Raw genomic sequence first — 57671 nt, 5'->3', positions numbered from 1 at the left:
TCGCAACCGGTAAGGTCAGGCCCTCGGCTTTTGCGGTTTCGAACCATTCGCGCATACGTTCCGGCGCGTAGTTCGACAGGGCTAGGTGCTTGACTTTGCCGGACTCCACGAGACTGTGAGCGTGACGCACTTGGTCCACAATGGCAACATTTTCGTCATCATAATGGGCGTAGTACAAGTCGACGTGATCGGTCTGAAGACGCTTCAGGGATTCCGTCAAGGCAGCTTCGACGTTTTCTACGCTCAGTCCTGGACGCGTTGGGAGTCCGCCGACCTTGGTGGCAATGATGACTTTGTCGCGGTTGCCGCGAGCGGTCAGCCATTGGCCGATAATCGTCTCCGACTCGCCACCTTCATGGCCCTCGGCCCATACGGAGTATAGATCTGCGGTGTCGATGAAGTTCCCGCCGGCCTCCACAAAGGCATCCAAGACGGCAAAGGATGCATCGCGATCCGATGTCCAGCCAAAAGTGTTACCGCCAAGGTTGAGCGGGAAGATATCGAGACCGGTACGGGGAATGCGGGTCATATGAGCTCCTTGGAAACATCTGGTGCAAGCCGGAATGATGACTTGTCATGGAAACTAACCTAGCTGCAGTCAGTTGCCATAGCAAGTCATGTAAGCTGAGGGTATGACTGACGCATCTGAAATTCGCTGGCTCAATGAGGAACAAGACTTTACGTGGCGAGCAGTGTGGTCGCTGATGACGTGGTTGCCCACCAAGCTCGACCAGCAATTGCGTGAGGACTCGGGGCTGAGTCTGTATGAGTATTACGCGCTGTCGCAAATCTCAGAAGCGCCGAATCGGTCGATTCGCCTCAGTGAGTTGGCCGGGATTGCGAACATGACGCTCTCGCATTTGTCGCGCGTCATCTCCCGGATGATGAAGGCAGGCTGGGTCGAGCGCATTGTGGATCCTGAAGACGGTCGGTATACCCTCGGGGTGCTGACCGACGCTGGCTGGGACAAGGTCGAAGAAATCGCCCCGGGTCACGTCGAAGCGGTCCAGCAGGCCATTTTTGACCAGCTCACGGAAGAGCAAGCCCGGGCGCTGGGGGAGACAGCAGCCCGTGTTGCCGAAGCCGTCTCGCCGCACGGCGAAGTCACTGGCCCACCAAAAGGTCGATAAAAGCCTCCGGATTTAGCGGGCGAGCCAGGCTTCTATCAGTAACTGATCAGAGGTCAGCTGCGCCGCTGGATCCCAGATATTACCGGTCACCATGATCTCGTCGGCTTGGGTGTAGGCCACCACCGCTTCGAGCTGTTCCATGACCTCATCTGGTGTGCCATAAATCGTGGACTCTAATGCTCTATCGAGTCGCCGCTGCTGTTGAGCGGACAGGGCTGAAAGATCAATCGTGGCGGGGTCTTCTAAGGGGCCGAACACCCCGGTAGTTCTGGATTGAGTCAGCGCCCAGGCTTCGGATAAGACGAGCTGCTGGGCTGCGGAGGTGGAATCCGCCGTGGCGACATTGACCGACGCGATGACGTGTGGCCGTTGATTGCGCGACGTCGCCGCCACGAATTGTTCACGGTACTGTGCTGCAACGGGGGAGCGCTCTCCAGGGGATGTTAGCCCGCGAGTCACTGATGGGCCGCCAAGGACCAGCCCCATACCCCGGGTTGCGGCAAATTCAGTTGAGCCGCCACTAGTGAGCACATGCAGTTCCGTGCGGGATTCGTCCTGGGGATATGCGGTAATGGCGGCAGTGCCATCGAGGTAGTCAAGGACCTCATCGACATCGTCAAAGAAGTGCTCTTTGGCGTTGGTATTGTGACGCAGGGCCTCGCGAACGGGCTTGGTAAAGCCCACGGACGCCCCCAGACCGGCGTCGATGCGAGTGCCATACAGTGCTTGCAAAGTACCAATCTGTTCAGCGATCACCAGCGGCTGGTGACTGGGGACCATAATGCCGCCGGTACCTAGCCGAATAGTCGACGTCGCTGAGGCAAGGTGAGCTAAGAAGAGCGTTGGTGTTGACCCGACGATGCCGGGGACCGCGTGGTGTTCAGCCACCCAAAATCGCTGGTACCCCAGGGTTTCGGCTGCTTGAGCTCGCGTGGTGACCTCTTGCAGGATAACCGAGGCGTCGACGGGACGGCCATCAACCAGGCGGGTGTTGGCGCGGTCAAGGATCGACAGTGGAACAGCACTCATACACCCAGCTCACCACATGGAACCGATTAGCGCGAATAGGTACGCGACCAGAGGTTAATGTTGCTGCACCGCTAAGACGACCACGCCAGATTCAAATAATCCCTCATGCAACTGATCGAGACTGGTGATCTCATGGACAGGCAGGCCATAGTACCGGGCCATTTCGACCACCGGTGCTTCTTGCTGGAAGACCACCAGTGCGCCGCGTTGCAAGTTCGACACCGCAGTTCGAAAATCAGCCAACGAATCCATCAGTCCGGACTCGTGTGTGACCACCGTGATCATGCGGTCCTCGCGGGCGATGGAAGCACCCATCCCGGCGACCACCGCACCACTTGGGAAAAACACGTACCCTTCGTGGTCGAGGACCCGTAAATAATTGGTTGCGTATCCGGCCTGTGCCGATTGATCCACGACGACCGTCCGCTGCCTAGGCAAGACCTCTTCGAGTCGAGCCAAAAAGGCGCGCGGATCGACGGTATCTTCGCGCAACTGGTGCTCGGGGATTGGCCGAGAGTTCCAGTACTTGGTCTCTAAACGTTTGCGGGTTTGCTCGGTGCGGTAACCGACCTTCGGTTCGCTCAAGAGTTTGCTGACCTCAAGGTCAAGCACGGTTGCCACCGCTTGTGCGTCAGCGATTAATGACTGCGAGACCGGAAGAAAACGGCCCACGGCCCAAGGCGACGTATCGACCTGAATAAGTACCGCGTTGGGGTCGATGAGTTTGCCTTCGCGGGTAGTCCAGTCATCCAGCGCACAGCCAAAGGAGACAATGACGTCGGCGCCTCGAGCTAATTCAGCGGTTGAAGGGGTAGCGATTTTGCCCATGAGCCCGATATTGTAGGGCTGATCTTCGAACAGCCCGTGCGCTCCGGCAGAGGTAGCCAGCAGTGCCCCAGTGGTGTTGGCCAATTCGACCATAGCTGACTTGGCGTGACGGGCACCTCGGCCAGCAATAATCAGCGGCCAGCGCGCCTGCGCTAAGGATTTTGCGGCCCGCACGACCTGCGAGGTTTGCGGGACTGCTCCGGTGCGGGGTGCGGCAAATTCTGGTTCCGCTTCGTCGGTGATCTCGGTGTTTAGGTTTTCGGGGTCCACCAGCAATACCGAAGGTAGCTGTTTATTGAGCCCCTCAATGACATCAACCATGGCTTGGGAAATGTTTTCTGCGTCGCCGGCCGGTACGGCGACTGCACCGACGCCGGTCAACAGTCCCGCCCAGTTAGCGTGCACCCCGTTGAACTTCTCATCGGGCTCCACCACAATCACCACCATCGACAGCTTGTCCCGCGCTGCTTGACCGATGGTCTCTAGAGTGGACAGGAAGTCCTGGGAAGCATCTAGCACGACGGCGGCGGGAGGGCCGCCGGCTTGACGGTATCCGGCAGCTGCCATGACCGCCCCATCAGCGGTCCCCGTGTTGACGACCTTGTAGTGGATCTCGGTCACTCCATCAATCGTGGCGATATTGCCCTCTGCGTCACCAAAAGCATCGGTGAGCTGTGAGTTCCACAGTTGTTTGGGAATGAACACAGTTTCCACGCCGGTAGCCGCACAGAGCTGGGCTAACCGCGTTGAATACACCACTTGGGCCACGATACCTCCTGAAGATTTACCAACTCTAAGGATACGGTTTGAAACAACGAAGGTAAATCACCACGCTAGACGTGACGTGTGTCACATCTCTATAGTGGTGCCATGACTCAACTTTCGAACAGCCCTCAGGCGGCTAATGCTCCCGGACTCGTTGATACTCTCCTCACGGACGCGGGCGCGACCTGGGCCGTTGTGGGCCTCACCGACACTCCGGGTCGTGTCGCGAAATCCATCGCAGCCTTTCTACAATCCGAACTGGGCATGGACGTGATCCCGGTCAACCGACGCCGCGAGCCCGTGAATGGTCAGCGAGCGTACGGCCGCCTCGCAGAAATACCGCACCCGATCGATGTCGTGCATGTTTTTGTGAATGGTGACGCTGCCGTTGGGGTGGTCGACGAAGCGATCCGCAAGGGCGTGAAAAATCTCTGGTTCCAAATCGGCGTTGATAGTCCGGCGGCGGTCGATAAGGCACTGGCTGCCGGCCTCAACGTGGTGACTGATACGTGTCCATCAATTGAGGGTCGCATGCGATCACTCGGTTGGCGCATGTGAGGCCAATAGACAGACGGATCATTGATTGAAACCGTCATCGTCATTGGCGGTGGCATCGTCGGCTATGCCACCGCGCTGCATCTCGAATTGGCCGACCCAGAACTGGATGTGCTGATATTTGAGCGCGACCTGACCTACGCGACTGCCGCCACGGGGAAAGGCACCGGGGGATTCTTCAGCTATTCACCCGACCGGAAAATATTGCGCTGCCGTAGTACACGCTGTAAATTTTGAAAACCTGGGACGAGTGGTGGCTGTAGACGGCCAACCCGCATCAGAGGCACTGGCAGCCCAACGGGTATCTGTTCATCGCCGGCATGAGTGCTATGCGATTGCCGAGCGCAGCCTGAACTATCTGCCGTTCATCAAAGATGTTGCCGGGCTGGCTATCGATGCCCACGCCGGTGGCGTCTCAGCCGGACTGGTCGACTTCAATCATCCCGGTGGCGAGGACGTCATCATCGGTCCGCACTACTATCCCGAAGTCGTTCAGCCTGCGCTAGAACACCGGTTGCCTGCCGCAGGACGCCTTGTCGAACAGCGTACTTGGGGTTGTATGATCAGAACCGCTTCGACGGTCACGCCATCATTGGCAGCGCACCCGGGCAGTTCGAAAACTTTTATTTCGCCGCCGGTTTCTTGGGTTACGGATTCATGCACGCGCTCGGTGTCGGGCGTGGCCTGGCCGAACATATTCTCACCGGCGAGTATCGGTCGATCGACTTGAAGAATCTGGGTTACCAGCGAATCGTCGCCGAGCAACCATATCCAGAAGTGGGGATCCGGTGAGCTGCGTAGCTTGCCGGTGATGAGACTGAGCAGAGAAGCTCTCCCTGCGATGTCGTAGTAGCCTCCTTGCCCCAAGTCACCCACGGTTTTGCGGAGGACCCCTTCGTCGACGCCCAATGCTGATAAAAATTTGTCCAGCAAAGGGTTGACTGTGATGGGTGTCACACGCATAATGGAGTCACGATGGAAACCATCTGGTAGATGCCGAAGGTCGCGAAGACTTGCGGTGCTACCGAAGACGCAGATGTGTTGTTCCTGTGTGGTTATATGAGGCGGGAAATTCTATCCTGCAGTACCGCTGAGGTTCTGTGGTTGCGGTACCAAGGCCCGGGGGATTCTGACCCCGGGCCTTGCTCCTGCCTCAGACTCTTGCTACCGCTCCGACAGCTCAGCTCTTTCTGTGCAGATCAGCCTGAGATAATGTCACTGTTAACGTTCAGTAGTCAATCGGAGAAGGATAGGCCACCATGACGACACGTCTAGCGAAAGCAACAGTGACCACCTCAATGCTTGCCCTGTTGGCGCTGGCAGGGTGCACCGCGCCAGCCGAAGACTCCGTCGATACCGGTGAAGACGCTGAACAAGACACCATGGCCCCATCCGAGGAGATCGATTCGGATGCCGGTGGGACCGTCGAGCCTGGACTGGCACGTTGTGAGTTCAATCCAGAGCCAAGCGATCAGCAGACAGATGGCCCGGCAGACTATTCCGGTGACACGTTGGATACCGCAGAGCTGCGTGAAACCGAAGACGCGTACGAAGTCACGATGACCGGCGACTTCTTTAATCCAGATACGTTGCTCACGGAGCAGGGAGAAGTCAGCTTCATCATTGAGTTACAAGGCGAAGCAGTCGATGACCTGGCCGAGCTTGATACGACCTATGAAGCCGGAGAGATGATTTTTAGTGGGGTTCGCACGAACGAGGACGAAATCGAACAGGACACCAGCCCCGAACTCCAAGATGGAACGTTCAATGCAACGTATCCAAAAGATGCCGAGACACTGGCTGAAGTGGACCCCGCCACGTGGGTAGTCCGTGTGGAATATGACGAAGGTATTCCCGATGAAGCGAACCCTGATGAATCCACCCGCCCGGTAACGTTCAATTGTGGTGACGGCAGCCCACTCACCTGGGAGCCACTGCAAGCCGAATAACCCGGGGTGCACCTAATGGCGTTGCGTTAGGTCTGCGACCTTGTGCCTTCCAGAGTGTCTGCCACCCGAGCGTCGTGAATGCGATACACGACCTCGATGCCCGCGGCACCCAACGCTGCTATCCCAACCGCGGCGACGACAATGGGCGTGGGCGGCAAAATGAACTCGTGATACCACTGCGAAATCGGGGTGACCACCACGAGCACGAACACGATGTGCAACAGCACCAGCAAGCACAGCTTCTGCCAGTTCAATGGGCGCGACACCACGTTGAGCAACCACAACCCAGTCAGAGTCAGGGTAATGAAGGTGGCCGTTTGGAGTTGCTCCATCACCAACGGTGCGCCGGGATCGTCACCAGCCCAAGGCAAGACGCCACTCATGTCGCCGGCCCACACACGGGCATACCAATTGATACCCCACAAAGTTGCGGCCAGCACGATGCCCGACGGGATGGCGAACTTCAGAGCACGGGACAAAAACCCCGGGACGTAACGCCGAGCATTGGGCATGAGCGCCAAGATAAATGACGCCAACCCGATAAAGAGGAAATCAGCGGTCGACATCTGGCGCGGCAGAGCAGGGTATTGCCAGGCCAACAACGAGAAGAACAAGACGAACACGAAAGCGTAGGTCGTCTTGGCCAAGAACAGGTGCGCCAGACGCTCCATATTGGCAATAACCTTGCGCCCCTCGGCCAGTACATGCGGCAGACGAGAGAATTTGGAATCGAGCAACACCATACGCGAGACGGCTTTGGTCGCTGCTGCTGCATCTCCCATCGCGATCCCCAGGTCGGCGGTTTTCACGGCCAGGGCATCATTGACCCCATCTCCGGTCATTGCCACCACACGATCGCGATGCTGTAAGGCCTTGACCATCAGCTCCTTCTGGTCGGGTGAGACTCGACCAAAAACCGAGTACTGTGTCATCACCTCGGCCATCTCCTCGAGGGTGTCCGGCAAGTTTCGTGCGTCATAGCCGGGGCCGGTGTGGTCCCACCCAATTTGGCGAGCCACCGCGGCAACCGTGTGTGGGGAATCGCCAGAGATGACTTTCAGTTCCACACCCTGGGCCTGGAAGAATTCCAGCGTTTCTCGCGCGTCATCCCGGACTTTTTCATCGAAGGTCAACACCGCGGCAGGGGAGAGGTCATCCGGGAGCTCGGTAAAGTCCCCAAACCATGGATGGTCCTCAAAAGCTGTGGAAGACGGCGTGGTTGAATGCGCCAACATCATGGTGCGTTTCCCGGTGGCTGCTAGCTTCCGGGTGCGCTCGTGGAACGCGTGTTTCGTGGAGGCATCAACTTGCAGCGCATCGATGAGCGCGTCGGGGGCGCCAAGGACCCAGGCTCCAGCAGCAGCATCGGTATCGCCGGGGTATCCGAAGGCAAATGCTGACCAACGTCGCTCCGAAGCAAACGCGATAGCATCGGTCTGCGGTAGCTCCGGGGTCTGGGGGAACGGTTCACGCAGGGCGGCAGCGGTGATATTGGCATTGGGGTCAGCCCCGATGTGGCCCAACACGAGTCGCCAGCCACGATCCGTCTCTGCCAGCTGGGTGGCCGACGAAAATTGCATGCTGCCTTCGGTCAGGGTACCGGTCTTATCCAGACACACGGTATCGACGCGGGCCAGGATTTCTACGGCGGGCTGTTCCTGGATCAGCACCTTTTTACTGGTCAAATTCAGGGCAGCCACCGCAAATGAAATGGTCGTCATCAAGGCAAGGCCTTGCGGGATCATCGTGGTGATCCCGGCGATGGTAGCAACCAGCGCCGAATCAAGGCTGCCATCGGCCACCACCTGCTGCCAACCACCTAGGGCCTTGATCTGGCCCCAGGAGACCACAGCGATCAACGGGATCAGCGCGATGGTGATCCAGCCGGCGACCTTATCTAGGGCGGTGCGGAGTTCGGAGTGGGCTTTGGTGAATTGTCGGGCGCGGGTGGTCAGTTGTGCCGCATGAGAGTCTTGGCCGACACCGGTGATCCGAAAATAGGCATTGCCTGCAACGACCGAAGTGCCCGATAAAACGGTCGCCCCCGCGGGTTTATAGACGGCGTCGGCTTCTCCGGTGATCAGCGATTCATCGACATCCAGACTTTCAGACGCCAGCACGAGCCCGTCGGCGGGGACTTGATCTCCGGCCCGCAAAAAGACGACATCATCGAGCACGGCCTCAGCGATGTTGATTTCGACGTTTTCCCCATTGCGTCGGACGACGATGCCGTCCTGATGCAATAGCGCAATGCGATCGAGTTTGAGCTTGGCTGAATACTCTTGCACGACCCCGATGATCACGTTGGTCACCGCGGCGATGGCAAAGAGCAGATCCAACCAGCGGCCGAGGGCTACGATGCCGAGCGCACACAGAAAGATCACCAGATTGAATAAGGTGAAGACGTGCGCTCGCAGGATCGCGATCAGTGAGCGCGAGGTGTCATCGGGTTGGATGTTGTTCAGCTGCAGGTCGGTGCGCTGTTTGACCTCTTGGGTCGAGAGGCCGTAGTCCAATAAACGCTGGTCATCGATGACCCCCGGGTCGGTCACGCCGCGGGCTTGCAACAATCCGTGGCGATTTTCGGCCGTGATGTCCACTTGGGAGCTTCCACGGCCAGACGCTGCCGCACTGTCGTGCAGCGGGGTGGACTCGGACACTGCCTACCTCATCAATACGTTTTCAACTAGGACTATTCTAACGAGATGCAAGTACACCAGAGCCATTCCCGTGCTGGATTATTGCTGTACAGCACAACTGGTGGGATGCCTGCAGCATCCCACCAGTTCAGTGTTGGTTCTTAGTGTCCGAAACGGCGTGGCAGAGCCGTGGCCCAGCCTTCGCGTAGTTCATCAATGCTCGCGGTGAAGAGGTCCTGGATTTCCAGGGCCGCCGAGTTAGCGTCGACAACACCGATGCGCAACGATGGGTAGCCGCGGGATTCGGTGATTCCGCGGAAGCGGACTTCTTCGGATAGCGGGACGGCCACCAGTGCGCGGCCCTGCGATTCCGAAAACAGCGCGGTGAACGCGTCGATGCCGTCGCGTTCGGTGACGTAGTTGAGGTTAATACGCATACCGACCCCGGCGGTGAGTACCATGTCGGCTAGGGCACCGGCCAGGCCACCATCGGAAAGATCGTGGGCTGCATCAAGCATGTGAGTGCGTGAAGCGTTGGACAATAGACCCGCCAGTTGCCGCTCTTTGGCGAGGTCAACCCTTGGCGGCACGCCACCTAAGTGACCGCGCAGGTGGGCAAACTGTGAGCCGTCCAGTTCATCGAAAGTCTCGCCCAGCAGGTAGATCGCTGATCCGTCGAAGGCTGGGTGCAGCCACGAGGGGACCGCGGTGGCGACATCGTCGTAGCGGCCCAGCGTGACGATCATCGGGGTTGGGTGAATCGGGGTATCAACCGTCTGGTTGTACAGCGAGACGTTGCCGCCGGTGACCGGGACGCCCAGCTCCATGCACGCATCGGCAATCCCGCGGGTAGATTCAGCGAACTGCCACATCACGCCGGGGTCTTCGGGGGAGCCGAAGTTCAACCCGTCGGAGATACCCATTGGGGTGGCTCCCGAGGTGGCCACGTTGCGGTAGGACTCGGCCACGGCCAGCTGCGAACCCTGATAGGGGTCCAAGTAGACATAGCGGGAGTTGCAGTCGATGGCTAACCCAAAGCCCATCCCGGTTTCTTCATCGACCCGGACCACGCCTGCGTCGTTTGGCGCGGCCTGGCGGGTGTTGCCACCCACCGAGGTGTCAGTCTGGGAAGTGATCCAGGAGCGATCGGCCATATTGGCTGAGCTCATCAGTTCGATGACGGCAGCCTTGAGGTCTTCGCCGGTCTGGGGTAGGTCAGCTGCAGCAGTTGAGGCGCGGAACGTATCGGCTTGTACGGTGTCTTGCCAGTCTGGGCGCGCATATGGTCGGTCGTACACCGGTCCGCCGTCTGCGACGGTCGTGGGGTCCACATCGACAATGCGTTCGCCGTTCCAGTCAATTGTCAACCGGCCGGAGTCGTTGACCTCACCCAGCCAGGAGTACTCCACCCCGTATTTGGCCATGATCTCTTCAAACGCGGCCGCATTGTCCGGGGTGACCACGGCCATCATGCGTTCCTGAGATTCCGACATCAAAATGTCCCCGGCGGTCAGGCCTTCATCGCGCAACAAGACGTGGGTCAGTTCGATGTGCATGCCCCCGTCACCACCGGCGGCGAGCTCACTGGTAGCACAGGCAATCCCGGCGGCACCCAAGTCCTGGATCCCTTCGACCAATGACTTGGCAAACAGTTCCAGGGTGGCTTCGATGATCACGTTTTCTTGCAGCGGGTCGCCGGCTTGGACGACCGGGGTGTTGGCCGCGCCTTCATCATCGAAGGCCGCGGAGCTCATCGCCGCGCCACCGATGCCATCGCCACCGGTACGAGCACCGAAGAGGACGATCCGGTTGCCGGTGCCCGAGGCCTGCGCCAAGCGCAAGTCTTCGTGGCGCAAGACTCCGACAGCTCCGGCGTTGACCAGCGGGTTGCCCTGGAATACCGAGTCAAAGGAGATCTCCCCGGCAATATTGGGCACCCCTAGGATGTTGCCGTAGTGCCCGACACCGGCCACCGCCCCTTTGACGATGCGAGCGGTGTCTTCGTGGTCTTCGTGGCCGACCCGCAGCGAGTCGAGCACCGCGACCGGGCGAGCGCCCATCGAGATGATGTCGCGCACCACGCCACCGATCCCGGTGGCGGCACCCTGGAAGGGTTCCAAGAAGGAGGGTGAGTTGTGGGATTCGACCTTGAAGGTCACGGCCCAACCGTCACCTAGATCCACCACGCCGGCGTTTTCGCCCAGGCCCACCAGCATGTTGCGCTGCATCTCGTCGGTGGTTTTTTCGCCGAACTGGCGCAGGTGAACTTTAGAGGATTTATAGGACGTGTGCTCCGACCACATGGAGGAATACATCGCCAGTTCCGCTTCGGTTGGGCGGCGTCCCAGAATATCGCGGATGCGCTGATATTCCTCAGCGTTCAACCCCAGCGCTGCCCATGACTGCTCCGCCTCGGGGGTCTGGTCGGCGTGGGCGACCGTATCTAGTTGTTCTTTACTCACCGACAACTCCTTCACCGTTGATCGCACCGGCAGCACGCACAACTGAGACAAATAATCCTTGACCATCCACACCCATACCGGGGCCGTCTGGATGGTCTGTTCCGAAGCCTTCTTCGATCGCATACTCTGGGCTTGCCATCAGTCCCAACACCAGGCCGTCAGCCGAGCTAATTCCCGCAATATCGGAACCGGTTGCAGAGTCTTTGGCGCGGATGAGTACATTGCCTCGTTCTTCGAGCGCTTCCAGCTCTTGGGCTGTCGCGGTGTACTGGGCGTAGGCGCCTTTTTGGACGAGGCGAACTTGTTGGCCGAGTTCATAGGCGTTGGTCATGGCCGAGCTGTTATTGGCGATAATGAAGTCCACTTCGGTGTGGTGGTATCGGGGGGTGGCGTTGGCGACAAACGCACCCGGTAGCAGGCCTGCTTCAGTCAGTACTTGGAAGCCATTGCCCAATCCGATAACGGTGATCTCTTCGGCTTCGACGGCTTCCGCCAGGACCCGCATGATCGGCTGCGTCGCCGCCAGGGCGCCGGCCCGGAGATAGTCACCGTAGGAAAATCCGCCCGGCAGAATGACCACAGAGAGGTCGGCCAGGTCCGGGGCGACCGTTGTCTTGGGGTGCAAGGTGACCGGTGTGCCACCGGCCAGCTCGACGGCTCGAATGACCGAGGCCGCATCGGTTGCCGCGTCGAACATTACGACGCCAATGTTGGGTTCGCTCATTTGGCCACCTCGACGTTGGCAATATATTCGGTCGAGGGGTTAGCGAATAATTCTGCTGCCAAGGTTCTGGCACGATCCAAGACGTCGTCGGTGACTTCGCCTTCGACGGTCAGTTCAAAGCGTTTGCCTTGTCGGACGGCGGAAAACTCGCGAAACCCGAGTTCGGGCAGCCGAGCATCGATGGCTTTACCTTGCGGGTCAAGCACTTCTGGTTTCGGCATGACTTCGACGACGATTGTGGGCATGATTGCTCCTGATCTGGGATCTACCAATTGGCATCCTTGATTTTATCGAACATAGTGGTGCAAAAAATGAATAGGTCGAAGCAAGCACTTCGATATCCGGTCGGCGACCTGTGCGGCACGCAGGTGCCCGCCGCGTGAGACAGACTAGTCGAAACCGGCAAGCCAATCGGCAACCCCGGTTGCGTCCAACGAAGCCACCACAGAGGGTAAAAGCTCAGGCTTAGTGGAGCCATCCGGGGCGGGGATGGACGCTAAAATTTTGACGAGTTCGTGCCAGTCGATGTCATTATCTAAAAACCATGGTTTGGCGAAACCAAGATTCGGTGACATGGTGATCCACCCGGGCCCGGCGATGCCCTCTGATTCGTTGATAATAAAGCGGAAGGGCCCGGGGTCTTCTTCGGTGGCCGGCTGGACCAGGATGGGCGCCGGACGACGTAGATGCAGGCTGTACCACAGTTGTGATTCCGGGCGTTTCGCTGCTGCGCGAGTGTCACCGTTGGCTGACTGTAGGTACCGCAGCAACGCTGGATCTTTGTCTTCTAAGATGTTTTCATCGTCGTGGGCGGTGAGGATGACTTTTCGGTCTTCACCGACCGGGTACCCCCACTGGTCGGCTTCAATGATCTCGGTGGTGACATCTTCAGGCGGGGGCAGCATCGGATGCATGTGGAAGGGCTGAATCCCGAACGCCCAGGCACGGTTTTCGGACTCGATAAAGAAGTCACCGCCGGGTACCTCCCACCCGCGTCGGATGAAGAAAAAGTCCTCCAGCGTCGGCGGTTTGGTGAGCGTTGGATCACTGTTGTGCCAGTATTCGGTCCAATCCGTGCTTGAGTTGAGTTCCTCATAGGTGACGGTGGTGTTGGTGTCGGCACCAAAAATTTCCCCGCCAGTGAGCTCGACCGTGTCGGTTGGTTTGGCGGGCTCGTTGGTGAAGACCACGAGTGACCAGTCAAGGATTTCTTCGCGGTAGCCGCTGAAGCCCAGGGCGCCGCTTTCAAAATTGTGAATGCGCTGCATTCGGACCTTTGTAGCCAGATAGGTGCGCGTTGCCTGACCTGCGCTGTGATGCAAGAATTTCGTCGGCAATAGCCAGGCGGAGACCGCACCGTCAGCTAGGAACTGGTGGGTGGCCAACACGAAGTGGTTATACAGGTCCGTGAGGCCGGTCGGGCGGATACCGGTTGCGGCTTCTGCTGCATCGGCGGCGCGTATTTTGAGGTCTGACGACAGCCGGTGATGTTGTGTCACCGGGGGACGAGACAACACCATCGTGGCTTTGGGCGCATCGGATGCACCCAAGCTCAAAAAGTCCAGCTCGTGCACCGTTAACCCGGCAGGCGCCCAGAGGTCATGCGCTAACACGGCAAATTGTTCTTCGCGTTCGACACCGTGGGCTGCAACGATTTCCAGCTCGTCGCCGCGGTTATCTGCTTCGTGGAGCAGGGTGGAAAAGAAGATACCGGTGCCAAGACATGGTTCTAAGAATCGTACTTGGGAGCCGGGATGATATCGCAATGCCAGACCGGTGATATCACTGGCGATCGGAAACGGGGTCGCCCCGTGCGGGCCAGGATGCTGATCCTCGGCGCGAAGTTTTTCGAGGAAGGTTTGGCCTGTTTGGCGAACGGTTTCGGTACCGGTTACATCGAAATCTGAACCCAACATCCTGCCTCCTTCCCGCCACCGACGGCATCAGTGCCGTTAGGAGTCCACACTAATCTGTCAACTCGGCGGGCAAGCAGATGTTTGCGTTTGTGTAGCACAAAACAACGCCACCGCAGAAATCCGAGCGATCTCTGCGGTGGCATGTGGCCGTGGGCCTGACGAAGGGCAGCGGGTTAGCGTCCCGTGCCGCCGTGAACGGTGGCTTCTTCTTCGGCGTCGAGCCCGAAAGCGCTGTGAATCTCTTTGACCGCAGCCTGCAGTTTGTCTTCGGCAGTGACCACCGAGATCCGAATCTCGGACGTGGAGATCAGATCGATGTTGGCTCCGGCGCGGTGCAGGGCATCGAAGAAGGTGGCTGAGACCCCGGGGTTGGAACGCATGCCGGCACCAATGAGGGAGATTTTGCCAATGTTGCGCTGGTGGGCCACGTCTTCAAAGCCGATGCGCTCTTGAGCGGCACGCAGTGCTGCGATGGCTTCTTTCCCCTGGTCCAACGGCACGGTGAAGGAGATGTCGGTGGCACCGGCACCTGCGCGCGATGGATTTTGGACGATCATGTCAATGTTGGTGTGAGCATCGGCGATGACCTTGAAGATCTCGGCGGCTTTGCCTGGAATGTCCGGGACCCCGATGATGGTGACTTTGGCTTCTGAGGTGTCGTGGGCGACACCGGCGACGATGGGCTGTTCCATAGGTTGGCCTTCTGGTAGTTGGATGGTGTCTTGCTCGTCTGGGATCACCCAGGTGCCTTCTTCGTCCGTGAATGAGGACCGGACGTGGAGTTTGACGCCAAATCGACGGGCGTACTCGACCGCACGCAGGTGGAGGATCTTGGAGCCCGAAGCGGCCAGTTCCAGCATCTCTTCGGAAGAAATTTCGTGGATTCGCGATGCGGAGGAGACCAGGCGTGGGTCGGCGGTGTAGATGCCGTCAACGTCGGTGTAAATTTCGCACGCGTCAGCGTTGAGCGCTGCGGCGAGTGCGACGGCGGTGGTATCGGAGCCGCCGCGACCCATTGTGGTGATGTCTTTGGATTCGGGGGACATGCCCTGGAAACCGGCCACGATGGCGATATTGCCGTCGTCGATGGCTTCTTTGATGCGGGTGGGGGAGACCCGGGTGATGCGGGCTTGGCCGTGATAGGTATCGGTCATCATGCCAGCTTGCGAGCCGGTGAAAGACCGGGCTTGGGAACCATTGGCGTTGACGGCCATGGCCAACAGAGCCATCGAGATGCGCTCACCGGAGGAAAGCAGAATGTCCATTTCCCGTTTGGGGGCATCGTCGGTGACTTGCGCGGCCAGATCCAGCAGGTCATCTGTGGTGTCACCCATGGCGGAGACCACGACAACAACTTGGTGGCCGGCCCGTTGGGTGGCGACCACACGGCGGGCGACGCGTTGGATGCCTTCGGCGTCGGCTACTGACGAGCCGCCGTATTTTTGGATGATCAGGCTCATAACTACCTTTGTGGTTAGAAAATGGGACTGCGCTTAAGTGTAACGGCTCTCCTATGGCGTTTCGCCGAGTTTGCGTCGACCTTCGAACGCTCTGCCCAGGGTCACTTCGTCGGCGTATTCCAGATCGCCGCCGACCGGCAGTCCGGAGGCCAGGCGCGACAGCGTCATCCCGACCGGCGCCAACATGCGGGTTAGGTATGTTGCGGTGGCTTCGCCCTCCAGGTTGGGGTTAGTGGCGATGATGACTTCTTTGACCGTGTCATCTTGGAGTCTGGTGAGTAACTCGCGAACCCGAAGTTGTTCGGGCCCGATGCCACCGATGGGATTGATGGCCCCGCCCAGCACATGATAGCGCCCGTTGAAGGTGCGGGTGCGTTCGATGGCCAGAACATCTTGGGATTCTTCGACCACACACAATAGGCCGGTGTCGCGGTTGTCGTCGCGACAGATGGCACACCGGTCGTGTTCGGAGACGTTGAAGCAGATTTCGCACAACCGAATCTTGGACTTCACATCGGTGATTGCCGTGGCCAGCGCGACCATGTCTTCTTCGGAGGCTTCAAGAATATGGAAGGCGATGCGCTGGGCAGACTTGGGGCCGATGCCCGGGAGCCTGCCCAATTCATCAATCAGAGACTGTACTGCACCGTCGTACACGTGTTGGTGCCTTCTTTCGTTGGATTCAGGGGGTCTTAAAGTTTGGGTGTGCCGTCAGGGTTGCGTTCTTCAACCAGGCGGGCGTTGAGCACTTCTTCGACGACGGCGCGACCGGCCAGACCGGATTCTTCGATGATGACGTCATCATCCGAGGCGTAGTCGTCGTCATCGTCGTCTGCTGGTTCGTCCTTGTGCGCGGCCGGTGGGGTGTCTTGCTGGTTTGCCTGCTGGCCGCCGTATTGGGCGACCATATCGGCAAAGCGCGACCCTGCGGGTTTGGTGCCTTGCTGTTGAGGCTTGCTGGTCCCAGGGCTGGCTGGAATGACGTCGCTAAAACGTCGTTGAAACTCCTCGCGCAGTTCGGCTTCAGACTTGGCAAATGCCGGGGCAAACGGTTCATCAGCTGGGTCCTCACGCGGGATGAAGCCGGCGTAACCGTCGGCAGCGATCGGATCTGGCTGACTGGGTAGCTCTGGTTCTGCCGGTGGCGCTTCCGGTTCGGCCGCGGGTGGTTGTTGCTGCCCGGTGGTCGGAGGCGTTAGTTGTTCAGGTGCGGTCGGCCCACTGGCTGCGGGTGGTTCAGCAGGTGGCTGGGCTTCGGGAGGCAGCGGTTGTCCACCCTGTGGTTCGCGGTACCACGGGTCCTCTGGTGGCATCCACTCATCTTCTGGTGGCCCCCAGTTCGGATCGGGCTGCCCCCAGTCGGGTTCCGGTTGGCCCCACGCTTGGTTGGGTTCGCCAGTGCCCCACCCGGCGACACCTGCTGGCGGTGACTGCGGCGGCTGTTGAGGCGCGGCCGGCTGCTGTGGGGCAGGCTGTTGCTGTGTCGGTGGTGATGCGGGGTGCTGTGGTTGCGGGCGGCTCTGCTGTGGAGGTGCAGTCGGTTGCTGCGAGTGCGAAACTGGTGGCTCGGCCTGCGGTGAGCTGGGCGAACTGGGCGAGGTCGGTGAGGGTGGCGATGCTGGCGACGCAGGGGAGACCGGAGACGCCGGCGCAGCCTGCTGTGGCGGTTGAGGGCCGCCACCGGATTGATGGGGCGGCGGACCGCCCACCGGTGGCGCCTGTTCGGGACGTTGCGCGGGTTGCTGCGGTGATCGCTGTGCTGGAGGTTGCAGCTGTGGCCGAGCCTGGCGGCTAGGGCCTTTTGGGGAACCACCATCTGACGTGCCCGAAATGAGATCCAACTCCGGCTGGATCCCCAGAACGTGGTTGAAACCGGCGGCGAGCAGTTTCTCACCGCCGCGCATTTGTACGGTGTTGCGGGCCCCGTCGTTATCGAACCCAATGGTGAGTAATTTGCCGTCGTAGCCCACCACTTGGGCGTTGCCGTTGACGGTCATCCAGATCAGCCGAGATTCGTTTTTCAGAAACTCGAGCACTTCGGGCCACGCGCGGCGAACCATCTCGACTTGGGAAGGTTGTTGTTTTTGTTCTGACGCGGCCGCTTGGTGCTGTGGTGGCGCAGCGGGCTGTTGTGGCGCTGGCTCGGCTGGGCGCTCAGCTTGTGGGGCGCGTTCCGCCGGCTGCTGGGGGACCGGTGGCTCTTGCTGACGCGGTGGCGCAGCGGGTTGCTGCTGTTGAGCTGGCTGCGGTGCGGCCGGTAGCGCAATTGGTTCAGCCTGCGGTTGCGCTTGCGGTTGTTCCGGCTCGGCAGCAGGCTGCTGTTGCTGTGGTGCAGGGGCCCGTTGTGTCTCGGCCGGGGCCGCCTGTTGCGGTTGTTGGACGGGCTCGTCTTGGGGTTGTTCTTGGGCCTCTTCGGCTGCGATGCGATCACGAGCCAACGCTGCGCGCGCGGCGGCAGCACCAGAAAGGCCTGCCTCCTCAGACTGTGCAGGCGCAGTCGCTGCAGGCTGGTTCGGCTCGGGCTGGGCAGGGGCAGCAGTTGTTTCGGGGACCCCGCCGTACTCGAGGCGGCGCTCCAACCGATCCATGCGTGCGGCAAGACCGCGTTCGGTTTCATCGGTGGCCGGTAACATCAGCCGGGCCATGAGTAATTCAAGGTGTAGGCGCGGAGAGGTCGCACCCGACATTTGGGTCAGCGCTGCGGCAGTGATATCTGCGGCCCGGGATACTTCGGCAGCTCCCAGCTGGTTGGCCTGGGCTTCTAACCGACGCAGTTGGTCAGCCGGCATGCCGTGCAAAATCCCCGCAGCGTCTTGCGGGGCCGCCTTGACGATCACGACATCACGGAAGCGTTCCAACAGGTCCTGTACGAAGCGTTCCGGATCTTGCCCGGATTGCACGACCTGATCGACCACCCGGAATACCGTGGCGGAGTCCTCTGCGGCCAGGGCATTGACCACATCGTCTAAGAGGTTCTCGGGCGTGAACCCCAGCAGGTTGACGGCCAGCTCGTAGCTGACCCCTTCTTCGGTGGCCCCGGCGATGAGTTGGTCCAGCACCGACAGCGTGTCACGGACCGATCCGCCACCGGCGCGGATCACCAGCGACAACACGCCCGGGGCGATCGTGACGTGCTCCGCCGACGCCAGCGTTTCCAGATACGCCATCAACGGCTCTGGTGGCACTAACCGGAATGGGTAGTGGTGGGTGCGCGAGCGGATGGTCCCGATGACCTTATCGGGTTCGGTCGTAGCAAAAATAAACTTGATGTGTTCTGGCGGTTCTTCGACGATCTTCAACAGCGCGTTGAAACCGGCCGAGGTGACCATATGCGCTTCGTCAATAATGAAAATCTTGTACCGGTCACGCGTCGGGGCAAATGTCGCGCGCTCGCGCAGATCGCGCGCATCATCCACACCACCGTGCGAGGCCGCGTCAATTTCAATAACATCGAGCGATCCCGGACCCCCGGTAGCCAAATCGGTGCACGACTCACAGGTCCCACAGGGGGTTGCCGTGGGTCCCTGGGCGCAGTTTAGGCAGCGCGCAAGGATGCGGGCCGAGGTGGTTTTACCGCAACCACGAGGACCGGAAAACAGGTAGGCGTGGTTAATCCGGTGCTTGTCGATAGCGTTGGCCAACGGCACGGTAACGTGCTCTTGACCGATGACTTCTTCAAACGTATCGGGACGGTAGCGGCGATATAAAGCGGTGGTCACTCTCAATACCCTAGCGTGCTGACGGGCGAATCGTTACCAGCATTATCTGCTGGCCGAACTGTCACAATAGACTGTATTCTTCGAAGCTGAGGAAAGGAAAACGCATGGTGTTCCACGGTCCCGCTGCCGAGGCTGGGGTGCCTCGGGAAGTCCTGGATGCGCTGTTTGTCCAAGCGCATACCATCAAGACTTTTGCTGCTGAGCCCGTGGATCCGGCCGTGATCGCCGCAGTCTACGAGGACATCCGGTGGGCCCCCACGCAGATGAATTCCCAACCGATGCGTCTCAGCCTCATCGCCAGCCCCGAGGCAAAACAGCGACTGAGCCCGCATATGCGCCGCGGGAACCGTGATAAAACCATGGCCGCGCCGATGACGATTATTGCCGCGTGGGACCCAAATTGGCACCATCACTTAGAGGTGTTAGCACCGCACCGTGAAGGGGCTCGTGCAAAGCTGGAACCCGATCCAGCGGCACGCCGGGAGATTGGGCAACGGTCTGCACACTTACAGATCGGGTATCTCATCCTGGGGCTACGTGCTCACGGTCTGCAGGTGGGCCCGATGACCGGCTTTAATGCCACAGGCGTCGACGAAGAGTTCCACACCGACACCGGGTGGAAAACCGAGGTCATCATCAACGTTGGTTGGAAGCCAAATGTTGATGATGCCGATGCGGTTCGTCCACGGGCCGGCAGGCTCTCTTTCGTCGACGCCTGTCAGATCGTGTAGTGCTTAGTTTGTGAGGCTGTCAACCCATTCTTGGTTTTCTTCCATCCACTCACGCACGACCTCTGGGTAGTCGTCTTGTGAGACTTCTTCAACGAACATGTCTTCTTCAAGATCCTGCAGCAGGTCTGTTTCGAACTCAAAGTTCGACAACCATTCATAGACTTCAGGATGATCGTCAGAGAAGCCATTGCGAGCGTAGATGGTCATGTTTTCTTCCTGACCAAGAGCTTCTTCAGGGTCTTCGAGTGCTTTGATGTCATAAGCGCTAAAAGCCCAGTGCGGACGCCACAGGGTGAACGCGATGTTTTCGCCAGCACTGGTGGCAGTGTCGACTTCCTGCAGCATTGCTGGAGTTGAGGAGGTTGTGAACTCCCAGTCTTCCAGGCCGTAGTCCGGGATAACGTACTGTTCGGTGCGTTCTGTCAGACCAGCACCCGGTTCAATGCCGACCAGTTCGCTATCGAATAGATCGGCGTTGTCAGCCAATTCATCCAGCGAGTCGATGGGAGCATCAGCGTTGACCGCAATAACTTGGTTCGCGTCGCTATTCCAGACCCCAACTTCTTCAAGGTCTTCGCCGTATTCGTTGAGGTATTCCTCATGTGTCACCGGCTGCCAGATGTTCATGTTGAAGTCCATGTCACCGGTGGACAGTGCGGAGAAGCTCGGAGCGAGGTCCATGTAGTTTTTGCTGACTTCGTAGCCTTCATCTTCCAGGATGAGTGCCCAGAGCTCAGCGACGGCGATGCCTTCTTCCCAACCGTGGTTGATGGCAATGTCGATGGTGTTGTCTTCGCCACCTTCGTCGCCGGTGTCTGCAGTCTCCCCGTTTCCGCAGGCGGTCAGCGCAAGACCGACAGCAGCGGCAAGAGCGGTGACACGGCCCATGCTGTGAAATTTTTTCTTTGCTGTATGGCTCATGTATTCCTAAGGTGTAAGTGGTTACGGTGGTACCACCGTAACACCGGTCACACCTGGTCCAAAGGGTTTATCGATGGGTGTGTACAACTCGGCGATGGGATTTCAGGCGTCTAGCGCACTGCAGTAGCGCAACACCACGAAGGGGTGGGTGGAGGGTATCTCGAATACCAGCGTGTCGGAATCGTAGCGATCAGCATGTTCGGCCGGACTTGTTGTCAGTGGTCATCAAGGATCAGACTGATGATCGATGCCTCGACCCTGCGAAAGGGGTCCCTGAAAGTATTAAATCAAGGAGCCCCTCACGCACCTGCCAGAGCATACCTACCCTTGCTGCATTCCTGCCCTGGGGGAGTTGAGTAAGATGACACCGCGTGAGGGGCCGGAGTCCATCATACCAATTCGAAGCCAAAGTGCGAATTCGTAGCACAGCGTTCTCTGACGGTGATCGACCGGTGCGCCACGCTTTCGGGGAAACACAATTGCTCGGCGGCAGTGCGCGTGTCAAAGTAGCAGGCATGAGAATTGATATCTGGTCTGACATTGCCTGCCCATGGTGCTACATCGGGCTCACGCGGTTTGAAGAAGCGCTCGCAACATTCCCGCATCGAGAATCGGTAGACGTGCACTATCGCACCTTCCAGCTGGATCCGTCATTGCCTGAGCGCGACGATCGCAGCGAGGTGCAGTACCTGGCAGAGACCAAAGGCATGCCGTCAAACCAGGTGCATCAGATGTTTGAGACCATCAAAGCTGACGGGAAAGAAGCCGGTATAGAGTTCAACATGGACGATGTGGTGGTGGCGAACTCCTGGACCGCCCACCGGTTGTTGCACTTGGCGAAGCTGCATGACGCGGAAGCCGCAGACGAGAGCGCACACATCACGCCGGCATTGAAACGTGAACTGCTAGCCGGACATTTTGAAACGGGTCTGGACCTCTCCGATCACGAACAGCTCGTGCAAGTTGCGATTTCTGTGGGGCTGGATGAACCCCGTGTTCGCGAAGTACTAGCTTCCGACGAGTTTGATGCGGCCGCCCGCGCTGATGTGGCGCAAGCCCGCGCTTATGGGGTCTCAGCCGTCCCGACCTATGTGCTGGCCCAAAAGTACGCACTTCCTGGAGCACAATCGGTTGAAACCTTCACTCAAGCTCTCAATCAAGTCTGGGAGGAACTCAACCCTGCGCCCTTGCAAACTATTGGCAGTGACGGTCAAGTTTGCGGCGTCGACGGTTGCGATTAACGCCCCGTCTTCGGTTTTGCTAATTTCAGAATGGATGGGCTATGCTAAAGTCTGGTCTTTGCGAAGTGAACACTTTGTAAAGTCCCTCTGGAGGATTCGCATAGCGGCCTAGTGCGCACGCCTGGAACGCGTGTTGGGTGAAAGCCCTCAGGGGTTCAAATCCCCTATCCTCCGCGAAATAAAACCCCGTCAGATCGCTGATCTGGCGGGGTTTTCGCATCACTGCTCGAGCAGTATTCATGCTGGTAGGTTGTCAGACATGACTGATCCCCAGGTGTATGGCCATACGGTCGATGACCAAACACGGTGCGCGCACTATGCGACCCTGTTGGATGTGGTAGCGCTGAAATTTGGGTGCTGTGAACAGTACTATCCGTGCTTCAAATGTCATGATGAGGTAGCTGACCACGAGCGTCGACCGTGGCCAGATAACCGTAGCGATGAGCCAGCAGTGCTGTGCGGAGTCTGCAAAACGGAACTTCTCGTCGCTCAATACATGCGCACGGAACGATGCCCTGCCTGTAGTGCGGCCTTCAATCCGGGCTGTAGTGCACATTATGGAATCTACTTTGAAACTCCGGGCGACTAAACCGCGGGGTCTCGCAGCAGACTAAACGCGTACCGGGGTGGTCGCTCGTCGCGGGCTAGTAATGCGCTTCGATGGGATATCTCGATGCAACCGCAGGGCACGCAACGCAATGACAATTGCAACAATATCGACCACTTCCTGCAATAAGGCGCCGAACGTGGCCGGTAAATACCCAAATGCGGCGATGGCCATGAGCCCAATCGAAACCGCCATGCCAAACCAGATGGATTGCAGTGCGATCGACACCGTACGTTTTGAAATATGCACCACATCTGCCAGCCGAGCAATATTTTCTGAGGTAATGACCGCATCGGCGGATTCTGACGCAGCGGTCGCGCCGCGGGCACCCATGGCGATCCCCACATCGGCGGTTGCCAGGATGGGTGCATCGTTGATGCCATCGCCGACCATGAGTGTGGGAGCCGGCATCCGTTGGACGACCTCGACTTTGTCTGTCGGGCTCATCGATGAGAAAACTTGCGCGCGACCGAATCCCACTTCTTGGGCGATGGCCTGGGCGGTATCTTCCATGTCGCCGGTGACCATGACCATTTGGTCTACCCCGTGGTCGGTCAGCCATTGCAGCGTGGCGGTCGAGGCGTGTCTCAGCGGATCAGCCAGGACGATGATGCCAACAAGCTCGGTGTTCTTGGAGACGTAGACGGCTGATTCCCCGGCGTTGAGCGGGAATTCTTCATGTGCGGGCGCAACCTCTGCGATGAATGATGATTTCCCGACTCGCACGTGATCACCAGCTGACGTTCGTGCCTCGACCCCGTTGGTTGCGATCTCTTCTGCAGTGTCGATTGCTAGGAGTTCGAGATTTTCGTGGCGAGCATGCGCCACAATTGGTTCAGCAAAGACATGTACCGAATACTGCTCGGCCGAAGCTGCCAGTCGCAGGGTCTCTTCAACAGAGCCGGTCACGGGCTCGATCCGTGAAACCGTTGGTCTGCCTTGAGTGAGCGTGCCCGTTTTATCGAAAGCCGCCGACTTCACCTTTGCAAGCCGCTCCAGAGTGCCACCGTCTTTAACGATGACATTGGCTCGGGCGGCTGAAGACATACCACCCATAAATGACACAGGGGCACCGATGAGTAGGGGGCATGGCGTCGCCACCACGAGCACTTCGGCAAAGCGCACCGGATCTCCGGAATACCACCAGGCCACGCCCGCGACGATCAGCGAGATGACTGTAAAGGGGACAGCGTAGCGATCTGCAAGTCGCACCATCGGCGCACGAGATTCCACGGCTTCTTCGACCAAGCGTACAATCTTGGCATAATGCGAGTCTTGGGCAGTAGTAGTGGCCTGCAGCTGTAGGGTCTCGGTGCTGTTGACCGTACCGGAGATGACTTCGTCCCCGGTGTATTTTGTCACCGGCAGGGCTTCGCCGGTGACCGATGATTCGTCGAGTGAGGCCCGCTGTGACATTAACAAGCCATCGACCGGGACTACCTCATTGCCGCGGACGACGAGCATATCGCCGACTTCGACATCGGAAATATTCTTTCGATGCACGGTGATTCCGTCGGTATCTAAGACGTTCGCAAACGTGGGGCGCCGATTAATAAGTGAATCGAGTTCGCGTGAGGCCCGCCCTGCGGCCATGTCTTCGAGCGCTTCACCGCCGGTCAGCATCAGCGCGATAATGAGTCCCGCTAAGTATTCTTCAACCGCAAGTGTGGCAAGCATAGCCACCACGGCAAGGATATCTAGCCCCCACTGACCGGCTCTGAGTGCTTTGACCATATCAATTGACGTCAGAAGGATAACGACGCCGACGACCACGTAGGCCACAGCAGCCAGCTGGGCAGGCATGTCAGCGAAGAAGAATACGACACCCAGCACGAGGCCGCCCACCACGAACAAAACCACCGGGTGGAGGAGTGGGTGCCGGACAACAAAATTTCGCTGGCTCATAGTACAACATGATGTCTGGCAAGGTGACGTGTATCTAGCAAGGTGAGCCGAACCTAAATGCGAAAGGCAGGCATAAAATCAGAATATGTGATATATGTCAAGGGTGGCTTTGAGGCCAATCACCTTGAATATCCGGGTTGGGTGGGCATATTTGAGCCTTCAACTGAACAATACGTTTCGCTGATAGCGTAGAGGGCCGGGCTGTGCCTGCTCGCCGAGGCGAATAAAGCGAGCCCGAGAGTGGCAATTATGATCAGTCGAGCAGCTCGCCTCCGGCCGCTCGGGGCGTGAGCTGGATCGCCCCATGGGGCCGATGCTGGCTAGGTCGTCGGGGCATTTTGTGAGATGCGCCACTTTGGACACGGGTCCATGCGCGCGTATTCGTCAACTTTTCCAGCTTGTCAACCTCCAGGGTCACTTCCTGATAACAGACTGAGTGGCACCTGTAATTGCAGTGTCAATCTTGTTAGCGTTGATGCGAGAGGTTGTGTCTACTCGCAAGTAACACCGCGATCCGGTGCCATTCGGTAGGCCGACCTATATTTATTTTGTTAGCAAGTTGAACAAGGACGTGAGGAGGAGCTCACCCGTCACGGTGTGGCGGTGGGTCAAGCACCATGAGCGAACCAAACACAGCCCAGCCCGTGATACGGGCCAGGAATGTCTATAAGGTATTCGGCCGGCGTCCCGAAGCGGTCGTTGACCGACTGAAATCGGGCGAAACACGTCAAGACGTCGAAAAAGCTGGGACAGCCGCGGTCATAGATGCCTCCTTTGATGTCTATCAAGGTGAGATATTCGTCGTCATGGGCTTGTCAGGCTCGGGTAAGTCAACCGTTATTAGGACACTGAATGCGCTCCAGCCAGCGACCTCCGGCACGGTTGAGGTGCTCGGCCAAGATCTAGCGAAGCTGACGCCTAAAGAGCTCCGTGCACTGCGTTCTGAACATATTTCCATGGTGTTTCAGCACTTCGCACTGTTCCCGCACTGGACGGTGATCGAAAACGCTGCCTACAGTCTTGAAACCCAAGGCGTGGAGAAAGAAAAACGTTACGCGAAGGCCCGCGAAGTTCTAGCTGCCGTGGGACTCAAGGGCTGGGAGGATTCCTACCCCTCCGAACTATCCGGCGGTATGCAGCAACGTGTCGGACTGGCACGTGCACTAGCTGCAGAGACTGACATCATGCTCATGGACGAAGCGTTTTCGGCCCTGGACCCACTGATCCGGCGTGAAATGCAGGATGAACTCAAACAAATCCAGGCTCAACTGGGTCGCACCATTGTCTTCATCACCCACGATCTCAACGAAGCGATGTTCCTGGGAGATCGAATTGCTGTGATGAAAGATGGACAAATCGTCCAGATCGGGACTCCACAAGAGATTCTCTCCGAACCGGCAGACGACTACGTGGCATCCTTCACGGCCGACGTCGACCGCGGACGAGTCTTGACGGCAGAAGCTGTGATGGTGCCCAATGAGGAACTCAGCGAAGCAGATCGTGCTGCTTTCGCCAAAAACGCTCTGACAGTGAAACCCAGCGCGACGCTGCAAGAGATCGTGCCCGTGGTGCTGGAAGCGAATGCGCCCGTCGCGGTCGAAGCGGAGCATTCCAGTGACCATATTGGCTACATCCGTCTTGCGTCACTGTTACAAGCACTCACACCACAACAATCTCAGGTCGTTCCGGGATCAGGGGAGGCACAATAAATGGAAATACCCGTACCGCGCATCCCACTAGGGGACTGGGTCGAAGTTGCGCTTGATTGGATCTTGGCCGTCCTTGGTGGCATCTTCACCTTCATCCGGACAATCTTGGTCCAAGCCTATGAGCTCTTGCTGTGGGCGCTGACCACTCCGGAGTGGTGGATGGTCACCATTGTGTTGGCTGGGCTCGGCTGGTGGTTGCGCAGTTGGCAGCTGGCACTGGGTACCGTCATTGGCTTCATCCTGATCGTCGGCGTTAACCAGTGGGCCAATGCGATGTCAACCCTCGCGCTGGTCGCGATCGCTACCCTGATCGCCATTATTATCGCCATCCCGTTGGGAATCTTGGCCGCCAAATCTCAGGCGGCCTCTAAGATCCTGCGCCCGCTCATGGACTTCATCCAAACGATGCCACCCATGGTGTATCTCATTCCGGCGCTGGTCATTTTCCGGGTCGGCGTGGTGCCAGGGATGGTAGCCACCGTGATCTTCGCGATGGCACCCGGGGTGCGTTTCACCGAGCTCGGTATTCGCGGAGTTGACTCCGAAGTAGTCGAAGCGGGTAAAGCCTTCGGCTCGCCCCCAGGAAAGATTCTGCGTCAGATCCAGCTGCCGCTTGCATTGCCCACCATTATGGCGGGCGTCAACCAGGTCATCATGCTCTCGCTGTCCATGGTCGTTATCGCCGGTATGGTCGGCGCTGGCGGCCTCGGTGGGGAAGTCGTTGCATCGCTGAACCGCATTAACGCCGGTCTCGGTTTCGAAGCCGGCCTCGCAGTGGTCATCTTGGCGATGTACCTTGACCGCCTCACCTCAATGCAGTCGAAGTCCAAGCTTCGTTAACTTGCACAAAAAATTCATCATAGACAAACTCAATGAAAGGAATGTCATGACTTTTAAATCACGTTTCTTCAAGTCAGCGGCTGCTTTGTCGGTAGCTGCTCTCGCCTTGACCGCGTGCGGCAATGGCGGCGAAGACACCGGTAACGGTAATGGTAACGGTGACTCAGCTGCTGAAGGCAATGGCGGCGAAGTCACGATCGGCGTCTTCAACGGCTGGGAGGAAGGTATTGCAGTATCCGAACTGTGGGCCTACGTCCTAGAAGAAGAAGGCTACGACGTCAGCCTCGAATACGCGGACCCAGCCCCGGTCTACTCCGGGCTGTCGACCAACGATTACAACGTCACGCTTGACGCTTGGCTGCCAATTACTCACGCAGACTATGTCGAAGAGTATGAAGCAGACATTCAAGACCTGGGCGCTTGGAACGAAGAAGCATCACTTCACATTGCAGTGAATGAAGATGCTCCGATCGATTCGTTGGATGAGTTGGCAGAAAATGCCGACGAATTCAACAACGAAATCGTAGGGATCGACCCAGGGGCCGGGCTGGTACAGACGACTGAAAACGAGGTCATCCCAACCTATGGTCTTGAAGACATGGAGTTCACCACATCGAGTACTCCAGCAATGCTGCAGGAGTTGGACAGCGCCCTTGAAGCGGGCGAAAACATCGCTGTGACTCTCTGGCGTCCGCACTGGGCCTACGACGCCTTCCCGATCAAAGACCTTGAAGATCCTGAAGGAGCGCTAGGTGGCGCAGAATCCATGCACACCTTCGCTAACGCCGAGTGGGCTCAGGACGAAGCCAACTCCGAATTAGTTGGTTGGTTCGAGGGCTTTGAAATGGACTCGGACACCCTCTACTCGCTTGAGAACGTCATGTTCAACGAGAATGAGGATGTTGACGACTACCGTCCGATCATCGAAGAATGGGCCGCTGAGAACCAAGAATACGTTGATGGTCTGACCAACTAGTCATACCGCAACTTGCTAACAGGCCGCTGGCTTCCACCACCCATATGGAAGCCAGCGGCTTTTTCTACGCTGCCAGGCTCAACATTGCGGTATTTGCGAACAAACGGCCCTCCAGCCAGGACTTGAAACCAGCAATGCCCGCGGCATTGGAGATAATAAGCGTAGGTTCACAGGGAAAGGAATGTCTTGGCAGCACAGCTCACCACGCGACAACGACTCTTAGCGGCAGGGTTAACCGCAAATGCGGGATTCGCCGATGGGCTGTTTTTCCTTCACCTAGGTGGGTACTTTGTATCCTTCATGTCCGGGAACTCGACCAGGGCAGCCGCAGCGCTAGCACAAGGCAACTACGGGGAATGGCTCGCCGCCTCGATGCTGATCTTCGCATTTATCATCGGCGTGATGCTGTCCTCGTTTGCGGTTCGATTCGGACCCAAACGATTCCACCCGCCCGCGGAATCCCTGCTCACTGATCAGATCGCACCTCACGGTTCAGCGGTCTGGACTGCCTTTTTGCTGATGCTGTTGGGCGGGATCGCGTCCGTGGTGGAGCCACTTGAGACACTGGCCCCATTCATCATCGCCTCAGCAACCGGAGCGATCAATGGGACCTTCACCCGCCGTGGGGAAGTGACCGTGGGCCTAACATATATGACTGGCACACTGGTGAAGATGGGCCAATCTTTAGCCTCGGCGATTGCGGTGCGTTCAATTGTGTATCTGGCACGTTTCTTGCGCTACCTGCTGTTATGGGCGGCGATCGCTTTTGGTGCCCTGGTTGGAGCTTGGGCCTATGTCTTGTATGGGGTGCAGTCTGTCTGGTTATCGGTTGCCGCCATGACGGTGTTAGCTATCATGCTGACCTGGCGGGTCAAAAAGCGGACAGATCGCCCGGAGCATTAGTCAACATAAAAATGTGGGGCCTTGTCACGGGTAGTGACAAGGCCCCACGGTTTGTGAGCACACGAGGAAGTGTTAGGCGCTGACCTTTGCTTGTGCAGAGAGGTAGCGGTCGTAGGCTGGCAGCGTCAGGAAGTCTTCGAAATCTTCCGATAGTGCAGACTCAGCGAACAGTTCTTTTGCTTCATCGAGACGGTCGCGTTCGTACCGGGGAAGAGTTGCAAAAACATCATCAATTTTTTGCGTAACCCATTCCGTCGTGATGGTCTTGGCCGAACCGTCTTCGCGGAGGGCTTGTGACTCGGCGTGAATCCACTGCCAGATTTGGGATCGTGAAATCTCGGCGGTCGCCGCATCTTCCATGAGCCCGTTGATAGCAGCAGCTCCCATCCCGTTGAGCCAGGCATCCATGTACCGAATACCCACTTCGATGTTGGTCTCGAGGCCGGTTTCGGTGATGGCACCGGTGGTGGCCTGGACGTTGATCAAAGCTTCAGCTGACGGCTCGACGTCTTCACGTTTGTTGGTGCGAATCTGATGCGGGGCATCCAACAGCAGTTCGTCAAAGACTCCCATGCAGGTTGGCACCAGCCCAGGATGAGCCACCCACGAACCATCAAACCCGTCATGGGCTTCGCGAGTTTTGTCTTCGCGAACCTTGCGCAGCGCTTCTTTGGTGCGCTCCGGGTTGGATGAGTCCGGGATGAAGGCACTCATCCCGCCAATGGCGGAAGCGCCGCGCTTATGGCAGGTGTGGACCAGCAGGTCCGTGTAAGCACGCATCATCGGTTGGGTCATCGAAACTTCTGCCCGATCCGGCAGCACGTACTCGGCACCAGAATCACGGTAGGTCTTGATGATGGAGAAAATGTAATCCCACCGCCCGGCGTTCAGACCCGCTGCATGGTCACGCAGCTGATACAGAATCTCTTCCATCTGGAAGGCCGCCGTGATGGTTTCAATGAGCACGGTGGCTCGGATGGTGCCTTGCGGGATGCCCATGTAGTCCTGGGCCTTATTGAAGACACAGTTCCACCAGCGAGCTTCCAAATGGTGCTCGAGTTTAGGCAGGTAGTAGTACGGTCCGCGGCCCAATTCGACGAGTTTGTCACCGTTATGGAAGAAGTACAGTCCAAAGTCCATCAGCGATCCGGACAGTGGCTCGCCGTCGATCAGGATGTGGGATTCTTCCAGGTGCAACCCACGAGGCCGCACGATGATGGTCGGCATCTGCGCTAAGGCAGGTTTTTTCAGCCGGTAGTGTTTGCCCTGTTCGGACGTGAAGTCAATATTGTGCCGAATCGCGTCGTACAGGTTGACCTGACCATTGACCATATTCGACCAGAACGGTGATGAGGCATCTTCGAAGTCGGCTAACCAGCACTTCGCCCCGGAGTTCAACGCGTTGATGGTCATCTTCCGGTCCACCGGTCCGGTGATTTCCACCCGGCGGTCTTTCAACCCGGGAGCTAGGGGAGCGACCCGCCATGAGTCATCTTCACGGATGCTGCGAGTAGACTTTTCAAAATCTAGTTGTTCTCCTGCTGCCACCTTGGCCCGAGCGTCTTTGCGGGCTGCAAGCAGCTCACGACGGCGTGGGTCCTGTTTGGTGTGCAGATAGGCCAGGAAATTCAGGGCCTCTTCGGTGAGAACGTCACGCTGCCGTGCATCCAGTTCACCGAACACGGTCACGTTGATGCCTTCGGGCGTTGTGTGTTGGATAGTTGGTGATGCCATGGCGGGTGCTCCTTTTCTTGTCTAGCGGTTCAAACTAGAACTGTTGTGCTTCGGTCGAGTCGGCTAGTGCGGTGGTCGAGGATTCTGGGTTGACGGTGGTCGAGATGAGATCGAAGTAACCGGTGCCAACCTCGCGCTGGTGACGGGTTGCGGTGAAACCATCTTTTTCTGCGGCGAATTCTGCTTCTTGCAGCTCGACGAAGGCTGACATCTGGCGATCGGCGTAGCCCTTGGCCAGGTTGAACATCGAGTAGTTCAAGGAGTGGAAGCCAGCCAGCGTGATGAACTGGAAGGTGTAACCCATCGCAGCGAGCTCGCGCTGGAACTTGGCGATGGTGTCATCGTCCAGGTTGGCTTTCCAGTTGAATGATGGCGAGCAGTTGTAGGCCAGCATCTGGTCTGGGAAGTCAGCCTTCACTGCTTCGGCGAATTCACGGGCGACGTCGAGGTCCGGGGTGGAAGTTTCCATCCACAGCAGATCCGAGTACGGTGCATACGCTTTAGCGCGGGCAATGGATGGTTCCAGACCATTCTTGATGTAGTAGAAGCCTTCGGAGGAACGTTCACCGGTCAGGAACTGGTGGTCACGTTCATCAATGTCGGACTGCAGGAGTGTGGCAGCTTCAGCGTCGGTGCGGGCGACGATCAGTGATGGAACACCGGCAACGTCGGCTGCAAGACGGGCTGCATTGAGGGTCCGGACGTGATGCGAAGTTGGGATGAGGACCTTACCGCCGAGGTGGCCACATTTCTTTTCGGAGGCTACCTGGTCTTCCCAGTGCACACCGGCTGCGCCCGCGGTAATCATGGCCTTCATCAACTCGTAGGCGTTCAGTGGGCCACCGAAACCGGCCTCAGCGTCTGCGACAATCGGAACGAGGTAATCTTCAACGGTTTGCTTACCTTCAGCCCAATCGATTTGGTCGGCGCGCATCAGGGCGTTGTTGATCCGACGTACAACCTTTGGAACTGAGTCGGCAGGGTAGAGCGACTGGTCTGGGTAGGTGTGACCGGAGAGGTTCGCGTCTGCTGCGACCTGCCAACCGGAAAGGTAGATAGCCCGCAGGCCGGCCTTGACCTGCTGAACGGCCTGACCGCCGGTCATCGCGCCGAGCGCGTTGGTGAATTCACCTTTGGGGTGTTCGCTGGTGAGCTGATCCCACAGTTTTTCTGCACCGCGTTTTGCCAAGGTGTGCTCTTCTTGCACACGGCCGCGGAGACGAACAACTTCTTCGGCGGTGAAGTCACGAGTGATGTTGCTCCAGCGAGGGTTGGAGTTCCAGTCCTCTTGGATCTGGTCTGCTGCTGCCTGAATGACGGGTTCCATGTTTCTCCTACGCGTTGTGCGGGTGTATCCGGTTCGACCGAATGCACTGTGTCTCTGTGGTGGATTGCAAGCTGTTGTGCTGTGGTGCAATCGGTGTAGTCACTACTATTCCCTGTGTCGCAACCCCACAACAGACCAACTTGAAGAAAAGAAGTCGCAAATTTCACCGATGTAGATTTTCAAGCTCTTTTGCCTCGATTTCCCGGCGAAGTGCTCACGACTCCTGAGGTAAGGAGAATATGGCCGTATTTTGCCACCCCAAAGTCAACCGTTTTAGCTGATTTAGTGACTTTTCTGCCTTTGCTGCGGGAAATAGGGCTGAAGTTTGTTCGAAAAAACTTTCGGTCGCTGCTGAAATGTTGCTTATATCTGGAGTATTGCCGGCACTTCGATGGCACTCCGGTCCCGTCTCTTGTGAAGATTGAGGTTTTTTCACTATGATGTGCCCATGTCCTACATCACAAACACTCAAGACGACGATCTGGTTGTTCTGGCTGATCAAACCACCGGCGCCCATATTGATCCGGTGATTCTGGGTCACCGGCTGCGTCACTTCCGTACGGAGGCGTCCCTGACGCTCGATGACCTTGCCAAGAAACTTGGAGCCACAGCTTCGCATCTGTCGATGATCGAAAACGGCAAACGCGAACCGAAGGTGAATCTTTTGTCGGAGGCTGCAGAGTTACTTGGCGTCACCGTCGCTGATCTTCTGAAACCCGAAGCTCCGTCACCACGCGCAGCGCTGGAGATCTCCGTCGAAAAAGCGCAGCGGACCAAGCACTGGCAGACTATGGGATTGCCCAACATCAAGGTCTCCTCACGCATACCAACACAAGTGCTAGAGATCATCGATGGCCTGAACCGTGAGCTGCGGCGTCAGCACGCGGAGCAGGCCGCCACACCCGAGGAAGCTCGCCGAGCTAACGTCGCGATGCGCAAAGAACAGCGCGAGCGAAATAATTACTACGCGGAGCTCGAGCAGCAGGCACAGCAACTGCTCACTGCGGTCGGACACGATGAGGGGCCTTTGTCCTATCACTCGATTGCCGATATTGCTGACTATCTGAACTTCGAGCTGCGCTTCATTTCTTCCCTGCCACACTCCACCCGCTCCGTGACCGACTTGAAGAACCGCATCGTATTCTTGGCGGACTCGCGAAACCCTGACCACGATCCTCGTTCAGTGGCACTGCAAGCCCTGGTGTCGTATGTGCTGGGCCACGGGGAACCGGAAGACTATAAGGATTTCTTGCGTCAGCGCGTCTCGACGAACTATGTGACCGCGGCCTTGCTCATGCCAGAAAAAGCTGTGGTCAAATATTTGCGTCGCCGGAAACAGGAACGCGACATCGCCATCGAAGACATCCGTGACGCATACTCGGTTTCCTATGAGTCAGCCGCGCACCGGTTCACCAACCTTGCCACACATCATTTGGATATCACCTGCCACTTCCAGAAAGTCCACGAATCGGGTGTCCTGCATAAAGCCTATGAAAATGACGGCGTGAACTTCCCTGTGGATTCCATTGGGGCGATCGAGGGGCAAGCTGCGTGCCGCTATTGGACCTCTCGAGAAGTGTTCAAGACCAGTGACCGCTTCCGGCCTTTCAATCAGTACACCGACACTGTGGTCGGTACCTTCTGGTGCACTGCGGTGGTAGAGCCCTCGCAGTCGTCACTGTTCTCGTTATCCGTGGGTATTCCCTTCGATGAAGCGCGCTGGTTTCGCGGGGCCGAAACTGCCGAACGGTCCCAATCGAACTGTCCGGACCCTACGTGCTGTCGCACCCCGTCTGCTGAATTAGAGGCGCAGTGGGGCGGGTACGCGTGGCCGGCGGCTCGAACGAACGCGCACATGCTTGCCGCCATGCCGCCGGGTGCTTTTCCCGGGGTTGATGACGTCGCGGTCTACGAATTTTTAGCTGCGCAAGAACATTTGCAACAGTGAGCGGATTTCGCTCAACATCGCTTTGCCCCAAGGGCCGTACCGCTGTTACTGTAACTCTTATTAGACTGTTTGCGACAGCTGTGTCCTTTTTCGGTTTCACGCCGCGCAGCTCGTCACCATCCCGAACGAAAGGTGCCCACCGCACATGCGTCTGACCCTTGGTAAATTCGTAGTTCACCCTCAGCACGGTCCTGCAGAGGTCGTTGAGCGTAAAACCAGGAAGGTCAAAGGTGAAGACGTCGAGTACGTAGTGCTGGAAGTTGAAGATCAGCGCCTACAAATCGCCGTTCCTGAAGACAGCCTGTCCGAAATTGGTGTTCGTGATCTGGCAAGCCACACCCGGTTACGCAAGCTGATGTCCTTGCTCGCCAAGACCGGCGACAAACTGGAAAAGCAGTGGTCTCGTCGTCTGAAAGCCTTGCGCGAGAAGCTCGCCACCGGTGACTTAGATAATGTCGCTGAAGTTGCCCGTGACCTCTACCGTCGTCAGCAAGAAAAAGATCTGTCCATGGCCGAACGGAACTTGTACCAAGAAGCCAAAGACATGCTGGTCGCCGAAGTGGCGCTGGTGCTAGACGTCGATCATGAAGAAGCAGAGAAAACTATCGACGGTGCTATCGATGGTGTACCCCTGACCCGGCTGGGCTTGGACCGCGGTAAAGACAAAAAATAATTCCCTTAGCCTACGACGCCGTCTCGAAAAATTTCGAGACGGCGTTTTGCTTTGTGGCGCTAACCGAGCGAGGTCGCAACCGGCGGTGTGAGCAGGACCAATTTGCCGGGATATCGCTTGGTCATAAAATCCTGTTGAGCTATCCAGATCTCGTGAAATTCGTATGTTTTCGAGCCCAGGGGCTATCACGTATCTACCGCCAAGCTTCCACGTCGTGAAGTAAGTCGGTCACCAAGCGTGATGGTGATATCGGTTCGGTACTCCAACTTTTCCAGGCCGCCGTGGCCGGTCACGACCACGGCGGCCATCGTCGTCGGCAACGAGGTCATGAGCGCACTGAGCTACCCGAGCGTTCCGTTCCTTGGTCATCCTCTTCCAGCACGGACATTGACCGACGCAGCACCTTGCCGTCTTTGACGGATTCGACGTGCTTGTCCGCTTTCTTTTCGACGGTCGCTACCGAGCGTGGGCGAACCTGCACGTGCTCTTCGGCAGCGATACCGCCCACGAGTTGGCGAGCGCGCAGGAGTTCAACATCGATTTCAGCGCCCAAGATAATCACAATGTTGAAGATCCACATTACGAACAGCACAGCCATGACCGTACCGATGGCCCCGTATGAAGAGTACGAGGCGAAGTAGGTCAGATAGATACCCATCGCGATACCGGCGAGAATAATCCCGATGACCGCGACGATGGCCCCGATGGTGAACAGTTTGAAGCGGCGTTCAACGTTGGGGCTGAAGTGGTAGAGCACCCCGAGCATGATGATGATCAGCGCCAGCACGACCGGGTATTTTAGCCACTGCCAGATGGGCAAGAAGGTCTCAGTCAGCGTGGTCAGTATTCCTTGCGCGCCCACGACCTGCGCGATCGGCGCGAAGACCGTTTCAACGATGGTGGCATTCAGTGCCAACGAAACCAGTGCCAGCACGACCGTGATGACCATGATCAAGGTGATGCCCAACATCGACAGGTAGAACTTGATCATCGACCGGCCCTCAACCACACCGTAAATACTGTTGAGGTTCCGGGAGAAGGCCTGCACGTATTTGGAGGCTGACCAGAGTGCGACAACAGTACCGATGATCAACGCGATGATCCCGCCCGTTGCTGATTCCGTCATGGTGTTGACTAGATCTAGTGCGAGATCTTGGTACTCAGTGGGGACGGTTTGAGCCACCAGATCTTCGGTAAAGTTTTCTACCGTGTCGGCTGCTTGGGACAGCACCAGCGTCAGGATGGAAAACACTGCCAACAGCAGTGGTGCTAGGGACAGGACGGCAAAGTATGTCAGGATGGCGGCCTTGTCTGTACCTTTGTCAGCGCTGAACTGCTTGATGGCCCGTTTCAGCGCATATTTCCGGGCTTCACCAGGCAGCCGTTTGGCGGGCTTGCGATTCTGGGAATCGTGAAGTGCCTGCTGTTCTGCAGTAATGGTACGTTCCAATTGGTGGTGCATACTCACGGCGTCCTGCTTTCTCCTAACGACACGTTAATGACTCCAGTGTAGAAACTTGAAGTAGGCCTGTCAGCTCTCACGGCGCGATCAATCCCAGCTGTGAAGTTATCCACTACGCTGACGACAGTAGGAGGAGCCTATGACCATTGCATTTTTTGGCACCGGAGGCACGATAGCCAACCGCGGTACCGGACCCGAGAACTACCTGGATTATCTCGATCACGGGACCGTAATGGAGGCCGATGAGCTGATCGCGGCCCACCCGGAGCTGCGTGAGATTGCCGAGATTCGGGTCGAACCGTTCGGCGCGTTGCGTTCCAAATACATCACGGCAGCACACTGGGCTGAGCTTGCCCATCGACTCACCCACGTCCTGGCCCAGCCGGAGATCGCCGGTGCGGTCGTGGCGCACGGGACGGGAACGTTGGAAGAAACCGCCTGGTTTTTGCACTTGGTTGTCAAGAGCGCCAAACCGATCGTGATGGTCGGAGCGCAGCGTCCCGGATCCACGACGGGCTCCGATGTTCAACGCAATTTGGCCGATGCCTTCCGGATCGCAGCCCATCGGGACTCACATGCCCGGGGCGTCACGGTGGTGATGAACCGTGAAATCCACAGCGCCCGGGACGTGACCAAGGTTGCCAATCACCGCTTGGATGCGTTGCAATCCCCGGTGCGCGGACCCCTCGGAGTCCTCGGGGCAGACCATCGGGTGCAGTACTGGCGCTCGCCGACCACGCCGCACACCCAACAATCACGTTTCGCCGAGCTGACCACCCCGCTACCCAGAGTCGACATAGTGCACGCGTACACGGGTGCCGACGCGACGGCTGTGGAAGCGTTTATCAATGCAGGGGCGCGCGGACTGGTCGCCGTAGGGTACCCGCCTGGAACGCTGACTCGACCCATGGATGACGCCGTCGATGCGGCCGTGGCCCAAGGCATTCAAGTGGTCCAGGCCTCCCGTGGTGTATTCGAACCAGCCGTGACGCCGCGGTCTGGGCTCATCTCGCGCGGATTGATCCCAAACACGGACATCACCGCGGCCAAGGCCAAAGTCTTGCTGCAGCTGTGTCTAGCTCAGGGACTCACGCCCGAGCAAAGCACCGAGGTGGTTGCCACCTACTGAGTGGCCCAGAAGGCTCCAAGCCCACCGATCACGGTCACGACCACGGTGGACAGTACAGACAAAATCACCGGTTTGCCACCCACCTGCAGCAGTGATTTCAGGTGCACGCCCATACCCAAGGCAAACATCGCCGCGGTTAACATGATGGTCTGCAGGATGGCCGCAGCATCCAGTAACGCCTCCGGTACCACCTCAAAAGTCCGCAGGAGCATGGCCGCAGCGAAACCGACCACGAACAGCGGCACTAAAGGTGGGCGCTTCGCACCGGTCGATTCGGCTGTGGTGTGGCTGGTGCGCATATACATTGCTAGCACCGCCAGTACCAGCGCCAGCAACAGCACTCGCCCCAGTTTGACGGTCACCGCGACCTGTAACCCCTCGTCGCCAAGATTCTGGCCGACCGCCACCACTTGGGCCACCTCGTGCACAGCCGCACCGGTCCACACCCCGGCCGTCACCGGATCTGGCGAAAACAGGGCAAAGAGGACCGGCATCACCGCGATCATCAGCGTCCCATTGAGCACGACCAGTCCCAAAGCGGTCGCCGAATGTTCTTTCTTGGGGCGCAACACACTGTCGGCCCCGGCAACTGCCGCGGCACCGCAAATAGAAAACCCGGATGCGATCAGCAGCGTTAATTTCGTGGGGATATGCAGTAACCGTCCCAGTGCCACTGTGAGACTAAAGGTCACGACCACCGCCGCACAGATGACGACGATGACCGGCCACCCCAACGCAAAGATTTGCGTCAGCGACAGTTGGAAACCTAACAGGACGATGCCAAGCCGCAAGATGGGTTTGGCCGCAACCGCTAAGCCGGGGTTGAACGACCAGGGGACCGGTGCCACATTGCGCCATACGACTCCCAGGATAATGGCCACCAGGAGCGCCGAAACTCCGGGAAAGATTGGTCCCAACAACCAGGCGATCACCCATGACAGTCCGGCCGCAGCGAAAGCGACGGCCAACCCCGGGAAGAATCTCTGCATGCTGGTGAGCTTAGCCGACGAAGATTGCCCTGAAATAGGACGAAGTTGACGACCGCGGTAGAATCTGTGAGAGTCAGCAATCGGCTGGTACAGAATTTCCTACAAAAGTAGCAAGATAAGTTTATGTCTAAAACCTCCACACGGCGCACAAGTCGCCTGACAACACCGGTGATGATCACCTTTGTCGTTGTTGCAGCCCTCCTGCTCGGGCTGACTGTCACATCGGTAGTCAAGGCGATGACCCGCGGAGACGACCCCGTGACCGTCAACGAAGTGCTGACCGGTCAATCCATGGAGGTCAACCGGACCACCGGACTGGATGTGATCCGCTTCCAGTCGGTGCGCTCGCCGCTACCCCCGGATGAAGACGTTGAAGACACCTTAGACACCTGCATGTCCGCCCAAGCGCGTGAGCACCTCGACAGTCTCGCCGGTGAAGGCACCTCGCTTGATGTTGAAATCGAAGCGTATGCTAACGCTCCTAACGGTGAGCTGTGGGCCGAGATATATTCTGGCGGCGACGATTTGGCGTTACAAATGGTCGAGGCCGGATTCGCCGTCGTGGACCCAGAGTCCGTCGATGATCCGCAACAGCTCGATGGATTACTCGCGGCTCAAGAAAAAGCCCGTCACGATGGGGTCGGCATTTTCTCCCAGGACGCTGACTGCACCCTGCCGTCCCAGGTCCAACCGGTCTTAGATATGCTCGAAGACCTGCCATCCTCGCCAACAGCCAACGACGTCACCGAGCTGACCGCGTATCTTGGCGAAATGAACCGCATTCGTTCCGACGCCCAGCAGGCCATTGCGATGCTGTCGGCGATCCCAGACACCGAAAATGATGACTCGGTCGCAGCCCTGGCCTGGGGCGATGCTAAGCAAGACTACATTGACACCATCGAGACCCACCTGGAAGACATCCGCGGGCTCATCGAAGACGCCCAGGACAAACGCGCCGACCTCCAGGGCAGCGACGCGCCAGAACGTGAACCAGAACCCGAACCGGAGTCGGACGCGGAAGAAAATCCCAGCCCGGAATCTGAGCCCGAACCGACCGAAGCACCGGCCGAAGAACAGACGGCGACCGAACCAGAACAGCCAACGCCCGACCAGACCCCTGTCGAGCAAGCCGCGGTTGAACCTGCGGTTGATGAACCCGAAGCTCTATCCGTGTCGCAGCCGACACCTGAGGACCCAGCTCAGCCGGAAGGCCAAGTTCGGTCTACAGACCAGGAGCTCGGCACCGCTCAGTAATTTCAGAACACCTGCCGTCCGGTCGATTGTGACCAGACGGCAGGTGTCTTTTTAACTGTTGAACACCCTCCTGCGTGTTTCCACAGGGCTTCATCTCGCTGAAATGCCGTGAGGATTCCTCCCAGCAAATTCGCAGATCTGGAGGGGTTATCTCACCAGGCCGTTGTGTTAGATTTGCGCGCAATAGGCCCGTGCGATGCGCCATCGCCCAGCGAAGTAGGAGACGTGTTCATGCCGTACAACATTTTCGTGCTCGGGCTGGACGAGCTCGGCATCGCCGAATTGGCAACACTGCCCGATGCGCACGATTACGTGTTCCATGGACTGTTCACGATCGAAGAGCTCCAAAGCGGAACCATCGACCTGGAAGCGCGGTTGGCTGAGGCCCAACGGCAACTCGACGCCTTCGAGGGCTCCATCGACGGCATCATCGGGTTCTGGGACTTTCCCGTCAGTATGATGGTGCCCATTTTATGCCAACGCTACGGTTTGCCTAGTAAAGATCTGCTGGGCACCGTCAAATGTGAGCACAAGTATTGGAGCCGGCTGGAACAACAGCGTCTCATCGACGAGTATCCAAAGTTTGCTCTCGTGGACTTCAATGACCCCCAAGCAACGCTGCCGGAGCATATGTCGTATCCGGTGTGGGCCAAACCCATCAAATCATTTTCCTCTGAGGGCGCCTACCGGGTGCCGTCCGATGCGGAACTCCAAGCCGTACTGGCCAAACGCCGCGAATCCCCAGAACGTGCCGGCCCAGCATTTGAACACGTCTTAGAGATGCTCGATCTTCCCGAGTCGATCGCCCAGATCCCGGGCGGAGCCTACATGGTCGAAGAAGCGGCCGTGGGTAGCCAGTGCACGATCGAAGGGTACACCTACGATGACACAGTGCACCTGACCGGTATCGTTGACTCGATTCACTACGACAATTCCTCGAGTTTTTTGCGCTATAAATATCCCTCGACCCTGCCGCTGGAGGTCCAGGAACGCATCCGAAGCGTCTCCCAGACCGTTATTGCAGGCCTGGGCTTATGGCATAGTACGTTCAACATCGAATATTTCTGGGATGAGGCCACCGATCAGCTCACGTTATTGGAGATCAACACCCGGCACTCCCAGTCGCACGCGCCACTATTCCGCTACGTTGATGGGCTGACCAATCACGTCCACATGGTCGATTTGGCCCTGGGACGGAAACCACGCCAACCGGTGGATCAAGGATATTTTTCTACGGCATCGAAGTGGATGCACCGGCACTTTGCCGACGGCATCGTTCGTCGGATCCCCACGGCCGAAGAGGTAGCGGACCTCGAACAACGCTTCCCGGGGACCATCGTTGAAGTGGAAGTGACCGAAGGTCAACGCTTATCCGATAGCTTCAGCCAAGACAGCTACAGCTATGTGCTGGCCAATATTTACACCACCGGACAGACCGACGAAGAGGCCGTCGACATTTATCACGCATGCCTCGAAGCCTTGAAATTCGAGATCGACGACATTTAGGACGAAGATGCGAACACTCACGACCCTTCCCCTGCCGGTAGAAGAGACCGAGCATCTGTGGATCCCACTGTCCGATGGCACACGGCTAGCCGCCCGACTGTGGAAGCCCGCAGACGCCGAGGCTAACCCCGTCCCGGGTATCGTGGAAATGATCCCGTATCGAAAGCGCGATCTGACCGCCGTGCGAGATTCGATCCATCACCCCTATATGGCCGGCCACGGGTATGCGTGCCTGCGCGTGGACTTACGCGGCAGTGGCGACTCCGAAGGAGTCCTGACCGATGAGTATCTTGAACAGGAGCTCCAAGACGTCGAAGAGGTCTTGGCTTGGCTCGCGTGCCAACCGTGGTGCAGTGGCCGAACCGGCATCATGGGCATTTCCTGGGGCGGGTTCAACGGTTTGCAAGTCGCGGCGCGGCAGCCCGAAAGTCTCGGGGCCATCGTGACGGTGTGTTCGACCGATGACCGCTACACCGATGACGTGCACTACATGGGCGGGTGTCTGCTGACCGACAACCTGTCTTGGGCCTCGACCATGTTTGCCTACAACTCGGCACCACCCGACCCGGAAATTGTTGGCGACCGCTGGCGAGATATGTGGCATGACCGGCTGGAACACTCCGGACTGTGGCTGGATACCTGGTTGCGTCACCAGCGCAAAGACGACTACTGGCGCCACGGGTCCGTCAACGAAAACTACGCGGCTATCCAGGTACCGGTCTTTGCGGTCAGTGGTTGGGCCGATGGCTACTCCAATGCGGTGTTTCGGCTCCTGCGGGGGCTCGACGCCCCGACCCGCGGGCTGATTGGCCCCTGGAGTCACAAGTACCCTCACCTAGGTCAACCCGGTCCGGCGATTGGCTTCCTACAAGAGGTCGTGGCCTGGTGGGATCACTGGCTCAAAGACCGCACCGACAACGGGGCGATGGACGGGCCGCAACTGTCCATTTGGATGCAAGACACCGTGACCCCGTCGACCACCTACGAGAACCGTCCCGGCCGTTGGGTCGGGGAGCGCACGTGGCCCAGCCCCCGAATCGTCGAAACCCGCTACCCGCTATTCCGGCGTCGCATTCTGACCGCGGATACCGACGCCGAGGCGAACCTGTCCAGCCCAGCACTGACGCTACAATCCCCGCTGTCTGTCGGTCATTTCGGTGGGAAATGGTGTTCCTATAATGCCCCACCCGATATGCCCTATGATCAACGCGAGGAAGACGGTGGCGCACTGGTCTTTGACAGCGACCCGCTCGAAGAACGGCTCGAGCTGCTGGGCCAACCGATCGTGGAGCTGACCATCGCATCAGACCAACCCGTGGCCATGGTCGCGGTGCGATTATCCGATGTGAATCCCAGTGATGCGGCCACCCGGGTCAGTTATGGCCTGCTGAATCTCAATCACTACAACGGCTCGGATGATCCGCAACCGTTAACCCCGGGGGAGTCACGCACCTATCAGGTCAAGCTCAATGGTTTGGCGCAGTCATTTCCGCCCGGGCACCGGCTGCGAGTCGCCGTCTCGACCTCCTATTGGCCGGTGGTCTGGCCCTCGCCGCGCGTCGCGCGGCTCACCATCGATCCCAACACGTCGGCTCTGATCCTGCCGGTACGTCCCCAGGATGATGAAGAAGATCCTGAAATGCTACCGGTATTTGGTCCGCCCGAAGGGGCAAAACCACTGCCAACCCAGCAGTTAGTGCCAGGCGAACAGGACTGGACGGTCAGTCGCAACCTGGTAGATCTAACAGGCAAGCTGGAAGTGACCAAAGATCTGGGTGTCGTGCGGTTCACCGATATTGATGTCGATGTGACTCGGCGGGCAGTGGAGCGCTACACCTTCAAAGGCACCGATGTGAACTCGGTGCGCGGTGAAACGGACTGGGTCATGGGATTCCAACGCGACGACTTGTCGGTCTACACCTACACCAAGACCGTGTTGACCTCCACACCAGAGGCCTTCCATGTTTATGCTGAGTTGGACGCCTACGAGGGTGAAACTCGGGTAGCGTCGAAAACCTGGAAGACCACGATCGACCGTGATTTTATTTGATGGGATGTGTCAGTGGAGATTTTAAGCGGTCGCACCCTGTTGCGCCCACGTGATCCCGCAGCCAGCCATGCATTCTACGGCCAGACGCTTGGCCTAGCCGTACACCGCGAATTCGGACCACCAGACAGCCCTAGCAGAGTGTATTTCTGTGGCAACGGGCTACTGGAAGTCGCCGGGCACGCGACGCCTCGCGACGACTCCGGTGCGCCCCCGATATCGCTCTGGTTTCAAGTTCGTGACGTCGTGGCCGAATATAACCGGTTGCGAAATCTAGGTGTGACGCTGCTGCGCGAACCCAAAACCGAACCGTGGGGTCTACAAGAAGCATGGATTGCTGATCCCGACGGGGTGGAAATCGTGCTCGTCCAGATTCCGATCGACCACCCATTGCGTCAGGACCAGCGTCCCATCGAGTCGCTGCAGTGGGACTAGGCCTGCTTGCGCAAGCCGCCCTGCCACATGACGTCATAGGGTGTTTCGGCTGACATGCGCTGGCTGATGCCTGCGGTCACGAAATCTTTGGCCCGCTCGGCGGCCTCGAGTTCGGTCTGCCCTTTGGCCAACTCAGCAGCCACTGCAGCGGCTAGGGAACAGCCCGCACCAGACACCGCGTGGTTGCCAATCTTGGCCACACCCAAGACTTCGAGATGGGAACCGTCATAAAAGACGTCAACGGCTTCCGGGCCCTCGAGGCGTACGCCACCCTTCGCCAGCACCGAAACACCGGAATCGTCGTGAATTTTCCGGGCGGCATCTTTGAGATCCGAGAGGTTCGAGATGGTCATCCCGGAAAGTTGTTCTGCCTCAAAATGATTCGGAGTGGTCACGGTAGCCAACGGCAACAGTTTCGACTTCAACGCTTCGTCGGTGTCTTGGGCCTCACCGGGTTCTTGGCCCTTACAGATCAGCACCGGATCTAGCACCACGTTCTTCCAGTCCTGGGAACGAAGCGCTTCGGCAACGACCTCGATGGTTTCAACCGAGCCCATCATGCCCAGTTTGACGGTGTCCAGCTGGCCGGCGAAGTTCGCTTGAATGGCTTCCAACTGATTGGCCAGCACCTCAGGGTCAATGCGGGTGAGCCGGTGGTTCCAGTTATCGGCTGGGTTATAGGAGACAATGCAGGTCAGCGCGGCAGTGCCATAGGTGCCAAGTTCTTGGAACGTGCGCAAGTCGGCTTGCGCACCGGCACCACCGGTTGCTTCAGAACCGGCAATCGTCAGGGTTACGGCAGGGGTATGAATGCTATACATGCCGACCATCTTATATGGCCTAGGCCAATGTGTGGTGTTTTATGCGCTCAGATAACGGCGCGGTATTTAGGCCTGTGGTGCGGTGGTCTGCTCGGGTTCGACCACGTGCGTGAAGGCACTGGCTGACCAGCGGCCCAGCGCCATCAAGATCGCGGCAGGGAAACCCACTAATGGAATCAGCAGGGGTAACAGGCCCTCGCCGCCAGCGGTCAGGACCGTCAAGCCGTAGAGCATGCCGATCAAAGCGTAAGCCAAAATATGCACGGACTGGTTGAGCTGATACCGCAGCAACCAGTTGGCAAACAGTGCTAACGGCAGGCCAAGGACCAGTCCGGCCAAGCCCACCAGCGTCAGCAGCGGGGTGAGATCCCCGACGGTATCTGACAGCGGCAGAAGGTTCAGAATCACCACGAGGCCGGCCATCACGATATTGGGCACCAGCCACGCCAACAAGAACCCATAGATCGACATCGACAAGCGAGCTCTCGGTTCGGAACTTTTCCGGCGTTTAGGCGCCGAATCATATTTCTCTGGAACGGGTGTGGTCACGATGTGCCTTTATCGAAGGGGAAGCAACGGTACTCAATCTGCCATTGTAGTGGTTATTCTGACGCCCCGAGTAGGCTGTGTGGTTATGGCAACAACTGGATCGGGGACACGGGCGTGGACCGTGGTGGTCATCACGGGCATTCTTGCGGCCATGCATATCTGGAAGCTACCGGCTGCGCTGGACTATATCCGGGCTGATCTGGGCATCAACCTCGTGGCCGCCGGCGCACTGGTCGGGGTCGTCCAAATAGCCGGTGGGCTCGGTGGATTAGCCGCTTCGGTGGTAGCTGAACGGCTCGGCACCAAAAACACCCTATTGGTGGGGATGGGCTGTGCCGGTCTTGCCTCCTTGATCGGTGCGTTTGCCCCGAATACCGGGTGGTTGATGACCACCCGTGCCATCGAAGGCATCGGTTTTATTCTCATTACGGTCGTCGCCCCGGGCATGGTGCGCGCACTTGCGCCGCCCGAAAAAGTCAACGGCGCGATGGGGTGGTGGGGTGCGTTTCAAGGTGTGGCGCTCTTTTTGGGTGTTGGCATATCGGCCGTGCTGCTCAACGCGACCCCGGTCTCGTGGAACATGTGGTGGCTGATGATGGGTGTCGGAACCTTAGCGTTCATGCCGGTGGTCGCCGCACGGGTACCGGCCGACCCACCGGGAGTGGTGCATCTGAAAGCTATCGCCCGGCTGATCGGCGCTTCGATCAAGACTCCGTTGCCCTGGGCGTTGGGACTGATATTTTCCTCCTACACTTTGCAGTGGGGTGCGGTGCTGAGTTTCTTGCCCACCATCTTCTCGGCCGCAGACATCGAAACGGGTCTGGATGTTGCCATCGTGGTGGGGCTGGCAACCGCTGTGGTCGGTGGCCTCAACGGCCTAGCGAACATTTTGACCGGCGTCCTGTTGCAGCGTGGCCACCCGCCACGTCGATTACTTCTCATCGGGCTGGGCACGATGGCGATCATGTCCACGCTGGTCTTTGCCCCCGACTGGTCGCAGGTTCCCGGGACCGTGTCCTGGGCGCTGCTGGCCGCCGGCATCTTCTCGTTTGCCGGAGCCTTGGTCCCCACGACCGTCACTCGGCAGGCCGTCGATATCGCCCCTCCTGGCGGCTCGGCCTCAGCCGTCATCGGGTTGATTACTCAGATGTTCAATCTGGCAAACTTCATCGGGCCCATTATTCTGTCAGCCATCGCCGCGGCGGCTGGCACCTGGCAGATGTCGTGGGCGATGACCGTGACCGCCTCGGCCATCGGGATCCTGACCACGCTGGTGTTTGTGCCGCGCGGGGTGGACCCATTCAAAAGCTACGGCAAGGTTTGATTACAATATCTTCTGGACTTCAATGAACGCCAGCTGGGGCAGCAGCTGTGAACGGGGTCGTAGAGGCCGTGACACCGTCGCGATACAACGTTTTGCAAAGGACGCTTCGTGACCGAAAACCCGCATGTAACCAGTGAGACGAGCCGGGGGAACTTTGCCCCGGTGGGTTCCCATATCTATCCGGTGCTGTTTGCCATCATGGCCGTGGTCTTCATCCTGTCGAATATCGGCGGCGCCAAAGGGGTGCAATTCGGGCCAATCCTCACCGATGGCGGGTTCTTCCTGTTCCCGGTGGCCTACATCGTCGGTGACATTATCTCCGAAGTCTACGGTTTCAAAGCCTCCCGACGGGTCATCTTCACGACCTTCTTGATCTCGGCATTCGCCTCGTTGACCTACTGGATCATCATCATCTTGCCGCCGGCAGAGTTCTACGACGGCCAAGAGGCACTGGCCAGAACCTTGGGCCCCGTACCGCTGATTGTGTTGGCGTCCCTGGTGGGCTTTGCAGCCGGACAGCTGACCAACGCTTGGATCATGGTCGCGATGAAGCGCCGCAGTGGAGAACGATACCTGTTTGGACGCATCGCGGTCTCAACCCTGGTCGGAGAACTGCTGGACACCATCGCGTTCTCAGCGATCGCCGCCACCGTCATCGGCATTGAAACCCTCGGCCAGTACGTGATGTTTGTGCTGGTCGGATGGATATGGAAAACCGCCGTCGAACTGATACTCGCCCCAGTCACCATGTGGACCATCGGCAAGATCAAGACGGCCGAACCGCACTATGGCAGCGTCGCCGAAGCCTAAATGACGCAGTGTTGCACGACACCTTGGCGGGTTATCGAAAACCTGGTTAGATAGTGCAACAGAATCACGAGTGCTGACCATAAACGCCCTGGCAGGTCAGTCAGCAACCCTCTCGCCGTAGCGGGGTGCTCCAGGTGATGATTCGGCTAAGTTCAATCGTTCTTAGCAAGTATGGCGCCGTGCGCGAGTGATCTGCCGACGCCACGAAATCTTTTGAGGAGTCTGGCATGACGCAGACCTTTGTACCCGTTCCTGACACTGCCGATAACACCATCGTTGCCCAGCTGTGGGAGCAACTACAGCCGGTATTCGACGACATCGCAGCCACCGCACCGGCCCGGGATGCCGCCGGTGGCATCGACAAGACCCCGATCGAGCAACTCCGCGACGCTGGCTTTACCCGGCTGCGTGTCCCCACCGAGTATGGTGGCTACGGGCTGTCGTTACCGCAGGCCTATGAGTTTTTCGTCGCGCTCGCCGCGGCTGATTCGAATCTTGCCCAGGCGTTGCGAGCGCACTGGGGATTTGTCGAAGATGTGTTATCCCGCACCGCAGATCAAGCTGACTTCCAAGATCGTTGGCTGACCCGGTTTGGCCATGGTGCGATTGCCGGGAATGCCATTACCGAACGCGGCAATACGCACGGACAAAACGGCACGCGGCTTAGTCGTATCAACAGCAAGTGGAAGCTCAATGGGACCAAGTTCTACTCCACTGGCACGGGGTATGCCGACTGGATTATGGTCGCTGCAACCGGCGACGATGAAGAACCCGTTTCCGTCACCGTCCCCGCCAACGCGCCCGGGGTTGAAATTATTGATGACTGGGACGGGTTCGGTCAGCGACTCACAGCATCCGGCACCACGATCTTCACCAATGTGGTCGTCGACGAAGCAGAGATCTTCCCGCCCGGGCACGGTCTCGATTCCGGTGAGCGCACCGCCTTTGGTCAAGCGACCTGGCAGACGGTGCATTTGGCAACGCTGGTGGGCATCGCCAAAGGCGTCCTGCGTGATGGGGTGGCATACGTCCAGTCGCGAACTCGGACCTTTAGCCACGGTGCCGCCGACACGGTCCAGGCCGACCCGCAAGTTCTGCAACTCATAGGAGAACTCAGCTCGCAGGTTGCCGGAGTCGAAACCATTTTCCGGGCCATCCCACCGGTGTTAGCTAAACATTTTGCAGCCGATGCCCGCGGGGAACAACTGCCCGAACCTGAGGTCGATGCGCTGTATACGCAGGTGTATCAGGCCCAGCAGGTCATCGCGCCGATTGTGCTCGAGATCGCGACCAAGATTTTTGAAGTAGGTGGAGCGTCTGCGGTGTCACAGTCGCGGGCCTTCGACCGGCATTGGCGCAACGCTCGGGTGCTGGCTAGCCACAACCCGTTGATCTACCGGGCCCGGATCCTTGGCGACTACCTGGTCAACGGGGTCGCTCCGGAGCGGAAATATACGGTGGGAAGTTAACTCGTGGCCTGAGGCGCTTGAAGCGGCAGTTGCCACCCCCATACCCACGAATGGATTTCGTGCCCAGGAACCCGGGGTTCTGATGTCCCATTGATGTGTCTCATTGAGACCAACGTCATCAGCGAGTCGCGCCAGACGTCAGCTCATCGAAACCTTCATCTCACGCAGTGGGTCCGCGCGGTGCCCATCGCAGATCAGGTCGTCGCTTTCGCGTAATACCGTCCCAGCATCTGATCTTTGAACTCGTGGAAGTCCCCGTCGATGATCGATTGGCGGATGGTATCGACCAGTCGGACGGTGAAGCGCAGGTTGTGAATCGACATCAGCGTCCCGGCGAGGATTTCGTCACCCTTGATGAGGTGCCGGATGTAGGCCTTCGAATAGTTCGCACACGTGTAGCAATCGCAGCCGTCTTGCAGCGGTGACAGATCGGAAGCGAATTCGGCGCGCGGCAGGTTAATGCGTCCGTAGTCGGTATAGAACGCACCGGTGCGACCGACACGGGTGGGGGAGACTGCATCGAACGTATCGGCGCCGGCTTCGATCGCGGCAAAGAGGTCATCCGGTTCCGAGATGCCCAGCAGGTGACGCGGTTTGTCTTCGGGGAGTTCCTCGGCACACCAGCCCACGATGGTGCCGAGGTTTTCTTTCTCGAACGCCCCACCGAGTCCATACCCGTCAAAGCCTGCTTCGACACCGTCAAAGTCAGTGCGCATCTCGCGTAGGTCGCGGCAGGCTTTACGTCGTAAGTCTTCATATTGGGCGCCCTGAATGACGCCGTAGAGTGCTTGATACGGGCGGTCGGAGCGCTCTTCGGTGAGCCGCGCGTGCGCGTCGAGACTGCGCTGGGCCCACTTGCGGGTGCGTTCCAATGACTCGACCTGGTAGCCACGGGAGTTATGCAGCGTGGTCAGCTCGTCGAATGCCATCATCACATCGGCGCCGATCTGGTGCTGGATCCGCATCGAAATTTCCGGGGTGAACCGGTGACGGTCACCGTTGATGTGGGAAGTGAACCAGACGCCGTCGTCGTCGACGTTGGCTAATCGTTCCTTGCCGGGTGCGACAGCGTCATCGGACCCGACTTTGTCCTGGGCTTCGGGTCCGGTCATATCGATGACTTTTTTGAACCCCGAGCCCAGCGACATGACCTGGAAACCGCCCGAGTCGGTGAAGGTGGGGCCGTCCCAGTTCATGAATTTGCCCAGCCCGCCGTGTAGATCCAGCAGCTCGGGCCCCGGCTGCAGGTACAGATGGTATGCGTTGGACAGGACCGCTTGGGCGCCGAGATCTTTGACCACCTCGGGGAGGACCGCTTTGACGGTGGCTTTAGTGCCGACCGGAATATATGCCGGAGTTTGGATGTCACCGTGCGGAGTGTGAATGGTGCCGGTGCGGCCGTGGGCGCCGTCAAGACGCGTGCCAAGGGTGAAAGAAAAATCGCTGGGTTCTGCCATGGACGCTAGTCTAGTCGGCCCGCCGTGCTGGTTAGCGCGTGAGGCGCCGAATGGGGATATCGGTATCGGCTAATTGAGCCGGGTCCACACTGATACCCCGGGTGATCATACGGGTCGCGGCACGAATGACCATGTGATCGTCGATCGCAGCAGCCCCGATGACCTGATCCCCGTCCACCACAAAAATGGCATGCTCCCCGCGGTGCACTAAGTGTTCGTGGGCATGCGGCACGACGCGACCGACCGCTTGCACGTCGTGGCCGAACTGATCCGACCAGACCCACTGCGGGGTTGGCGCCTCCGGTTTAGTACCCATGATGGTGTGGACGACGCGGGCTGCTGAGGCGCGTCCGTGATCCCAATGGTCCTGTCGGGGTTGGCCCTGGATCCGGCATACATCCCCGATCGCATAAATGCCCTCAACCTCGGTGCGGTAGTGCTCGTCAACCACGATCCCATCGTCGATGGTCACCCCGGAGCCAAGTGCTACGTCAACGGCCGGGTCAATGCCGACGGCGGCGACGACGAAATCGAAACGGGTGAGGTCTTCGTCGATGGTCAAACGCCGGGGGACGACCACGACCTCTTCGGTCATGGTCTGGTACAGGGTCTCGGCTAGCTCCCCGAAGACTTCAACGGCCGGGACCTGCGGGGTAAACACCGTGACGTCAGCGCCCAAGGCTTTGGCGGACGTGGCCAGTTCTGGAGCTAAGAGCCCACCCCCGGCAATCGCGATCTTGGTCCCGGGACGCAGAGCCGCGCGCAAATGCTTGGCGTCGGCGAGATTGCGCAACGTGTAGACCGGTTTATCGAGCTCAAGTGTTTTCGGTACGGCCCCGGTGGCAATCACAATGTGGTCCGCCTCGAAGCGCTGCGTGCGGGTTTGCACGAAACCCTGGCCGAGCTCCACGGCCGTATCTTGTACCCAGGTCACCGCATGTTCGGCGAACCATTCGGGCGGTGCTAGTGCCAGATCGACATCGTCGTCAATGAGGTACTCGGTGGACAGCGGCGGCCGGTCCAGTGCGGTGTGGTGCGGGTCGATGATAGTGATCTTACCGGTGTAGCCGGCCTCGCGCAGGCCAGCGGCGACCGAGAACCCGGCAACCGAACCGCCAATAATCAGGGTGTTAGGCATCGAATTGTGGCGTGAGCAGTACGCGTCCGTCCACGATTTCTACCGTGTGGGTCGGTGCGTCCTCGGTGGCCGGCAGATTCAGCACTTTTCCGTTGGCCAAACAGAACGCCGAGGCGTGTTTCGGGCACTCGACGGCGCCGTCTTCAACCCAGCCTTCTGATAGCGAGTAGTTGCCGTGCGTGCAGCGATCATTGAGTGCGTAGATGCCGTCATCGGTGCGAAACACCGCGATCGGTTCGCCACCGGTCACATCGTGGCCAATATAGACGCCCTCTTCGAGAGGGAAATCTTCTGTAGCGCCAATATCAATACGTGTCATTGTTACCTCCTGTGCCAGCTTAGAGACCCCAGTTGGCCCAAGCCATCGCTTGGGTCACAAGTTTGCCGCGGCCGCCTTCAAACTCTGACTGGATCTTGGCAGACAGGGCTTCGTCTGGGGTAACCCAGGCTACCTGGAGCGCATCCTGACGGGGTTGGGTGTCGCCACGGACCGGGACCACGTAGCACAGTGCCACGGCGTGTTGCCGGTCGTCGGTCAGCCCGGAACTTGAAGCATACGGGAAGTATTCTGCCACCGTAAAGGGTGTCAGACTGATCGGCAGTTGCGGCATCGCCAACGGCCCCAGGTCCTTTTCCAGGTGGGTCATCAGTGTGTCCCGGATGGACCGCATATAGCGGACGCGCCCGGACACAAAAGAATACCGGAAGTGGCCCGATTCATCCGCCCGATAGAGCAGTCCCACTTCCACAACACGGCCGTAATCATCAAGCCGGACGGGGAGTGCTTCAACGTAGACCATCGGCAACCGCTCGCGCGCCGTTGCCAGTTCAGTTTCAGAGAGCCACCCGGGATCCGGGTCAGGAGTTCGAACTGTCATGGCCACCACTCTACAGTGACCTGGGGTCGGATCCGGTTGGGCTACGTCACAGTTGCGGCGTGCACGGTGGGATCGGTCAAGTCTGGCTGGGCCTGTGTTTCGTCACGCAGGTTCTGACGCTTACTACAATGAAACCTATGCCTTCCTACCGCGCGATACTTCCCATCGGAGATGTGCACCCCGGCAACGGTCCCGAGTCCGTCATGGATTCCGCCGTGGCCGCTGTGTCATCCATCGCCACCGTCGAACACACTGACATTCAAATTCTTGCCGGTGTGCCTCAGATTGTCGTGCGGTTCCACCTCGACGACGACGGTGATGCCCGCTTCGTCGCCGATGCGATGAAGCATGCCGTGTCACGTGTAGCCACGACCGGCGCGCAGCGGTTGTTGCTGCGTCGCGGCGGCCGATGGATGACGCTCTCCTAGGACATCAACGCTGGACAAGTTCGTCCTTTGCCTCGCCTTGTGTTACTCGGGGCGGGTTTTTCTCACGGCCCAGTCGGGTCAGGCGTTCGGGTCGTAATCCGCGAGATGCATGCTGATATGCCATTCACAGCGGGTGCGCAACCGTGTCGTGGGCGTGTGTGGAAAAGTTCTGGACCTTCTCAAGTTATCCACAAAACCGACAAAACATCCTTATCGTGTCCTACCCGTATGGTATATACCGCTATACAAGACAATAGATACGCATAAAAGTAGTTAAAACTATTGCGTACGTCACAGTCTGACGGTAGAATAGAGACATACCTCAACCCCCTTTCTCCGACGCTGACTCCAGATTTTCATCCCCCTTTCGTATGCTCATGCCGCTCTTCTGAAAGGACGCGCTGATGGATACCACTCAAATTTTGCCTAATATCGGGTCTCCGGTGTCGTCGCCGGCGTTTGATCCTTCTGCTGCTGATGAGATGAGTGTGGGAGAAGCGGCGTATGCTGCAGCGTTTTTTGCCAACGTGGCCGTCAAACGGATGGCCGACCCTGCGGCAGCTGGTGAGTTCGCCCGGTTTGTGACGGCCTCTGGGGAGGACTGGACCGGGTTTAAGCCCAGTGCGGCCCCACCTGCGGTGACGGAGGATGACGCTGGACAAGCCGCCGGCGCAGCGGAGCCGCACGACGCGCCGAGTGGAGCTGCGGAACAGGCTCGTTCCATCCCAGTCCCACCGGAAAATTATTATGATTCGCTGCCAGGCATAGCCCACATGTTGCGTCACCAGCAGCGGGCCACCGATGCACTCCTGACGCATTTCGCCGCTCATTTGGAACCGGCGATGAGTGATCAAGCAGTGATGCTGGGTACCCCTGAGGGGGTCAAAGGTTACCGGAACACTTCAATCTACTTCCGCGAAGTGCTAAAGCTTTCCACTGCTCAGACCAAAAAGATTCATGACCGGGTCCCGTATGTCACCTGGGCTCCAGGTATGGACCCGTCCTTGGCGGCTTATCACCCCAACCTGGTGAAGGTCGCGAAATCTTATGCTGCCGGGCGGATCTCCGGCGAAAATCTCGACCGGATTATTAGCATGGACAAAGATCTCACGAAATACGTGCATAAAACCAAGGCCCTCCCAGAGGTCAAACGCGAAATCTTGCTGGCCTTTGAAGAGGCGTTGGTCGATGCCGCCGAAGCTCTCACCCCAGATGAACTCTCTGAAGCCAAGTCTCGGTGGGCCAACAAAATCGCCCACGCGATCGACCCCGACGGGCCGCTGGTGGCCGATGCGATTCGCAAACAACCCGACAACGCCATCCGCACCCAGAACTTAGCCGATGGGTCCGGCAAAATTAGTATGCATGCCACCCCAGCGGTGTATGCGACGTTCAAAAATTGGATCCTCCATCAACTGAACTACAATGGCACCCCGGTGGAGATCCCCCAAGAAGTGTTCGACCTGCTGGCCACCGACGATCAGGAAGAACCTGAACCGGCGGATGCCTACAACGACCTTGATGACCTGAAATCTGCCCCGGACCCGGATGCTACTGCTGAAGACCCCGACGGCAACACAAGGTCAGCTCAAGCAACTGCGGAAATCGACCCGTTGACCACCGGCCAACGTGCCGCAGCCATCCTGATCGGCATGTTTCAAAACCTGCTGACGATGGATCCCAAAGACCTCGGCGCCAAAAAAGCCCACGGCGCGTCAGCGCAGTTGATGATCGTCCAAGACATCCAGACCGCCTACGAAACCCTCGGGGTCGGGGCTCTGCCGGAGGCGGTGCGACGACCACCCGAAGCTGCCGGGGTGCTACCCCCGAGCATCACAGTTCCGAATCCCGACGATCAACCGGTGTGTCTGAATCCCGATCACACCCGAGGCCACAGCCCACCATCCTGGACCCAGTTCATGTCCGAGGCCGTGAACATCGGTTCCATCCGCCCACATGATGCCGCACCCTTAGCTTGTGACAGCAAACTCGTGGGTCAAATCTGGAATGGCGACCACGACGTCTTAGCCCAATACCGGGCCCACCGACTCTTCACCCCGACTCAACGCCGTGCGATCCTGGCCCGGGATCGTGGCTGCCAAGCCCCCGGATGCACCGTCCCGGCCGTGTATTGCCAAATCCACCACATCACCGAATGGCTCAACAACGGCACCACCAACGTCGACAACGCCATCACCCTGTGCGCTCACCATCACGGGGCCGTGCATAACGGGAAATGGAAGATTCGTAAACACCACGGGGCCACGTTCTTCCAACCAGCACCCTGGCTCGACCCCACCCAACCCTTACTGCGAAACCTCTACTGGGCGCTCTAGATAAGCGGAAAAGCTAAGACGGATCTTCTATGTCATCGAGGTAGACAAGATGATCCATGACGCTCTTTTCAGCAGAAGCGATTTGATAGCGTCGGTTCTCTGTGGCGGCGAAGACAATAAATAGTCCCAGTACCGTGACCACCGTTAAGAAAATCGATTCGTTCTCCCCGAACAGCCTGGAGCCGATAATTGCTGCCGCACCAAACGCGAAACCAGCCGCGATGGAGATTCGGCCCCGTCCAGTCAATGTCAGCTGCGACAAGATCACCAGTAACACCAGCATGGCCGCTACGGCCCAAACAATTTCTGGAATGAACAGCAGATCAGACACATTCCAGGACGCCATGGTGGTGAAGATCGTTGTCATAGTGAAAATGAGCATCCAACCGGTAAATACACCGATGGGAAGATCCACCAAGTAACGCTCCCGAACAGTGCGTTCCGTATACTCATTCAGATTTCGGATCGCGCGTGCAAGCAGCACAAAAGCACCGGCTGATGTGAGGACTTCAAGTCCCCAATCTTGAAAGTGCACCAACAGTAACGTTCCGGAGGCCAACAACATTGCATTGAGGACATACCAAGCCGTTGTCCTATTTCGCACAGCTGAGTACTGCGACGGTGACCATTGATACAGCATATACACCAGCATCAAAAGCCAGAGCAATGGCCAGGCCACAACATGCCAAGCCGCCATCGACATTAAAGACGTCGCTCCGGTGTACAACCCATCTTGAGCATCAAGGACTGACGGCCACGGACCCATCCACCCCAGAGCGAAGAGCCCCACGAGGACGAAAAGTACCCAACTGGCGCTCAACACAATCCTTCGGAAACCATCCAGTTGCTTGGGATCAGGATCATCCGTCACCGGTTTGCGGAACGGCAGAATGACCTCATCCTCAGCACCCTCAGTGACCGCTTCTTCACCCGGTGGTGGGGGTGGTGTCTGCGCCTCGATAAAGCGGGCTTTATTGACGAGCCGCTCGAGCCGCTGCCACTCCGGAAGCTTCACTCGTGCCAGCTCTAGCAGCTCTTCATCGCTGAGATATTCACCCTCACGCTGCATCATTGGACGATTTTCTGGGGCCGGGACGTCATCGGACTCGACTTCACGAGCGGCCTGGAGCAAAGCTTCGGTTTCACGTTCTTGCTGTCGACGACGAGCTTCAGCAGCTTGCTGACGTTCCAGCTCCGCCATTTTCTCGGTTTCGCGTTCCCACTGAGATTCCAGCGCACGTTTGGCTTCTTCTACCTCGAGCGCCAGCTGGCGTGCACGTTCTTCTGCCTCGCGAGCCTCGCGGCGCTCGTCCTGCAATTTCTGCCACCGTGCGCGAAGCCGATCAGGGGTATTGGCGATCGCGCGCTCAATGTCGTCCTGCGTGGGCCCGCGGAACGAGTCTAACCAGGCGTTAAACCGATCACGAATTGTCAGCTTCTCCTCGTCGGACGCTACGGCTGTGCGGGGTTCCGAGGAACCGTTAGCAGCGGAGACGTCAGCAGTATCTGAGGCGGAGTCGGTCTCGGCAGACGTTTCGGTATCGTGAGCATTCGCGGGGACGGAATTATTCGTCGGGGGATTTGCGGATTTAGCAGCATCAGCCGTTGAGGGAGTCTTCTTCAGTCGGTCTAACGCCTCCGAAGACTCTGATGGCTCTAAGCTCACGTGCACTCCTCCCGCACATAGATTTCCTGAGTCCGGCTATTTTACTGCCGCAGCCGGGTAATTCACGAGCGGACACGCTACGAGATTAAAGTCAAGATATATGACTTTATCCGGGCGCGTGTTGCAGGGTTTTTTGGGACATAAACTCACGAGTTCGTCCCGTGAGGGGATCACGAAATGCCACACCGCTGGCCAAGAGCTGTAACGGTTTCGCATAGTCATCCGGTGCATGATCTAACAAGACGGGGTAGAAGCGGTCGTGCAAAATCCCGTGCCCTAACGCCGCCAAATGAATACGCAGCTGATGGGTCCGTCCGGTCCGGGGATATAAAGCCACATGCGCAAGGGCACCGTCATCGGTGACCTGATGACCCAGCAGTTCAATATCGGTGATGGCATTGGGGCCGGTCGTGGGTGCGTGACTCCGACGGCGTTTGCCCGTGCGGGGTGCCTCGATTCGGCCCGAGTGAGCCACCGGGTAGGCATCGACCTCGGCCGTGATGACCCCTTTGGTTTTGATGATGCGGTTTCGGAAAGTCAGTGGGAAGCGGTCCAAATAGCGTTCAGCCGGGGACGGTAGCTGCACCACGGCCTGGTAATGGCGGGTGACTTTGCGGTGCTCGAACAGCTGCTGATAGGCGCCACGCGTGGCGGGATTCGGCGAAAATAACAATACGCCGGCGGTGGCCCGGTCCAGCCGGTGCAGCGGCACCAGGTCGGGGATGTTGAGTTGGTTGCGCAATCGGACCAGGGCGGTTTCTTGAACAAATTGGCCACCGGGTGTGGTGGGCAAAAAGTGCGGTTTATCGGCCACGACGAGGTCATCGTCAATGTGCAGCACATCAATGTCGAACGGGATGGGGGTTTCGTCGGGCACGGTGCGGTAGTACCAAATGAATTCGTGGGCGGCCGCCGGGGTGGAATGCGTGATGGCACTGCCGTCCTGGGCAACGATTTCGCCCGCCTGGATGCGCTCGGCGATCGAGTCGGCGGCCAGATGCGGGAATCGAGTGTGCAGAAATTCCACGACGGTGGTGTGGGTGCCGGGCGGGATGCGCAACCGGGTGGGTCCGACGCCGTTGCGCACGGGAAGTGGGGGAGTGGCCATGATGCTAGTTTAGGCGCGGTACCGGATCGCATTGGGTGCTGAGTAGAACCCGGCTTCGACCAGGTGGGACGCCAGAGGGGCGTTGATGAGCGGGTCACCGTTGACGGTGGAGATAGCTAATTTTTCGGTTCCGGCGCGGTGCAGCACTTTGGCCAGGGCGGTCGCAGCGGGACC

Annotated in this window: 51 protein-coding genes, 1 tRNA gene, 1 other RNA gene and 1 riboswitch (2 of these 54 cut by a window edge); of the genes, 25 read left to right on the top strand and 28 right to left on the bottom strand. The window is 58.4% G+C overall.

The features are described from left to right. On the bottom strand, nucleotides 1–529 hold the 5' portion of the coding sequence (locus tag J2S62_RS10445; RefSeq protein ID WP_310174441.1) for an aldo/keto reductase. 413 nt of this gene lie to the left of the window's left edge; 529 of the gene's 942 nt are visible here — the first part of the coding sequence; its start codon is at nucleotides 527–529; the stop codon falls past the left edge of the window. Between the two features lie 103 nt (nucleotides 530–632). Between J2S62_RS10445 and J2S62_RS10440 the strand changes: the two genes are divergently transcribed. After that, nucleotides 633–1130 carry a MarR family winged helix-turn-helix transcriptional regulator gene (locus J2S62_RS10440; protein ID WP_310174439.1) on the top strand — a complete coding sequence of 166 codons (498 nt, stop codon included), beginning with the start codon at nucleotides 633–635 and terminating at the stop codon, nucleotides 1128–1130. Nucleotides 1131–1142: 12 nt separating this feature from the next. Here J2S62_RS10440 and J2S62_RS10435 read toward each other — a convergent pair whose 3' ends face one another. Then, nucleotides 1143–2159 (bottom strand): MsnO8 family LLM class oxidoreductase, encoded by a 1017-nt coding sequence (locus J2S62_RS10435; protein WP_310174437.1) that lies wholly within the window; start codon nucleotides 2157–2159, stop codon nucleotides 1143–1145. Nucleotides 2160–2213: 54 nt separating this feature from the next. Next, nucleotides 2214–3755, bottom strand: coding sequence for a thiamine pyrophosphate-binding protein (locus tag J2S62_RS10430; RefSeq protein WP_310174435.1), 1542 nt, complete (start codon nucleotides 3753–3755; stop codon nucleotides 2214–2216). Nucleotides 3756–3857: 102 nt separating this feature from the next. On the opposite strand from J2S62_RS10430, the gene J2S62_RS10425 reads away from it, so the two are divergent. The 4 genes from J2S62_RS10425 to J2S62_RS10410 all read left to right on the top strand — a co-directional run bounded on the left by J2S62_RS10425 (nucleotide 3858) and on the right by J2S62_RS10410 (nucleotide 6256). Continuing rightward, a complete protein-coding gene (locus tag J2S62_RS10425; protein WP_310174433.1) occupies nucleotides 3858–4310 on the top strand; it encodes a CoA-binding protein in 453 nt (150 codons plus the stop codon). A 21-nt stretch (nucleotides 4311–4331) separates the two neighbouring features. After that, nucleotides 4332–4544, top strand: coding sequence for an FAD-dependent oxidoreductase (locus tag J2S62_RS10420; RefSeq protein ID WP_310174431.1), 213 nt, complete (start codon nucleotides 4332–4334; stop codon nucleotides 4542–4544). Between the two features lie 13 nt (nucleotides 4545–4557). Then, nucleotides 4558–5037, top strand: a complete 480-nt coding sequence (locus J2S62_RS10415; protein WP_310174429.1) for a hypothetical protein — start codon at nucleotides 4558–4560, stop codon at nucleotides 5035–5037. A gap of 529 nt (nucleotides 5038–5566) precedes the next feature. Further along, complete coding sequence (locus J2S62_RS10410; protein ID WP_310174428.1) at nucleotides 5567–6256, top strand: hypothetical protein; 690 nt, start codon at nucleotides 5567–5569, stop codon at nucleotides 6254–6256. Between the two features lie 26 nt (nucleotides 6257–6282). On the opposite strand, the gene J2S62_RS10405 is transcribed toward J2S62_RS10410, so the two are convergent. From J2S62_RS10405 to J2S62_RS10370, 8 genes are all read right to left on the bottom strand, one after another. Next, nucleotides 6283–8916, bottom strand: coding sequence for an HAD-IC family P-type ATPase (locus J2S62_RS10405; protein WP_310174427.1), 2634 nt, complete (start codon nucleotides 8914–8916; stop codon nucleotides 6283–6285). Between the two features lie 140 nt (nucleotides 8917–9056). Next, on the bottom strand, nucleotides 9057–11357 hold the full coding sequence (gene purL, locus J2S62_RS10400) for a phosphoribosylformylglycinamidine synthase subunit PurL (protein ID WP_310174424.1): 2301 nt from the start codon (nucleotides 11355–11357) through the stop codon (nucleotides 9057–9059). Next, nucleotides 11350–12081 carry a phosphoribosylformylglycinamidine synthase subunit PurQ gene (locus J2S62_RS10395; RefSeq protein ID WP_310174422.1) on the bottom strand — a complete coding sequence of 244 codons (732 nt, stop codon included), beginning with the start codon at nucleotides 12079–12081 and terminating at the stop codon, nucleotides 11350–11352. Before J2S62_RS10395 ends, purL begins: the two co-directional genes overlap by 8 nt. Next, the gene (gene purS, locus J2S62_RS10390; RefSeq protein ID WP_310174420.1) at nucleotides 12078–12326 is read right to left on the bottom strand and encodes a phosphoribosylformylglycinamidine synthase subunit PurS; all 249 of its coding nucleotides are present in this window, start codon (nucleotides 12324–12326) and stop codon (nucleotides 12078–12080) included. Before purS ends, J2S62_RS10395 begins: the two co-directional genes overlap by 4 nt. A gap of 144 nt (nucleotides 12327–12470) precedes the next feature. Further along, nucleotides 12471–13997: a hypothetical protein gene (locus tag J2S62_RS10385; RefSeq protein ID WP_310174419.1), complete on the bottom strand. Its 1527-nt coding sequence runs from the start codon at nucleotides 13995–13997 to the stop codon at nucleotides 12471–12473. A 173-nt stretch (nucleotides 13998–14170) separates the two neighbouring features. Next, nucleotides 14171–15457: an aspartate kinase gene (locus tag J2S62_RS10380; protein WP_310174417.1), complete on the bottom strand. Its 1287-nt coding sequence runs from the start codon at nucleotides 15455–15457 to the stop codon at nucleotides 14171–14173. Between the two features lie 51 nt (nucleotides 15458–15508). Further along, nucleotides 15509–16114 (bottom strand): recombination mediator RecR, encoded by a 606-nt coding sequence (recR, locus tag J2S62_RS10375; protein WP_310174415.1) that lies wholly within the window; start codon nucleotides 16112–16114, stop codon nucleotides 15509–15511. Nucleotides 16115–16149: 35 nt separating this feature from the next. Beyond that, nucleotides 16150–19176, bottom strand: a complete 3027-nt coding sequence (locus tag J2S62_RS10370; protein WP_310174413.1) for a DNA polymerase III subunit gamma and tau — start codon at nucleotides 19174–19176, stop codon at nucleotides 16150–16152. A gap of 104 nt (nucleotides 19177–19280) precedes the next feature. On the opposite strand from J2S62_RS10370, the gene J2S62_RS10365 reads away from it, so the two are divergent. Continuing rightward, nucleotides 19281–19907 (top strand): malonic semialdehyde reductase, encoded by a 627-nt coding sequence (locus J2S62_RS10365; protein WP_310174411.1) that lies wholly within the window; start codon nucleotides 19281–19283, stop codon nucleotides 19905–19907. Between the two features lie 3 nt (nucleotides 19908–19910). On the opposite strand, the gene J2S62_RS10360 is transcribed toward J2S62_RS10365, so the two are convergent. Continuing rightward, on the bottom strand, nucleotides 19911–20828 hold the full coding sequence (locus J2S62_RS10360) for a glycine betaine ABC transporter substrate-binding protein (RefSeq protein WP_310174409.1): 918 nt from the start codon (nucleotides 20826–20828) through the stop codon (nucleotides 19911–19913). Between the two features lie 287 nt (nucleotides 20829–21115). Further along, nucleotides 21116–21212, bottom strand: an RNA gene (gene ffs / locus J2S62_RS10355) — signal recognition particle sRNA small type. 131 nt (nucleotides 21213–21343) lie between these two features. Between ffs and J2S62_RS10350 the strand changes: the two genes are divergently transcribed. From J2S62_RS10350 to J2S62_RS10340, 3 genes are all read left to right on the top strand, one after another. Beyond that, entirely contained in the window at nucleotides 21344–22069 is a 726-nt protein-coding gene (locus J2S62_RS10350; protein WP_310174407.1) for a DsbA family oxidoreductase, read from the top strand. A gap of 89 nt (nucleotides 22070–22158) precedes the next feature. Continuing rightward, nucleotides 22159–22243: transfer RNA gene (locus J2S62_RS10345), tRNA-Ser, on the top strand. Nucleotides 22244–22328: 85 nt separating this feature from the next. Next, nucleotides 22329–22658 (top strand): CHY zinc finger protein, encoded by a 330-nt coding sequence (locus J2S62_RS10340; protein ID WP_310174405.1) that lies wholly within the window; start codon nucleotides 22329–22331, stop codon nucleotides 22656–22658. A 21-nt stretch (nucleotides 22659–22679) separates the two neighbouring features. Here J2S62_RS10340 and J2S62_RS10335 read toward each other — a convergent pair whose 3' ends face one another. After that, nucleotides 22680–24581, bottom strand: a complete 1902-nt coding sequence (locus J2S62_RS10335; protein WP_310174404.1) for a heavy metal translocating P-type ATPase — start codon at nucleotides 24579–24581, stop codon at nucleotides 22680–22682. Nucleotides 24582–25198: 617 nt separating this feature from the next. Between J2S62_RS10335 and J2S62_RS10330 the strand changes: the two genes are divergently transcribed. The 4 genes from J2S62_RS10330 to J2S62_RS10315 all read left to right on the top strand — a co-directional run bounded on the left by J2S62_RS10330 (nucleotide 25199) and on the right by J2S62_RS10315 (nucleotide 29009). Then, nucleotides 25199–26290: a quaternary amine ABC transporter ATP-binding protein gene (locus J2S62_RS10330; RefSeq protein WP_310174402.1), complete on the top strand. Its 1092-nt coding sequence runs from the start codon at nucleotides 25199–25201 to the stop codon at nucleotides 26288–26290. Then, the gene (locus J2S62_RS10325; protein WP_310174400.1) at nucleotides 26291–27130 is read left to right on the top strand and encodes an ABC transporter permease; all 840 of its coding nucleotides are present in this window, start codon (nucleotides 26291–26293) and stop codon (nucleotides 27128–27130) included. Between the two features lie 46 nt (nucleotides 27131–27176). Further along, complete coding sequence (locus J2S62_RS10320) at nucleotides 27177–28106, top strand: glycine betaine ABC transporter substrate-binding protein (RefSeq protein WP_310174399.1); 930 nt, start codon at nucleotides 27177–27179, stop codon at nucleotides 28104–28106. Nucleotides 28107–28292: 186 nt separating this feature from the next. Further along, entirely contained in the window at nucleotides 28293–29009 is a 717-nt protein-coding gene (locus J2S62_RS10315; protein ID WP_310174398.1) for a YoaK family protein, read from the top strand. 72 nt (nucleotides 29010–29081) lie between these two features. Here the strand turns inward: J2S62_RS10315 and aceB are convergent, their stop codons facing one another. Both aceB and aceA read right to left on the bottom strand, forming a co-directional pair. After that, nucleotides 29082–30743 carry a malate synthase A gene (gene aceB / locus J2S62_RS10310; RefSeq protein ID WP_310174396.1) on the bottom strand — a complete coding sequence of 554 codons (1662 nt, stop codon included), beginning with the start codon at nucleotides 30741–30743 and terminating at the stop codon, nucleotides 29082–29084. A gap of 34 nt (nucleotides 30744–30777) precedes the next feature. Beyond that, nucleotides 30778–32070 (bottom strand): isocitrate lyase, encoded by a 1293-nt coding sequence (aceA, locus tag J2S62_RS10305; protein ID WP_310174394.1) that lies wholly within the window; start codon nucleotides 32068–32070, stop codon nucleotides 30778–30780. A gap of 448 nt (nucleotides 32071–32518) precedes the next feature. Here aceA and J2S62_RS10300 point away from each other — a divergent pair, with 448 nt between their 5' ends. Both J2S62_RS10300 and J2S62_RS10295 read left to right on the top strand, forming a co-directional pair. Then, nucleotides 32519–34018 (top strand): helix-turn-helix domain-containing protein, encoded by a 1500-nt coding sequence (locus tag J2S62_RS10300; RefSeq protein ID WP_310174392.1) that lies wholly within the window; start codon nucleotides 32519–32521, stop codon nucleotides 34016–34018. Between the two features lie 145 nt (nucleotides 34019–34163). Next, complete coding sequence (locus J2S62_RS10295; protein ID WP_310174390.1) at nucleotides 34164–34691, top strand: CarD family transcriptional regulator; 528 nt, start codon at nucleotides 34164–34166, stop codon at nucleotides 34689–34691. A gap of 185 nt (nucleotides 34692–34876) precedes the next feature. Here the strand turns inward: J2S62_RS10295 and J2S62_RS10290 are convergent, their stop codons facing one another. Continuing rightward, nucleotides 34877–35020: a hypothetical protein gene (locus J2S62_RS10290; RefSeq protein ID WP_310174388.1), complete on the bottom strand. Its 144-nt coding sequence runs from the start codon at nucleotides 35018–35020 to the stop codon at nucleotides 34877–34879. Then, the gene (locus tag J2S62_RS10285) at nucleotides 35017–36153 is read right to left on the bottom strand and encodes a YihY/virulence factor BrkB family protein (RefSeq protein ID WP_310175852.1); all 1137 of its coding nucleotides are present in this window, start codon (nucleotides 36151–36153) and stop codon (nucleotides 35017–35019) included. Before J2S62_RS10285 ends, J2S62_RS10290 begins: the two co-directional genes overlap by 4 nt. Before the next feature lie 139 nt (nucleotides 36154–36292). On the opposite strand from J2S62_RS10285, the gene J2S62_RS10280 reads away from it, so the two are divergent. After that, on the top strand, nucleotides 36293–37282 hold the full coding sequence (locus J2S62_RS10280) for an asparaginase (RefSeq protein WP_310174386.1): 990 nt from the start codon (nucleotides 36293–36295) through the stop codon (nucleotides 37280–37282). Here J2S62_RS10280 and J2S62_RS10275 read toward each other — a convergent pair. Further along, a complete protein-coding gene (locus J2S62_RS10275; protein ID WP_310174384.1) occupies nucleotides 37276–38271 on the bottom strand; it encodes a YeiH family protein in 996 nt (331 codons plus the stop codon). The genes J2S62_RS10280 and J2S62_RS10275 overlap by 7 nt on opposite strands. Nucleotides 38272–38394: 123 nt before the next feature. On the opposite strand from J2S62_RS10275, the gene J2S62_RS10270 reads away from it, so the two are divergent. The 4 genes from J2S62_RS10270 to J2S62_RS10255 all read left to right on the top strand — a co-directional run bounded on the left by J2S62_RS10270 (nucleotide 38395) and on the right by J2S62_RS10255 (nucleotide 43513). After that, nucleotides 38395–39525: a thermonuclease family protein gene (locus J2S62_RS10270; protein WP_310174382.1), complete on the top strand. Its 1131-nt coding sequence runs from the start codon at nucleotides 38395–38397 to the stop codon at nucleotides 39523–39525. Between the two features lie 231 nt (nucleotides 39526–39756). Continuing rightward, on the top strand, nucleotides 39757–41031 hold the full coding sequence (locus tag J2S62_RS10265; RefSeq protein ID WP_310174381.1) for an ATP-grasp domain-containing protein: 1275 nt from the start codon (nucleotides 39757–39759) through the stop codon (nucleotides 41029–41031). A 7-nt stretch (nucleotides 41032–41038) separates the two neighbouring features. Continuing rightward, entirely contained in the window at nucleotides 41039–43081 is a 2043-nt protein-coding gene (locus J2S62_RS10260; RefSeq protein WP_310174379.1) for a CocE/NonD family hydrolase, read from the top strand. 12 nt (nucleotides 43082–43093) lie between these two features. After that, the gene (locus tag J2S62_RS10255) at nucleotides 43094–43513 is read left to right on the top strand and encodes a VOC family protein (protein ID WP_310174377.1); all 420 of its coding nucleotides are present in this window, start codon (nucleotides 43094–43096) and stop codon (nucleotides 43511–43513) included. On the opposite strand, the gene thiD is transcribed toward J2S62_RS10255, so the two are convergent. Together thiD and J2S62_RS10245 are read right to left on the bottom strand one after the other, a co-directional pair. Next, nucleotides 43510–44334, bottom strand: a complete 825-nt coding sequence (thiD, locus tag J2S62_RS10250) for a bifunctional hydroxymethylpyrimidine kinase/phosphomethylpyrimidine kinase (RefSeq protein ID WP_310174375.1) — start codon at nucleotides 44332–44334, stop codon at nucleotides 43510–43512. The two genes, J2S62_RS10255 and thiD, sit on opposite strands and share 4 nt — an antisense overlap. A gap of 66 nt (nucleotides 44335–44400) precedes the next feature. After that, on the bottom strand, nucleotides 44401–44883 hold the full coding sequence (locus J2S62_RS10245; RefSeq protein ID WP_310174372.1) for a hypothetical protein: 483 nt from the start codon (nucleotides 44881–44883) through the stop codon (nucleotides 44401–44403). Nucleotides 44884–44968: 85 nt separating this feature from the next. On the opposite strand from J2S62_RS10245, the gene J2S62_RS10240 reads away from it, so the two are divergent. From J2S62_RS10240 to J2S62_RS10230, 3 genes are all read left to right on the top strand, one after another. Then, nucleotides 44969–46207 carry an MFS transporter gene (locus tag J2S62_RS10240; protein ID WP_310174370.1) on the top strand — a complete coding sequence of 413 codons (1239 nt, stop codon included), beginning with the start codon at nucleotides 44969–44971 and terminating at the stop codon, nucleotides 46205–46207. Nucleotides 46208–46315: 108 nt separating this feature from the next. Further along, complete coding sequence (locus tag J2S62_RS10235; protein WP_310174368.1) at nucleotides 46316–47017, top strand: queuosine precursor transporter; 702 nt, start codon at nucleotides 46316–46318, stop codon at nucleotides 47015–47017. 62 nt (nucleotides 47018–47079) lie between these two features. Then, a riboswitch (SAM riboswitch) is annotated at nucleotides 47080–47195 on the top strand. A gap of 49 nt (nucleotides 47196–47244) precedes the next feature. After that, nucleotides 47245–48486, top strand: coding sequence for an acyl-CoA dehydrogenase family protein (locus tag J2S62_RS10230; protein WP_310174365.1), 1242 nt, complete (start codon nucleotides 47245–47247; stop codon nucleotides 48484–48486). A 194-nt stretch (nucleotides 48487–48680) separates the two neighbouring features. Here J2S62_RS10230 and tgt read toward each other — a convergent pair whose 3' ends face one another. Genes tgt through J2S62_RS10210 form a run of 4 tightly spaced genes read right to left on the bottom strand, consistent with a single transcriptional unit; the run spans nucleotide 48681 to nucleotide 51959 of the window. Beyond that, nucleotides 48681–49943: a tRNA guanosine(34) transglycosylase Tgt gene (tgt, locus tag J2S62_RS10225; RefSeq protein WP_310174363.1), complete on the bottom strand. Its 1263-nt coding sequence runs from the start codon at nucleotides 49941–49943 to the stop codon at nucleotides 48681–48683. 31 nt (nucleotides 49944–49974) lie between these two features. After that, the gene (locus J2S62_RS10220; protein WP_310174361.1) at nucleotides 49975–51081 is read right to left on the bottom strand and encodes an NAD(P)/FAD-dependent oxidoreductase; all 1107 of its coding nucleotides are present in this window, start codon (nucleotides 51079–51081) and stop codon (nucleotides 49975–49977) included. Continuing rightward, nucleotides 51074–51400: a non-heme iron oxygenase ferredoxin subunit gene (locus J2S62_RS10215; RefSeq protein ID WP_310174359.1), complete on the bottom strand. Its 327-nt coding sequence runs from the start codon at nucleotides 51398–51400 to the stop codon at nucleotides 51074–51076. Before J2S62_RS10215 ends, J2S62_RS10220 begins: the two co-directional genes overlap by 8 nt. A 19-nt stretch (nucleotides 51401–51419) precedes the next feature. After that, nucleotides 51420–51959, bottom strand: a complete 540-nt coding sequence (locus tag J2S62_RS10210) for a DUF4916 domain-containing protein (protein ID WP_310174357.1) — start codon at nucleotides 51957–51959, stop codon at nucleotides 51420–51422. Nucleotides 51960–52096: 137 nt separating this feature from the next. On the opposite strand from J2S62_RS10210, the gene J2S62_RS10205 reads away from it, so the two are divergent. Continuing rightward, entirely contained in the window at nucleotides 52097–52387 is a 291-nt protein-coding gene (locus J2S62_RS10205) for a hypothetical protein (RefSeq protein WP_310174355.1), read from the top strand. Between the two features lie 404 nt (nucleotides 52388–52791). Continuing rightward, nucleotides 52792–54723 carry an HNH endonuclease signature motif containing protein gene (locus J2S62_RS10200; protein WP_310174353.1) on the top strand — a complete coding sequence of 644 codons (1932 nt, stop codon included), beginning with the start codon at nucleotides 52792–52794 and terminating at the stop codon, nucleotides 54721–54723. 13 nt (nucleotides 54724–54736) lie between these two features. On the opposite strand, the gene J2S62_RS10195 is transcribed toward J2S62_RS10200, so the two are convergent. From J2S62_RS10195 to J2S62_RS10185, 3 genes are all read right to left on the bottom strand, one after another. Continuing rightward, nucleotides 54737–56389, bottom strand: coding sequence for a hypothetical protein (locus tag J2S62_RS10195; protein ID WP_310174351.1), 1653 nt, complete (start codon nucleotides 56387–56389; stop codon nucleotides 54737–54739). A 106-nt stretch (nucleotides 56390–56495) separates the two neighbouring features. Then, nucleotides 56496–57497 carry a pseudouridine synthase gene (locus J2S62_RS10190; protein WP_310174349.1) on the bottom strand — a complete coding sequence of 334 codons (1002 nt, stop codon included), beginning with the start codon at nucleotides 57495–57497 and terminating at the stop codon, nucleotides 56496–56498. Nucleotides 57498–57506: 9 nt separating this feature from the next. Then, nucleotides 57507–57671: the end of an ATP-dependent helicase gene (locus tag J2S62_RS10185; RefSeq protein ID WP_310174347.1), read on the bottom strand. It continues 4296 nt past the right edge of the window; the window shows 165 of its 4461 coding nt (coding positions 4297–4461); its start codon lies off the right edge, out of view — the gene reads right to left on this strand; it ends in the stop codon at nucleotides 57507–57509.

The organism is Enteractinococcus fodinae, from assembly GCF_031458395.1.
GTDB classification, from domain to species: Bacteria; Actinomycetota; Actinomycetes; order Actinomycetales; family Micrococcaceae; genus Yaniella; species Yaniella fodinae.
This window is presented reverse-complemented; position numbering and strand designations above follow the sequence as displayed.

What these genes read in the sequence shown, in the direction of transcription:
- aceA (WP_310174394.1), bottom strand. Translation starts at nt 32,070, where the DNA reads ATGGAACCCGTCATTCAGGCAGCAGCAGACCAGATCCAAGAGGACTGG.
- J2S62_RS10240 (WP_310174370.1), top strand. Translation starts at nt 44,969, where the DNA reads ATGGCAACAACTGGATCGGGGACACGGGCGTGGACCGTGGTGGTCATC.
- J2S62_RS10435 (WP_310174437.1), bottom strand. Translation starts at nt 2,159, where the DNA reads ATGAGTGCTGTTCCACTGTCGATCCTTGACCGCGCCAACACCCGCCTG.
- J2S62_RS10205 (WP_310174355.1), top strand. Translation starts at nt 52,097, where the DNA reads ATGCCTTCCTACCGCGCGATACTTCCCATCGGAGATGTGCACCCCGGC.
- J2S62_RS10290 (WP_310174388.1), bottom strand. Translation starts at nt 35,020, where the DNA reads ATGACCTCGTTGCCGACGACGATGGCCGCCGTGGTCGTGACCGGCCAC.
- J2S62_RS10360 (WP_310174409.1), bottom strand. Translation starts at nt 20,828, where the DNA reads ATGAGCCATACAGCAAAGAAAAAATTTCACAGCATGGGCCGTGTCACC.
- J2S62_RS10190 (WP_310174349.1), bottom strand. Translation starts at nt 57,497, where the DNA reads ATGGCCACTCCCCCACTTCCCGTGCGCAACGGCGTCGGACCCACCCGG.
- thiD (WP_310174375.1), bottom strand. Translation starts at nt 44,334, where the DNA reads ATGTATAGCATTCATACCCCTGCCGTAACCCTGACGATTGCCGGTTCT.
- J2S62_RS10215 (WP_310174359.1), bottom strand. Translation starts at nt 51,400, where the DNA reads ATGACACGTATTGATATTGGCGCTACAGAAGATTTCCCTCTCGAAGAG.
- J2S62_RS10340 (WP_310174405.1), top strand. Translation starts at nt 22,329, where the DNA reads ATGACTGATCCCCAGGTGTATGGCCATACGGTCGATGACCAAACACGG.
- J2S62_RS10320 (WP_310174399.1), top strand. Translation starts at nt 27,177, where the DNA reads ATGACTTTTAAATCACGTTTCTTCAAGTCAGCGGCTGCTTTGTCGGTA.
- J2S62_RS10210 (WP_310174357.1), bottom strand. Translation starts at nt 51,959, where the DNA reads ATGACAGTTCGAACTCCTGACCCGGATCCCGGGTGGCTCTCTGAAACT.
- J2S62_RS10335 (WP_310174404.1), bottom strand. Translation starts at nt 24,581, where the DNA reads ATGAGCCAGCGAAATTTTGTTGTCCGGCACCCACTCCTCCACCCGGTG.
- J2S62_RS10270 (WP_310174382.1), top strand. Translation starts at nt 38,395, where the DNA reads ATGTCTAAAACCTCCACACGGCGCACAAGTCGCCTGACAACACCGGTG.
- J2S62_RS10200 (WP_310174353.1), top strand. Translation starts at nt 52,792, where the DNA reads ATGGATACCACTCAAATTTTGCCTAATATCGGGTCTCCGGTGTCGTCG.
- J2S62_RS10280 (WP_310174386.1), top strand. Translation starts at nt 36,293, where the DNA reads ATGACCATTGCATTTTTTGGCACCGGAGGCACGATAGCCAACCGCGGT.
- J2S62_RS10395 (WP_310174422.1), bottom strand. Translation starts at nt 12,081, where the DNA reads ATGAGCGAACCCAACATTGGCGTCGTAATGTTCGACGCGGCAACCGAT.
- J2S62_RS10265 (WP_310174381.1), top strand. Translation starts at nt 39,757, where the DNA reads ATGCCGTACAACATTTTCGTGCTCGGGCTGGACGAGCTCGGCATCGCC.
- J2S62_RS10350 (WP_310174407.1), top strand. Translation starts at nt 21,344, where the DNA reads ATGAGAATTGATATCTGGTCTGACATTGCCTGCCCATGGTGCTACATC.
- J2S62_RS10220 (WP_310174361.1), bottom strand. Translation starts at nt 51,081, where the DNA reads ATGCCTAACACCCTGATTATTGGCGGTTCGGTTGCCGGGTTCTCGGTC.
- J2S62_RS10275 (WP_310174384.1), bottom strand. Translation starts at nt 38,271, where the DNA reads ATGCAGAGATTCTTCCCGGGGTTGGCCGTCGCTTTCGCTGCGGCCGGA.
- purS (WP_310174420.1), bottom strand. Translation starts at nt 12,326, where the DNA reads ATGCCCACAATCGTCGTCGAAGTCATGCCGAAACCAGAAGTGCTTGAC.
- J2S62_RS10330 (WP_310174402.1), top strand. Translation starts at nt 25,199, where the DNA reads ATGAGCGAACCAAACACAGCCCAGCCCGTGATACGGGCCAGGAATGTC.
- J2S62_RS10385 (WP_310174419.1), bottom strand. Translation starts at nt 13,997, where the DNA reads ATGTTGGGTTCAGATTTCGATGTAACCGGTACCGAAACCGTTCGCCAA.
- J2S62_RS10285 (WP_310175852.1), bottom strand. Translation starts at nt 36,153, where the DNA reads ATGCACCACCAATTGGAACGTACCATTACTGCAGAACAGCAGGCACTT.
- J2S62_RS10260 (WP_310174379.1), top strand. Translation starts at nt 41,039, where the DNA reads ATGCGAACACTCACGACCCTTCCCCTGCCGGTAGAAGAGACCGAGCAT.
- J2S62_RS10300 (WP_310174392.1), top strand. Translation starts at nt 32,519, where the DNA reads ATGTCCTACATCACAAACACTCAAGACGACGATCTGGTTGTTCTGGCT.
- J2S62_RS10230 (WP_310174365.1), top strand. Translation starts at nt 47,245, where the DNA reads ATGACGCAGACCTTTGTACCCGTTCCTGACACTGCCGATAACACCATC.
- aceB (WP_310174396.1), bottom strand. Translation starts at nt 30,743, where the DNA reads ATGGCATCACCAACTATCCAACACACAACGCCCGAAGGCATCAACGTG.
- J2S62_RS10425 (WP_310174433.1), top strand. Translation starts at nt 3,858, where the DNA reads ATGACTCAACTTTCGAACAGCCCTCAGGCGGCTAATGCTCCCGGACTC.
- J2S62_RS10365 (WP_310174411.1), top strand. Translation starts at nt 19,281, where the DNA reads ATGGTGTTCCACGGTCCCGCTGCCGAGGCTGGGGTGCCTCGGGAAGTC.
- J2S62_RS10380 (WP_310174417.1), bottom strand. Translation starts at nt 15,457, where the DNA reads ATGAGCCTGATCATCCAAAAATACGGCGGCTCGTCAGTAGCCGACGCC.
- J2S62_RS10410 (WP_310174428.1), top strand. Translation starts at nt 5,567, where the DNA reads ATGACGACACGTCTAGCGAAAGCAACAGTGACCACCTCAATGCTTGCC.
- J2S62_RS10440 (WP_310174439.1), top strand. Translation starts at nt 633, where the DNA reads ATGACTGACGCATCTGAAATTCGCTGGCTCAATGAGGAACAAGACTTT.
- J2S62_RS10325 (WP_310174400.1), top strand. Translation starts at nt 26,291, where the DNA reads ATGGAAATACCCGTACCGCGCATCCCACTAGGGGACTGGGTCGAAGTT.
- tgt (WP_310174363.1), bottom strand. Translation starts at nt 49,943, where the DNA reads ATGGCAGAACCCAGCGATTTTTCTTTCACCCTTGGCACGCGTCTTGAC.
- J2S62_RS10295 (WP_310174390.1), top strand. Translation starts at nt 34,164, where the DNA reads ATGCGTCTGACCCTTGGTAAATTCGTAGTTCACCCTCAGCACGGTCCT.